Annotated in this window: 49 protein-coding genes, 5 pseudogenes and 2 riboswitches (1 of these 56 running past the window's edge); of the genes and pseudogenes, 16 read left to right on the plus strand and 38 right to left on the minus strand. The window is 43.2% G+C overall.

Annotated elements, in window-relative coordinates:
• Positions 1 to 123: 123 nt before the first annotated feature.
• The 8 genes and pseudogenes from DWX73_RS02700 to DWX73_RS02735 all read right to left on the minus strand — a co-directional run bounded on the left by DWX73_RS02700 (position 124) and on the right by DWX73_RS02735 (position 12,732).
• Positions 124 to 1,404 (minus strand): adenylosuccinate synthase, encoded by a 1,281-nt coding sequence (locus tag DWX73_RS02700; protein WP_118346684.1) that lies wholly within the window; start codon positions 1,402 to 1,404, stop codon positions 124 to 126.
• A 194-nt stretch (positions 1,405 to 1,598) separates the two neighbouring features.
• On the minus strand, positions 1,599 to 3,185 hold the full coding sequence (cls, locus tag DWX73_RS02705; protein WP_118346686.1) for a cardiolipin synthase: 1,587 nt from the start codon (positions 3,183 to 3,185) through the stop codon (positions 1,599 to 1,601).
• 4 nt (positions 3,186 to 3,189) lie between these two features.
• Positions 3,190 to 4,598 (minus strand): annotated as a pseudogene (gene pdxR, locus DWX73_RS02710) (MocR-like pyridoxine biosynthesis transcription factor PdxR).
• Positions 4,599 to 4,700: 102 nt separating this feature from the next.
• Positions 4,701 to 6,379, minus strand: a pseudogene (locus DWX73_RS02715) (glutamine--tRNA ligase/YqeY domain fusion protein).
• A 133-nt stretch (positions 6,380 to 6,512) separates the two neighbouring features.
• The gene (locus DWX73_RS02720) at positions 6,513 to 7,556 is read right to left on the minus strand and encodes a ribonucleotide-diphosphate reductase subunit beta (RefSeq protein WP_118346687.1); all 1,044 of its coding nucleotides are present in this window, start codon (positions 7,554 to 7,556) and stop codon (positions 6,513 to 6,515) included.
• A 12-nt stretch (positions 7,557 to 7,568) separates the two neighbouring features.
• Entirely contained in the window at positions 7,569 to 9,776 is a 2,208-nt protein-coding gene (locus DWX73_RS02725) for a ribonucleoside-diphosphate reductase subunit alpha (RefSeq protein ID WP_242996559.1), read from the minus strand.
• Positions 9,777 to 9,946: 170 nt separating this feature from the next.
• Complete coding sequence (locus DWX73_RS02730) at positions 9,947 to 10,657, minus strand: NUDIX domain-containing protein (RefSeq protein WP_118346689.1); 711 nt, start codon at positions 10,655 to 10,657, stop codon at positions 9,947 to 9,949.
• Positions 10,657 to 12,732 (minus strand): elongation factor G, encoded by a 2,076-nt coding sequence (locus DWX73_RS02735; RefSeq protein ID WP_118346691.1) that lies wholly within the window; start codon positions 12,730 to 12,732, stop codon positions 10,657 to 10,659. The genes DWX73_RS02730 and DWX73_RS02735 overlap by 1 nt, the downstream gene beginning before the upstream one ends.
• Before the next feature lie 259 nt (positions 12,733 to 12,991).
• Here DWX73_RS02735 and DWX73_RS02740 point away from each other — a divergent pair, with 259 nt between their 5' ends.
• From DWX73_RS02740 to DWX73_RS13810, 4 genes are read left to right on the plus strand one after another with little or no spacing between them, the layout of a single operon-like run.
• Positions 12,992 to 14,089 (plus strand): prephenate dehydrogenase, encoded by a 1,098-nt coding sequence (locus DWX73_RS02740; protein WP_118346789.1) that lies wholly within the window; start codon positions 12,992 to 12,994, stop codon positions 14,087 to 14,089.
• 14 nt (positions 14,090 to 14,103) lie between these two features.
• The gene (aroA, locus tag DWX73_RS02745) at positions 14,104 to 15,393 is read left to right on the plus strand and encodes a 3-phosphoshikimate 1-carboxyvinyltransferase (RefSeq protein WP_118346693.1); all 1,290 of its coding nucleotides are present in this window, start codon (positions 14,104 to 14,106) and stop codon (positions 15,391 to 15,393) included.
• A gap of 16 nt (positions 15,394 to 15,409) precedes the next feature.
• Positions 15,410 to 15,853, plus strand: a complete 444-nt coding sequence (locus DWX73_RS13805; protein ID WP_242996561.1) for a hypothetical protein — start codon at positions 15,410 to 15,412, stop codon at positions 15,851 to 15,853.
• The gene (locus DWX73_RS13810; RefSeq protein WP_242996563.1) at positions 15,853 to 16,299 is read left to right on the plus strand and encodes a hypothetical protein; all 447 of its coding nucleotides are present in this window, start codon (positions 15,853 to 15,855) and stop codon (positions 16,297 to 16,299) included. Before DWX73_RS13805 ends, DWX73_RS13810 begins: the two co-directional genes overlap by 1 nt.
• A gap of 99 nt (positions 16,300 to 16,398) precedes the next feature.
• Here the strand turns inward: DWX73_RS13810 and DWX73_RS02755 are convergent, their stop codons facing one another.
• Positions 16,399 to 17,283 (minus strand): LysR family transcriptional regulator, encoded by an 885-nt coding sequence (locus DWX73_RS02755; RefSeq protein ID WP_158556812.1) that lies wholly within the window; start codon positions 17,281 to 17,283, stop codon positions 16,399 to 16,401.
• 155 nt (positions 17,284 to 17,438) lie between these two features.
• Between DWX73_RS02755 and DWX73_RS02760 the strand changes: the two genes are divergently transcribed.
• The 3 genes from DWX73_RS02760 to DWX73_RS02770 are packed head-to-tail and all read left to right on the plus strand — an operon-like array spanning position 17,439 to position 20,171.
• Entirely contained in the window at positions 17,439 to 18,950 is a 1,512-nt protein-coding gene (locus DWX73_RS02760) for a sulfatase family protein (protein WP_118346697.1), read from the plus strand.
• Positions 18,951 to 18,963: 13 nt separating this feature from the next.
• A complete protein-coding gene (locus tag DWX73_RS02765) occupies positions 18,964 to 19,599 on the plus strand; it encodes a chromate transporter (RefSeq protein ID WP_118346699.1) in 636 nt (211 codons plus the stop codon).
• Positions 19,596 to 20,171: a chromate transporter gene (locus DWX73_RS02770; protein ID WP_118346701.1), complete on the plus strand. Its 576-nt coding sequence runs from the start codon at positions 19,596 to 19,598 to the stop codon at positions 20,169 to 20,171. Before DWX73_RS02765 ends, DWX73_RS02770 begins: the two co-directional genes overlap by 4 nt.
• Before the next feature lie 92 nt (positions 20,172 to 20,263).
• Here the strand turns inward: DWX73_RS02770 and DWX73_RS02775 are convergent, their stop codons facing one another.
• Positions 20,264 to 21,466: a glycine C-acetyltransferase gene (locus DWX73_RS02775; protein ID WP_118346703.1), complete on the minus strand. Its 1,203-nt coding sequence runs from the start codon at positions 21,464 to 21,466 to the stop codon at positions 20,264 to 20,266.
• Between the two features lie 45 nt (positions 21,467 to 21,511).
• On the minus strand, positions 21,512 to 22,591 hold the full coding sequence (gene tdh / locus DWX73_RS02780) for an L-threonine 3-dehydrogenase (protein ID WP_118346705.1): 1,080 nt from the start codon (positions 22,589 to 22,591) through the stop codon (positions 21,512 to 21,514).
• Positions 22,592 to 22,791: 200 nt separating this feature from the next.
• Positions 22,792 to 23,045, plus strand: a riboswitch (cobalamin riboswitch).
• Between the two features lie 199 nt (positions 23,046 to 23,244).
• Between tdh and DWX73_RS02785 the strand changes: the two genes are divergently transcribed.
• From DWX73_RS02785 to DWX73_RS02805, 5 genes are all read left to right on the plus strand, one after another.
• The gene (locus DWX73_RS02785) at positions 23,245 to 23,988 is read left to right on the plus strand and encodes an energy-coupling factor ABC transporter permease (protein WP_334294647.1); all 744 of its coding nucleotides are present in this window, start codon (positions 23,245 to 23,247) and stop codon (positions 23,986 to 23,988) included.
• A complete protein-coding gene (locus DWX73_RS02790; protein ID WP_118346709.1) occupies positions 23,972 to 24,286 on the plus strand; it encodes an energy-coupling factor ABC transporter substrate-binding protein in 315 nt (104 codons plus the stop codon). Before DWX73_RS02785 ends, DWX73_RS02790 begins: the two co-directional genes overlap by 17 nt.
• Positions 24,276 to 25,052: a cobalt ECF transporter T component CbiQ gene (cbiQ, locus tag DWX73_RS02795; protein ID WP_118346711.1), complete on the plus strand. Its 777-nt coding sequence runs from the start codon at positions 24,276 to 24,278 to the stop codon at positions 25,050 to 25,052. The genes DWX73_RS02790 and cbiQ overlap by 11 nt, the downstream gene beginning before the upstream one ends.
• Positions 25,053 to 25,058: 6 nt before the next feature.
• On the plus strand, positions 25,059 to 25,826 hold the full coding sequence (locus DWX73_RS02800) for an energy-coupling factor ABC transporter ATP-binding protein (RefSeq protein WP_242996565.1): 768 nt from the start codon (positions 25,059 to 25,061) through the stop codon (positions 25,824 to 25,826).
• Positions 25,827 to 25,959: 133 nt separating this feature from the next.
• Positions 25,960 to 26,748 carry a sirohydrochlorin cobaltochelatase gene (locus DWX73_RS02805; protein WP_118346713.1) on the plus strand — a complete coding sequence of 263 codons (789 nt, stop codon included), beginning with the start codon at positions 25,960 to 25,962 and terminating at the stop codon, positions 26,746 to 26,748.
• On the opposite strand, the gene DWX73_RS02810 is transcribed toward DWX73_RS02805, so the two are convergent.
• From DWX73_RS02810 to cbiD, 18 genes and pseudogenes are all read right to left on the minus strand, one after another.
• Positions 26,745 to 27,398, minus strand: coding sequence for a precorrin-8X methylmutase (locus tag DWX73_RS02810; RefSeq protein ID WP_118346715.1), 654 nt, complete (start codon positions 27,396 to 27,398; stop codon positions 26,745 to 26,747). The two genes, DWX73_RS02805 and DWX73_RS02810, sit on opposite strands and share 4 nt — an antisense overlap.
• Positions 27,358 to 28,935, minus strand: coding sequence for a cobyric acid synthase (locus DWX73_RS02815; protein ID WP_118346717.1), 1,578 nt, complete (start codon positions 28,933 to 28,935; stop codon positions 27,358 to 27,360). The genes DWX73_RS02810 and DWX73_RS02815 overlap by 41 nt, the downstream gene beginning before the upstream one ends.
• A complete protein-coding gene (locus DWX73_RS14250) occupies positions 28,923 to 29,312 on the minus strand; it encodes an aminotransferase class I/II-fold pyridoxal phosphate-dependent enzyme (RefSeq protein WP_118346719.1) in 390 nt (129 codons plus the stop codon). Before DWX73_RS14250 ends, DWX73_RS02815 begins: the two co-directional genes overlap by 13 nt.
• Entirely contained in the window at positions 29,312 to 29,989 is a 678-nt protein-coding gene (locus tag DWX73_RS14255) for a pyridoxal phosphate-dependent aminotransferase (protein ID WP_118346721.1), read from the minus strand. Before DWX73_RS14255 ends, DWX73_RS14250 begins: the two co-directional genes overlap by 1 nt.
• 45 nt (positions 29,990 to 30,034) lie before the next feature.
• Positions 30,035 to 31,002: pseudogene (cbiB, locus tag DWX73_RS02830) on the minus strand (adenosylcobinamide-phosphate synthase CbiB).
• On the minus strand, positions 30,956 to 31,567 hold the full coding sequence (locus DWX73_RS02835; protein ID WP_118346723.1) for a histidine phosphatase family protein: 612 nt from the start codon (positions 31,565 to 31,567) through the stop codon (positions 30,956 to 30,958). The pseudogene cbiB and the gene DWX73_RS02835 overlap by 47 nt, the downstream one beginning before the upstream one ends.
• 14 nt (positions 31,568 to 31,581) lie before the next feature.
• Positions 31,582 to 32,379 (minus strand): adenosylcobinamide-GDP ribazoletransferase, encoded by a 798-nt coding sequence (locus DWX73_RS02840; protein WP_118346725.1) that lies wholly within the window; start codon positions 32,377 to 32,379, stop codon positions 31,582 to 31,584.
• A 92-nt stretch (positions 32,380 to 32,471) separates the two neighbouring features.
• Complete coding sequence (gene glpK / locus DWX73_RS02845) at positions 32,472 to 33,968, minus strand: glycerol kinase GlpK (RefSeq protein ID WP_118346791.1); 1,497 nt, start codon at positions 33,966 to 33,968, stop codon at positions 32,472 to 32,474.
• Positions 33,969 to 34,025: 57 nt separating this feature from the next.
• On the minus strand, positions 34,026 to 34,562 hold the full coding sequence (locus DWX73_RS02850) for a bifunctional adenosylcobinamide kinase/adenosylcobinamide-phosphate guanylyltransferase (RefSeq protein ID WP_118346727.1): 537 nt from the start codon (positions 34,560 to 34,562) through the stop codon (positions 34,026 to 34,028).
• Positions 34,550 to 35,620, minus strand: a complete 1,071-nt coding sequence (gene cobT / locus DWX73_RS02855; protein ID WP_118346729.1) for a nicotinate-nucleotide--dimethylbenzimidazole phosphoribosyltransferase — start codon at positions 35,618 to 35,620, stop codon at positions 34,550 to 34,552. Before cobT ends, DWX73_RS02850 begins: the two co-directional genes overlap by 13 nt.
• Positions 35,621 to 37,003: a cobyrinate a,c-diamide synthase gene (locus tag DWX73_RS02860; RefSeq protein WP_118346731.1), complete on the minus strand. Its 1,383-nt coding sequence runs from the start codon at positions 37,001 to 37,003 to the stop codon at positions 35,621 to 35,623.
• 20 nt (positions 37,004 to 37,023) lie between these two features.
• Positions 37,024 to 38,847, minus strand: a complete 1,824-nt coding sequence (gene cbiE / locus DWX73_RS13820; protein ID WP_242996566.1) for a precorrin-6y C5,15-methyltransferase (decarboxylating) subunit CbiE — start codon at positions 38,845 to 38,847, stop codon at positions 37,024 to 37,026.
• Between the two features lie 29 nt (positions 38,848 to 38,876).
• Positions 38,877 to 39,134, minus strand: a complete 258-nt coding sequence (locus DWX73_RS13825; RefSeq protein ID WP_242996568.1) for a precorrin-6A/cobalt-precorrin-6A reductase — start codon at positions 39,132 to 39,134, stop codon at positions 38,877 to 38,879.
• Positions 39,127 to 39,858: a precorrin-3B C(17)-methyltransferase gene (cobJ, locus tag DWX73_RS02875; RefSeq protein WP_118346733.1), complete on the minus strand. Its 732-nt coding sequence runs from the start codon at positions 39,856 to 39,858 to the stop codon at positions 39,127 to 39,129. Before cobJ ends, DWX73_RS13825 begins: the two co-directional genes overlap by 8 nt.
• Complete coding sequence (locus DWX73_RS02880; RefSeq protein WP_118346735.1) at positions 39,851 to 40,987, minus strand: cobalt-precorrin 5A hydrolase; 1,137 nt, start codon at positions 40,985 to 40,987, stop codon at positions 39,851 to 39,853. Before DWX73_RS02880 ends, cobJ begins: the two co-directional genes overlap by 8 nt.
• A complete protein-coding gene (gene cobM / locus DWX73_RS02885) occupies positions 40,984 to 41,742 on the minus strand; it encodes a precorrin-4 C(11)-methyltransferase (RefSeq protein WP_118346737.1) in 759 nt (252 codons plus the stop codon). The genes DWX73_RS02880 and cobM overlap by 4 nt, the downstream gene beginning before the upstream one ends.
• Positions 41,743 to 42,441, minus strand: coding sequence for a precorrin-2 C(20)-methyltransferase (gene cobI, locus DWX73_RS02890; RefSeq protein ID WP_118346739.1), 699 nt, complete (start codon positions 42,439 to 42,441; stop codon positions 41,743 to 41,745).
• Between the two features lie 27 nt (positions 42,442 to 42,468).
• Positions 42,469 to 43,590 carry a cobalt-precorrin-5B (C(1))-methyltransferase CbiD gene (gene cbiD, locus DWX73_RS02895; protein ID WP_118346741.1) on the minus strand — a complete coding sequence of 374 codons (1,122 nt, stop codon included), beginning with the start codon at positions 43,588 to 43,590 and terminating at the stop codon, positions 42,469 to 42,471.
• A gap of 280 nt (positions 43,591 to 43,870) precedes the next feature.
• Here cbiD and DWX73_RS02900 point away from each other — a divergent pair, with 280 nt between their 5' ends.
• Genes DWX73_RS02900 through DWX73_RS02915 form a run of 4 tightly spaced genes read left to right on the plus strand, consistent with a single transcriptional unit; the run spans position 43,871 to position 48,023 of the window.
• The gene (locus DWX73_RS02900; protein ID WP_118346743.1) at positions 43,871 to 45,187 is read left to right on the plus strand and encodes an ABC transporter substrate-binding protein; all 1,317 of its coding nucleotides are present in this window, start codon (positions 43,871 to 43,873) and stop codon (positions 45,185 to 45,187) included.
• 13 nt (positions 45,188 to 45,200) lie between these two features.
• Positions 45,201 to 46,091 carry a carbohydrate ABC transporter permease gene (locus DWX73_RS02905; RefSeq protein ID WP_118346793.1) on the plus strand — a complete coding sequence of 297 codons (891 nt, stop codon included), beginning with the start codon at positions 45,201 to 45,203 and terminating at the stop codon, positions 46,089 to 46,091.
• A 12-nt stretch (positions 46,092 to 46,103) separates the two neighbouring features.
• On the plus strand, positions 46,104 to 46,913 hold the full coding sequence (locus DWX73_RS02910; protein ID WP_118346745.1) for a carbohydrate ABC transporter permease: 810 nt from the start codon (positions 46,104 to 46,106) through the stop codon (positions 46,911 to 46,913).
• A gap of 42 nt (positions 46,914 to 46,955) precedes the next feature.
• Positions 46,956 to 48,023: a uroporphyrinogen decarboxylase family protein gene (locus DWX73_RS02915; protein ID WP_118346747.1), complete on the plus strand. Its 1,068-nt coding sequence runs from the start codon at positions 46,956 to 46,958 to the stop codon at positions 48,021 to 48,023.
• Positions 48,024 to 48,047: 24 nt separating this feature from the next.
• On the opposite strand, the gene DWX73_RS02920 is transcribed toward DWX73_RS02915, so the two are convergent.
• The 9 genes and pseudogenes from DWX73_RS02920 to DWX73_RS02960 all read right to left on the minus strand — a co-directional run.
• Positions 48,048 to 48,689, minus strand: coding sequence for an ASKHA domain-containing protein (locus tag DWX73_RS02920; protein WP_118346749.1), 642 nt, complete (start codon positions 48,687 to 48,689; stop codon positions 48,048 to 48,050).
• Complete coding sequence (locus tag DWX73_RS02925) at positions 48,686 to 49,693, minus strand: 2Fe-2S iron-sulfur cluster-binding protein (RefSeq protein WP_118346751.1); 1,008 nt, start codon at positions 49,691 to 49,693, stop codon at positions 48,686 to 48,688. Before DWX73_RS02925 ends, DWX73_RS02920 begins: the two co-directional genes overlap by 4 nt.
• Positions 49,680 to 50,348 carry a corrinoid protein gene (locus tag DWX73_RS02930; protein WP_118346753.1) on the minus strand — a complete coding sequence of 223 codons (669 nt, stop codon included), beginning with the start codon at positions 50,346 to 50,348 and terminating at the stop codon, positions 49,680 to 49,682. The genes DWX73_RS02925 and DWX73_RS02930 overlap by 14 nt, the downstream gene beginning before the upstream one ends.
• Before the next feature lie 135 nt (positions 50,349 to 50,483).
• A pseudogene (locus DWX73_RS02935) lies at positions 50,484 to 51,763 on the minus strand (amidohydrolase family protein).
• A 74-nt stretch (positions 51,764 to 51,837) separates the two neighbouring features.
• A riboswitch (purine riboswitch) is annotated at positions 51,838 to 51,934 on the minus strand.
• Between the two features lie 89 nt (positions 51,935 to 52,023).
• Positions 52,024 to 53,394: an NCS2 family permease gene (locus DWX73_RS02940; protein ID WP_118346755.1), complete on the minus strand. Its 1,371-nt coding sequence runs from the start codon at positions 53,392 to 53,394 to the stop codon at positions 52,024 to 52,026.
• 170 nt (positions 53,395 to 53,564) lie between these two features.
• The gene (locus DWX73_RS02945) at positions 53,565 to 54,467 is read right to left on the minus strand and encodes a DUF4340 domain-containing protein (RefSeq protein ID WP_158556813.1); all 903 of its coding nucleotides are present in this window, start codon (positions 54,465 to 54,467) and stop codon (positions 53,565 to 53,567) included.
• 59 nt (positions 54,468 to 54,526) lie between these two features.
• Positions 54,527 to 55,957: a GldG family protein gene (locus DWX73_RS02950; protein ID WP_118346759.1), complete on the minus strand. Its 1,431-nt coding sequence runs from the start codon at positions 55,955 to 55,957 to the stop codon at positions 54,527 to 54,529.
• A 12-nt stretch (positions 55,958 to 55,969) separates the two neighbouring features.
• Positions 55,970 to 56,835, minus strand: a pseudogene (locus DWX73_RS02955) (ABC transporter permease).
• Positions 56,819 to 57,671, minus strand: partial view of an ABC transporter ATP-binding protein gene (locus tag DWX73_RS02960; protein ID WP_118346761.1) — the 3' portion only. It continues 146 nt past the right edge of the window; 853 of the gene's 999 nt are visible here — the last part of the coding sequence; its start codon lies beyond the right edge, outside the window; it ends in the stop codon at positions 56,819 to 56,821. Before DWX73_RS02960 ends, DWX73_RS02955 begins: the two are co-directional and overlap by 17 nt.

A 57,671-nucleotide genomic window follows, 5' to 3' on the forward strand; every position in this document is an offset into this window, starting at 1 on the left:
TTTTATTATTTTTTTCTGATTTATTTTTTGTAAATCTTTTGTATCATAGAAAAACTGCATAAAAAAAGTTCTATACAAGACGATTTTTCTTGCATAGAACTTTTCTGACTTCTCTTTCTATTTTTATTTCTGCCGATAAATAATATCGTCTCTTCCCGGTCCATTAGAAATCATTGTAATCGGATAGCCAAGTTTCTCTTCAACAAACTCGATATATTTGCGGCAGTTCTCCGGCAGATCTTCATATTTCTTAATTCCTCGAATATCGCAATTCCACCCCGGAAGAATCTCGTATACTGGTTTAGCCTTTTCCAGTAAATGTGTTGTTGGAAAGTCTGTTGTAATCTCGCCGTCAATCTCATAGGCAACACATACCGGAATTTCTTCCAGATATCCCAACACATCCAATACGGTAAACGCAACATCTGTCGTTCCCTGCATTCTGCATCCGTATTTGGAAGCAACACAATCGAACCAGCCCATACGTCTCGGACGTCCTGTTGTTGCTCCGTATTCACCGCCATCTCCACCGCGACGTCTCAATTCATCTGCTTCTTCTCCAAAAATTTCACTTACAAAAGCACCTGCACCCACTGCACTTGAATATGCTTTGCAAACAGTAATGATCTTCTGAATCTCATATGGCGCAACACCGGCTCCGATAGCTCCATATGCAGCCAGTGTCGAGGAAGATGTTACCATTGGATAAATTCCATGATCCGGATCTTTCAGTGTACCGAGCTGCCCTTCCAGAAGTACTTCTTTTCCTTCTTTTAATGCGTTATAAAGGAAAAGCGACACATCACACACATATGGACGAACTGTATCACGATATCCGTGAAGCTCTTCCAACAAAGTTTCCGGTGTAAGAAGCGGTTTGTGATAAAGGTGCTCAAGAAGTACATTTTTCTGTTCGCAAATACGCACAACTTTTTCTTTTAACAGTTCTTCGTCAAACAATTCGCTGACCTGAAATCCGATCTTTGCAAACTTATCAGAATAAAACGGAGCAATACCGGATTTGGTGGAACCGAATGATTTTCCTCCCAGTCTTTCTTCTTCATACTGATCAAATAAAATATGATATGACATAACAATCTGCGCCCTGTCTGACACAAGAATTTTCGGCATTGGAACACCTTTCTCAACAATAGACTGGATCTCATTCATAAGAACCGGAATATTTAAAGCAACACCATTTCCGATAACACTTGTTGTATGACTATAGAATACACCTGATGGAAGAGTGTGCAGTGCAAATTTTCCATAATCATTTATAATTGTGTGTCCGGCATTGGCACCACCCTGAAAACGAACAATAATATCTGCCTGCTTTGCAAGCATATCTGTAATCTTGCCTTTTCCTTCATCTCCCCAGTTAGCTCCTACTACTGCTTTTACCATACAACATTACCTCCTGTTTTACGTCACCGCCGACATTGGCTTTTTCCGCCTCGCCGGATTATTTTTTACGGAGAAATTATACTCTCATCTTTTTTTATTGACAATAGTAATTTTCCACAAAATAAAATTTTATATGCTTTTATTCTTGTAGACTCCCAATATTTCAATAGGTCCTCATACCTATGCAACCGCTATTACATAAGAGGAGCCACCAGCCGAAGAATCTCCCCTGCTGCTTTGGAAATAAATGGTCTTGTCCTTACATCTGTAATAGAAATCTTCTGACACTTCTTTAGTGTATTCTGGAAATCTTCCTCAATATCATATACCACTGCATTCTGATAAATAAATGTTCCACATTCGAAATGAAGGTACAGGCTTCGATAATCCAGATTGATGGTTCCTACCGTTGCTGTATCATCATCTGCCACAAACACTTTCGCATGTACAAATCCCGGTGTATATTCATAAATTTGTACTCCTGCTTCCAGAAGTTCTTCATAGTAAGTTTTTGCAAGCGCAAACGCATATTTTTTGTCTGGAATATGTGGCATGATAATAATTACTTCAATATTACTTTTCGCTGCCCGCGTCAACGCTGTAATCATCTCTCCATCCAGAATCAAGTATGGAGTCATAATGTGTACGTATTTTTTAGCATGATTTAAAATGTGAAAATATACTTCCTCTCCAACATTTTCATGGTCATACGGACTGTCGCCATACGGAAGCACAAATCCCAGTTCTCTTCTAAGTCCTGTTGTTGAAGGCGTCAGATAAGCATCAAACTTTTCTTTTACTGTCTCATCCACATTCCACATTTGCAGGAACATCACTGTCAGACTCTGAACCGCATCTCCCCGCAACATCACTGCAGTATCTTTCCAATGTCCAAACCGTTCTTTACGGTTAATATATTCATCAGCCAGATTAATACCGCCTGTAAATCCAACCTTTCCATCGATAACACAGATTTTCCGATGGTCACGATTGTTCTGATGCGTTGACAGCACCGGATGCACCGGGCTGAACATTTTGGCTTTCAAGCCCTTCTTCTGGAGTGTTTTCGGATAACGATACGGGAGCAATGCAATACTGCACATTCCATCATACATAAAGCGTACCTCTACTCCTTCTGCAGCTTTACGCTCAAGCACTTCCAGAATTGTATTCCACATATATCCCTCATCTACAATAAAATACTCCATAAAGATAAATTTTTCTGCCCGTTCCATCTGTCGTATCATCTCTTCAAATTTATCTTCTCCGAGAGGGAAATAGGTCACCTCCGTATTGCGGTAGGTCGGAAATCCAATCTGATGCGACATATAATAAGCAAGATTGGCATTTGAAGGCTTATTGGCTCTCAGCGCCTGTACTATTTCTTTATTTTCCTCCATATAAGGAGCTGTTTCGATTTTAAGTTCACTGAGACGTTTTCCGATATATCTGGTGCTGAATTCTGTCTTAACAAAAAGATAAAACAGTGTTCCAAACACCGGAAATAGCATTACGCATAAAATCCACGTCATCTTAAATTCGGGATTTCCCTTTTCATTCAAAATATAAATGATCATGACTGCACTAAAAATAGCCAGCATAAAGTAAATTGCAGACATGTATTTCTGCAGATAATTTACCATCGCGATCATAAACATTACCTGTGCAAGCAACAGTACAACAACAACCGCTGTCCGACTGTAGATCAGATAGGACGCACCCTTTTTAGCTTTTTTTGCCGTGTCCTGCGCTTTATTTTTTACAAGATCAACTCGATCCATGTCTTCACATCCTTTCTTCTTTTTTCCAGATTCTCACAAGAATCTCCGTTGCTTCACGAATCTGCTCCTCGCTCATATTCGCATATCCTAGAAGGATTGTTGTTCCTCCCATTTCCCACGGTCTTGTATAATATTCAGATAATCCATATACTTTAATATCCTGCTCCGCCGCAGTTTGAAGTAACTCTTCTTCTGTCCATCTATCATCAAATGTCAAAAGCAAATGCACTCCTGCATGTTCCCCTGATACCTGGCAGATCTGTTCCATTGGTTTCAGACATTCAAGCAATTTGTCATGTCTCCCCCGGTAAAGCGCACGCATTTTATTGAGATGCCTCTCAAAATATCCCTTTTCGAGAAAGTGTTCAACAACTTTTTGCTCAATACGCGGAACAGTGCAGTTGAGAAAACGACTTTTCTCCCGATAAACTGCAAGCAGCTCTTTGGGCAGAACAAGGTACCCCATTCGTATCGCAGGTGCAATGGATTTCGAAAAAGTTCCGAGGTAAATGACTTTTGCATTTCTATCATATCCTTGAAGAGCCGGAATCGGCTTCCCTTTATAACGAAATTCACTGTCGTAATCATCTTCAATAATATAGCGATTTTTGTCCCGCTTCGCCCATTCCAGAAGCTCCAGGCGCCGCCGCAGAGGCATTACAATTCCAAGCGGATACTGGTGCGACGGCATGACATAGGCAATCTGTGCGCCACATTCCTCCAACTCATCAATCTTCATTCCACTCTTGTCCAGATTTACCGTTTCTGTTTCATGGCCAAGACTTTTGAAAATTCGATAGGCCTGGCGGTAGGTCGGATTTTCAAATGCGATCTTCCTGTTACCCAAAACCATGGAAAGCAGCATCAGAAGATAATCATTTCCTGCTCCTACAATAATCTGTTCCGGACTGCAGTTCACTCCTCTGGCCTGATGGAGATAATTACTGATCTCTGCACGAAGACTGTATTCTCCCTGGGATTCTCCGGACGCAAATAATTCTGAATTATCCACAGACAGTACCTCTCTTGATAGTTTTCTCCACACAGAATAAGGAAAACTTCCCAAATCAATTCCATTTGGCGTAAAATCATAGCGATACGTCCGTACCTCGAATCCAAAAACGCCGGCACATCCTGTTCTTCCGGCTCAATCTGATACAGCCCTTCAATCGATGCAACAAAAAATCCACTGCATGGTCTCGCTTCAATGTAACCTTCTGACAACAGCTGTTCGTAGGCAAGCTCAACTGTGCTTCTGCTGACTTCCAGATAGCGTGCCAATGCTCTTGTAGACGGAAGCCGTTCTTCCACCTCAAGGGTTCCCTGACGGATTTCTTTTCGAATGTAGTCATATATCTGTTCATAAAGCGGCTGCTTCAATTCCGGATTCAAATGTATCGTCAGCTCATTCATCCTGTTTTATGCCTCTCTGTCTGAAAATATTTTTAAAAGCAAAAGAGGACTTCCCACACGCATGTCTCTTTGGACAGTCTGAGTCATCCTCTACTTGTTCTGCTATTTTGGTAACTTAAAAGAACTCTTCAGAGACACGATGCGGTTAAATACGAGCGCATCCGGTCTTGAATCTTTTGCGTCTATACAATAGTAACCATTTCTCACAAACTGATAGCTGTCATATGCTTTTGCATCCTCAAAACTCGGTTCCAGATACGCATCTTTTATGATTGTAAGGGAATTCGGATTCAAATTCAATGAACCATCTTCTTTGTTATAAACTCCCTTTTCTTCATCTACAAGATTCTCATAAAGTCTGACTTCTGCTTTGCACGCATACGGAGCCGGTACCCAGTGGATCGTTCCTTTTACTTTTCTTCCGGTAAATCCGCTTCCGCACTTTGTCTCCGGATCATAAGTACAATGTACTTCTACTACATTCCCATTTTCATCCTTTACGAAACTTTCGCATTTTACAAAGTATGCATGCATCAGGCGAACTTCATTACCCGGGAAAAGACGGAAATACTTCTTCGGCGGTTCCTCCATAAAGTCTTCCCGTTCAATATATAACTCTCGACAGAATGGTACTTTGCGGAAGCCCAGTTCTTCATTCTCCAGATTATTCTGAACATCCAGATATTCTACCTGTCCTTCAGGATAATTATCAATCACAAGCTTAATCGGATCAAGCACTGCCATCATACGCGGACGCTTCATCTTCAAATCCTCACGGATACAGTATTCAAGAGCCGCATAATCAACAGAGCTCTGGCTCTTAGACACACCGCACATCTCCATGAACATCTTCAGGGATTCCGGTGTGAATCCACGGCGACGAAGTGCTGCAATCGATACAAGACGCGGATCGTCCCATCCATCTACAATTCCATCTTCTACAAGACGGCGGATATATCTCTTACCTGTCACCACGTTTGTTAAATATAATTTTGCAAACTCAATCTGACGCGGCTTATTCTCAAATTCACATTCCTTTACAACCCAGTCATAAAGTGGACGATGATCTTCAAATTCCAATGTGCAGATAGAATGAGTAATTCCTTCCACTGCGTCTTCGATTGGATGAGCAAAGTCATACATCGGATAAATGCACCACTTATTTCCTGTATTGTGATGCTCCATCCGTGCTACACGATAAATAATCGGGTCACGCATATTAATATTCGGAGACGCCATATCAATCTTCGCACGAAGTACTTTCTCCCCGTCCGCGAATTCGCCATTCTTCATCTTCTCAAACAATTCCAGATTCTCTTCCACAGAACGATCCCGATATGGGCTGTTCTTTCCAGGTTCTGTTAATGTTCCGCGGTATTCACGGATCTCATCCGGTGTCAGATCACATACATAGCTTTGCCTTTCTGAATGAGCTTTACCGCACACTCATACATCACATCAAAATAATCTGATGCAAAATATAAATGATCTTTCCAGTCTGCTCCAAGCCACTTGATATCCTCTTTAATTGATTCAACAAACTCTACTTTCTCTTTTGTCGGGTTCGTATCATCAAAACGCATATGAAATTCTCCATGATACTTCTGTGCCAGACCATAGTTCAGTAAAATAGACTTCGCATGTCCGATATGAAGATATCCGTTCGGCTCCGGTGGAAACCGTGTACAGACATGATCGTAAACGCCTTCCTGTAAATCTTTATCTATCTCCTGCTCAATAAAGTTTTTAGATACAACAGTTTCATTATTATTATTCTCCATGAGAATCCATCCTCCTCATTTGGTTCATTCGTATCAGATATTCTATCATAACATACACTTGACTGTCAATTTCCAGTCAAGACATTTTGCGATACATTTCTCCACAGCTTTCATTCTCTCTTATTTTCTTCATTTACAGATCGTCAATCAATGCGGTACTCTTTGCATATGCGGTACTTCTCGCCTCAAAGAAATCTGTTTTAATCATATTCGCATTGCTGTACTGACTTACCCAGCCCATGCTCTCCGGCTCTTCAAGATGTCCCTCGTAAATCGGTTCCAATCCAAGATTCTGGCAGCGGAGATTTCCGAGATACTGAATATAATCTGTAATCATCTGTTTTGTCAGACCTGAAATTCCATCGCCGATCACATAATGGCCCCATTTGATTTCCTGCTCGCATCCGGTACGGATCATCTGGCGGTACTCTTCTGTCCTTTCTTCTGTAAATAACTCCGGCTCTTCCTTCTGAAGCTCCCGGATCATATTACGAAACAGCCAGAGATGCGTATTTTCATCCCGATTGATATAGCGGATTTCCTGCGCAGATCCCGGCATTTTCTGATTCCGGCCAAGATTGTAGAAAAACATAAAACCACTGTAAAAATAGATTCCTTCCAGAATATAATTTCCGATCACTGTTTTCATAAAGTTTTCTGCGCTTCGCTCTTCGAGAAATGCATTGTAAATATTTCCGATAAATGTGTTTCGCTCTAAAAGATGCACATCATTCTTCCACTGATAAAGCACTTCATTTCGTTTCTGCGGCTCGCAGATCGTATCCAACATATAGCTGTAACTCTGACTGTGTACCGCTTCCTGAAATGCCTGGATCGTTAAACAGAGATTAATTTCATTCGCTGTAATAAATTCCCCAAGCGCCGGGAGATTAGCAGTCTGAATACTATCCAGAAACACAAGAAAGGACAAAATCTTATCGTATGCTCTTCGCTCTTCCTCTGTCAGCTTTGGATAATCCTTCACATCTGCTCCGAGATTAATTTCCTCCGGTACCCAGAAATTATTCATTGCCTGACGATACCAGTCACTTACCCATGTGTATTTCATATGATTAAAATCATTCAGATTTGTTGTATTGCCATTGATGATCCGGCGATTTCGCACGTCTGTGTCTCCCTCCGGACAAAACAGCGGTTTTCTTTTTAATTTATTCATTGTTCCTCCATTTTAGCTTGAGCAAACTTCGCACTCTTCTACTTCCAGGCTTCTTGATCTTACATAATAGATTGTCTTAACCTTCTCTTCCCATGCTTTGATATAAAGATTCAGCACACCTCGCAGCGTATATTCATTTGTAATATAAAGATTCATACTCTGAGCCTGATCAATATGTCTTTGCCGAATACCGCAGGCACGGACAGACCATGTCTGGTCAATCAAATATGCATTCTGATAATACCAAAATGTCTCGGCTGAAAGTTCCGGTGCAAGACGCGGCACAATAGAATTCTTCTTTTCTTCCAGATAAAACCGGCTCATAACCGGATCTAACCCTGCCGTTGTTCCGGCGATCATACTTGTACTGCTTGTAGGTGCTGTCGCCATCAGGTACCCATTGCGAAGCCCGTAACAGTTTACTTCCTCTGCCAGCTTCTTCCAGCGTTCACTTTTATAACCGCGGCGTTCAAAATATTTTCCATTCTCCCACTCGCTTCCCGGAAAATATGTATATGCCCCTTTCTCCTTTGCAATTTCCATACTCGCCCGGACTGCCGCATAATTAATCGTCTCAAACACACGATCCACATAAGAAAGATGTTGTTCTGATTCCCAGTCAATTTCCCGTTTAGCAAGCATATGGTGATATCCACTCACGCCAAGTCCGATCGGACGGTATTTCAGATTGTTCAGCTTTGCATATGGTACCGGAAAATAATTCAGATCAATCACATTATCCAGCGCCCGGACAGCATTTGCCGTAATGTCCATCAGTTCTTTCGGATCATCTGTATTAATCCTTCCAAGAGACAGACTTGCAAGATTACACACAACAAATTCTCCCGGTTTTGTCACTGTTACAACGACTTCTTCTCCATCGATTGTCTCAATCCTCTGTTCTACATCAAGAATCTCTAACATATTCTGCGCAATTTCTGTACAAAGATTGCTGCAGTAAATCATCCCACGGTGTTTATTCGGATTCGCTTCATTTACCGCATCCCGGTTAAAGGTAAACGGAGTTCCGGTCTCCACTGCACTTTTCAAAATGAGCCGGATCAAATCTTTCATTGGTATGATGCGCTTGTGAATCCTTTCATCTGCTATGCAGTCGAAATATTTCTCCTTCCATTCTTCTCCGTAACTATCCTCAAGTGCATATCCTTTTACTGTCAAAATTTCATGGGGACACATCAGATACCAGTCCTCTTCGATATGATCTCTTGCCATTTCCCAGAAATAATCAGGATAACACACTGCCGGAAATACATCGTGTGCCTTCAGGCGGTCATCTCCATTATTGGTGCGAAGCGCCAAAAATTCCGGAAGATCTCTGTGCCATGCGTCTAAATACACAGCCACCGCCCCCTGACGTACACCGAGCTGATCAACGGCTACTGCTGTATCATTTGCCAGCTTAATCCAGCGTATTACCCCACCGGCTGCTCCTTCGAATCCCCGGATCGTACTTCCATTCGCCCGAACCTTTCCGAAATACAAGCCCATGCCGCCTCCGAATTTGCTTACCTTTGCAAAGTTATCAATGCTGCGGTAAATGCCGTTCAGACTGTCCGGTACCGTATCAATAAAACAAGAAGATAGCTGATGATACGGTTTTCGCGCATTAGAAAGCGTTGGTGTTGCCATCGTTACCTTCAATGTACTTAACATATCATAAAATTTCTTTACCCAGAGAGTTCTGTCTTTCTTTTCTTTCATTGCAAGATGCATGGCAATTCCAAGAAACATTTCCTGTGGTGTCTCCAAAGGAACACCCTGTCTGCTTCGGATAACATAGCGCTCTAAAAGCAGCATCAGCCCGGAATAATTCAGTAATTTATCCCGCTGTGGTTCCATGTATTGTTCAAATTCATCAATTTCTTCTTTCGTGTATGCTTCCAGCATATATGCTCCGTAAAGCTTTTCTTCTGTGAGATAACGCAGTTTTTCATAGAAAGAATGAATCCCTGCCTTCTCCTCTGCCGCTTTCATCTCCCCCCGGAAATGCCAAAGACAAATTCGGGCAGCTACAAATTCCCACTTCGGTTCTTCCACTTTCGTAAGTTCTGCTGCTGCTTTCAAAAGCATCTGAACTTGTTCTTCTTCTGTCATATTTTCGCGGTACAATGTCTGAAACTTTTCTTTCAGCTTTTTCACAGCATATTCTTGTTCCGGGAAATCCTTCTCAAGTTCTTTATATAATCGTTCAAAATCCACCGTTGTTTCTCCTTTCTGTCACTGTACCATTTATACCACAACATATAGTGTGTTGCAATATTTTTTTCTCATTTTAGTTCTATATATATTACAGTTTTTATACAAGAAACGCTTAAAACATTGGAAAAAGGCAGATATCACTCATACGAGTCACACCTGCCCCTGCATTTTTAATCTTTCATTCTCTCTCTCAGAATCCACAGCGCATGAACAATGATCGCCGCATGATCTACCGCGATCTCACCGCCGTCTTCTACTGTAAAATCCCATTCCCGAATCAGTCCGATCCGCTCTTTCTGCCGCACTACTGCCCGCAGCGTAACCGCTTTCTCCTGACACGCAACCTGCAGCTCATATCTGCGCACATTTTGGTCTTCCTCCCGGATTTCTTCCAATAAATTCAGGCGGATGGAAAACCATGCGGCATCTGCAGCATCATCTCCCGCTTCTACTTGAAGATCATCCTGCTTTACAAGAGCCATATAGGCTGTTGTGATGACTCTCGTGCGTGGATCGCGGTTCATCTTCCCATAAGTGGCAAACTGTTCCATCGAAAGTCCTGTCACATTTGTTTCTTCTTCCAGCTCTCGCCTCGCTGTCACATCCAGATCTTCTCTCATATTTGCAAATCCTCCCGGAAGTGCCCAATAACCGATAGAAGGGTGATTCCCCCGACGGATCAAAAGCAGTTTCCATCCCGGAAAATCTTTTCTTAAATCTTCTTCTCTTTTATAAGAAAAGATGACTGCATCTGTTGTGCAGCTTGGCGTCTCATATCTGGCAGGATCATACTGCTCCAGAAATTCCTCCAGTGTCTTTCCCTCTGCATTTTTTTGCCCCGTTCCTAAAAACGGGGCAACATTTTCTAAAAATCTACTCATTATTCTTCTGCCTGACGGTTCGCAATCTCTTTCTCCTGTACATCTGACGGAGCCTGTTCATAGCGAACAAATTCATACTCATAAGAACCGCGTCCTGCTGTCATAGAACGAAGCACTGTACAGTAACCGAACACACCTGTCATCGGAATCTCAGCTTCAATTACCTGTTTGCCGTTACCGACCGGATTCATTCCCATAACACGACCACGGCGCTTATTCAGATCACCCATGACATCACCTGTGTTCTCGTCCGGAACAGTTACTTTTAAGTTGGCGATCGGCTCTAATAATACTGGGGATGCCTCCAGAATTCCTTTCTTAAATGCCTGAATCGTAGCTGTCTTAAATGCCATCTCAGAAGAATCCACCGGATGATAAGAACCATCGTACAACACTGCTTTCACACCAACAACCGGATATCCGGCCAACGGTCCTTTCACAACAGATTCCTGAAGTCCTTTCTCAACTGCCGGGAAGTAGTTCTTCGGAACAGCTCCTCCTACAACTTCTTCTTCAAATACATACGGTGTTTCCAAATCTCCTGAAGGTTCAAAACGCATCTTTACATGTCCGTACTGTCCATGACCTCCGGACTGTTTTTTATATTTGGAATCTACATCTGATTTCTTACGGATTGTCTCACGGAATGCAACCTTTGGTGTTTCCAATGTCACATCCACTTTATATCTGGAAGCAAGTTTGCTCACTGCAATCTCAAGATGCTGATCTCCCATACCATAGAGCAGTGACTGACGGTTCTCGCTGTCATTGACTGCTTTCAATGTTACATCTTCTGCCATCATCTTAGCAAGCGCCTGAGAAACTTTGTCCTCATCACCTTTTGTCTTAACAACATATTTCATATATGTATACGGAACAGAGTATTCTGTCTTTCCGTACATAATCTGTGTTGATTTTGTAGAAAGTGTATCTCCTGTCTTTGTGGATGCCAGTTTCGCAATAGCGCCGATATCACCTGCATGAAGTTCAGATACTTCGATCGGCTTATTACCGCTCATCACATATAGCTTTCCGAGCTTCTCATCTGCATCTGCTGACGCATTGTAAAGTGTATCTTCTCCTTTTAATACTCCGGAACATACTTTAATAAAGGAATACTTTCCAATAAACGGATCTACCATTGTCTTAAATACATATGCACTCTTTGATTTTGCGAAATCATAGTTCGCTTCAAAAATCTCATTCGTTGTGCGCTTAATACCTGCACATTCTCTCTTATCCGGACTCGGGAAAAATCTTACAATATCAGATAATAAGTTCGCAACACCCTGAGCCTCAAGATTTGATCCCATACCAACCGGAACAATGCTTCCATCCATAACATTGGAACGAAGCGCAGCTCTTACTTCTTCTGTAGAGAATTCTTCGCCATTGAAATAGCGTTCCATAAATTCTTCACTCGTTTCAGCTACTGCTTCCAATAATTTCTCGCGGTATTTCTCCACATACGGAACGATATAATCCGGCATCTCACACTCTTCACGCTCTGCAATTCCGGTAAATCTTCTTGCCGCATTTTTAATAATATTGACATATCCTACAAGTTTTTCATTCTCACGGAACGGAACAGCTCTCGGGGCAATTACCTTTCCGTATTTCGCTGTCAATTCTTCCACTACTTCACGGAAACTTGCATCATCAACATCCATCTCCGTTACATAGATCATACGCGGTAAATGATATTTCTCACAGAGTTCCCACGCCTTCTCTGTTCCAACCTGCACGCCGGCTTTACCGGATACAACAATGATTGCTGCATCTGCTGCACTGACTGCTTCTTCTACTTCTCCGACAAAGTCAAAATATCCAGGAGTATCGAGAATATTGATCTTTGCTTTCTCCCACTCCAGGGGAATCAAACTTGTGCTGATAGAAAATTCGCGTTTCTGTTCCTCTTTATCAAAATCACTGACAGTATTGTGGTCTGTAATTTTACCCATGCGGTTTGTCGCTCCGGATACATACAGCATTGCCTCAACAAGACTTGTTTTACCGCTTCCGCCATGTCCTAAAAGTACCACGTTTCTGATCTCATCGGTTCTATACACTTTCATAATTCACGCTGCCTCCTTGCATGTCATCTTAATAGCTATATTGTACTAAAATTTTTATGATTTTACAACTATTTTATGTAAAATATACAATTTTTCTTTTTTCACTTTCTCACTTTAAAGTGGCGTTGCATTGACAAATGCAGCAAAATACAATAAAATAACAGTACATAGCTTGATTCCGGCATCTGAAAGAAACGATTCTCACACAATCTGGAAAAGATGTCCGGAAAACGGCGCACAAAGAAAGGACTCAACACCTATGACACTTAACAAAATCGGATTTATCGGACTTGGCCTGATCGGCGGCTCCATCGCCAAAGCAGTCCGGCAATACTATCCTGACTGTGAAATTACAGCCTTTGACAAAAGCAAAGAGACACTGGCACTGGCGCTGCAGGAAAATGTCATAACAGCATCCTGCAGTACGATAGACGACAGTTTCCGGGGATGTGACTTTGTATTTCTCTGTACTCCGGTTTCTTATAATAATGCATATTTAAAACAAATCTTCCGATATCTTGATGAAAATACACTTCTTACGGATGTCGGCAGTGTAAAAACTTCTATCCATGAAGAAGTGAAGGCACTCGGACTTGACAGACAGTTTATCGGTGGTCACCCAATGGCCGGCTCTGAAAAAAGCGGTTACAGCAACTCCAAGGCCTTCCTTATTGAAAATGCCTACTATGTCATCACTCCTTCTGACACGGTACCGGAAGAGCGGATTCAGACCTTTCAGGAACTGATCCTATCCTTGCGTGCAATTCCGATCCGGCTCAATTACCGGCAGCATGATCAAATTACCGGAATGATCAGCCATCTTCCCCATATTATTGCATCCGGCCTTGTGAAATTCGTAAAGGAACAGGATGACAGCAATCAGCTTATGAAAATGCTTGCTGCAGGAGGATTTAAAGACATCACAAGGATCGCTTCCTCTTCTCCAACAATGTGGGAGCATATCTGTCTTCTGAATCAGGAATATATTTCCAAGATTCTTTCAGAATACATTGCCTCCCTTGAGAAAATAAAAGCACTTGTCGATACCTCTGATGCGGACAAACTCCATTCTTTTTTTGCCGAAGCAAGAGAATACCGCAATTCCATGCCGGAGATTTCTGCCGGACCTATCAAGAAATCTTTCTCTATCTATTGTGATCTGATCGACGAAGCCGGAGGAATTGCTGCCATTGCAACCATTCTTTCTGCATCCGGTATCAGTATTAAGAACATTGGTATTCTGCATAACCGGGAATTTGAAGACGGAGTCCTGCATATCGAATTTTACGATGAGGCAGCATCTGACCATGCCGCTGCCCTTCTGGAAAAATATCATTATATTATATACAGACGTTAAAGGAGGACAAACCGATGAAGTTTCATCCGATTTCTCATCTGTCCGGTACTGTAACAGTTCCGGGCGACAAATCCATTTCCCACCGCGCTGTCATGTTCGGCTCACTTGCACAGGGAAATACAACAATTACAAATTTTCTGCCAGGCGCTGACTGCCGTTCTACTATCCAGTGTTTTCGCAGTATGGGAATCGAAATCGAGCATAGCGGTACCAATGTAACCGTTCATGGACAGGGATTGCATGGGCTGCGAAAACCGGAAACCATACTGGATGTCGGCAACAGCGGAACAACTACCCGTCTTCTGTCCGGAATTCTGGCAGGACAGCAGTTTTCTTCTGTTCTTTCCGGCGACCATTCTCTGAACAGCCGTCCCATGGGACGAATCATACGTCCACTTTCAGAGATGGGAGCTTCTATTAAGAGCCTGAAAGGAAACGGGTGCGCCCCTCTTCAGATTGATCCGGGAACGCTTCACGGAATTCACTATCTCTCTCCCGTTTCTTCTGCTCAGGTAAAATCTGCCGTACTTCTGGCAGGACTTTATGGTGACAGCGAAACAAAAGTAACGGAACCGGCACTTTCCAGAGATCATACGGAACGAATGCTGAAATCTTTTGGCGCTGATATCACTTCGATTGTACACAGCGACGGCAGTGCCAGTGCATCCATCTTTCCTTGCAGCGAACTGTATGCACAGGACATTTGTGTGCCGGGAGATATTTCTTCTGCCGCTTATTTTATCGCAGCGGGTCTTCTCGTACCGGATTCTGAGATTCTGATTCGCAATGTAGGAATCAATCCTACCAGAGCGGGAATTCTTGATGTATGCCGGAACATGGGCGCTGACATTACCTTTGTCAACAAACATACGGATCAGGAACCAACTGCTGATCTGCTTGTCCGTACGAGCAAACTCCACGGAACAACAATCGAAGGGGCACTCATTCCATCTCTCATTGATGAAATTCCAATGATCGCAGTCATGGCAGCTGCCGCAGAAGGAATTACCATCATCAAAGATGCACAGGAATTGAAGGTAAAAGAGACTGACCGGATTGCAACAGTAACTGAAGGACTTCAGGCAATGGGCGCCGACATTACCCCGACAGAAGATGGTATGATTATCCGGGGCGGACAGTCACTCCACGGCGCACAGATCAACAGCTATCTGGATCACCGCATTGCAATGGCATTTTCCATTGCCGGACTAATTGCTGAGGGAACTACCTCCATTGACAGCAGTCACTGTGTTGATGTATCTTATCCGACATTTTTTGAAACACTGCGCTCACTTAGCCAGTAATCTGAAAGGAGTTTTTATGACACGAGAAGAACTATACGCATCTATTTATACCCACGACACCATTTATCAGCCACCCTGGGAAGAAGGTGTTCCTGCACTGGAAGTAGCCCTTGGCTGTAGTTGGCACAAATGCCTTTTTTGCGATTTCGCCAAAGATCCATTTCAGATTCATCCCCTGGATAAAATTGAGCATAATATGAAGATCCTCGGACAGCTCCGTCCTGATGCCGAACGGCTCTTTCTATTAGGAGAAAATGCATTCGCAATCTCTTCTGATATTCTTTGTCAGATTTTCGACATGACTGACAAGTATATGCCTCATGTATATGAATTCTCTATGTATGCGCGCATTGACGATGTTCTTCGCAAGACCGATGAAGAGCTCCAAACACTGCATAAAATGGGATTATCCATGCTTCACATCGGCGTAGATCCGGAAGTGATTCAATTCTCGCACTGATGAACAAAGGAATTACGTCTTCACAGACAGTTTCTGCCCTGAATCGTCTGGACAGAATCGGCATCGATTACTGTGTTACTGTAATTCTTGGCCTTGGAGGACGTACTTACCGAAATCTCCATGCCATCGAAACCGCCCGTATGCTGAACCGTACACATCCAAAGAATATCTGGTGCCTGAAATTAAAAGTATGGGAACATACACCTCTGGAAAAGATGGTAAAAAGAGGAGAGTTTGATCCTATGACACCGGAGGAAATCCTTCTGGAAGAACGTATTCTTCTGGAGAATCTCCATGTGACCGGGTGCAGTTATGTAGATTCCACTGTTCTTGATGCTTACACAATCCAGGGAGATCTTCCTGAACAAAAAGAATCTATGCTGCGTGCAATTAATAATTTACTTGCCTTCAATTGGGGAAAAACAACTCCAACTGTTATTCGCTAACTCCGGATTACTTTATGCAAATAAACCACTTTATAAAAGAGCCACACCCTGATCTGATCATGGTCTGGCTCTTATTCTATCACCTCAGTGTTTTTTCATCTATTCCTGTTTTAGTTCTTCTTCCAGCAATCTCATAATTTCCTTTGCTTCTTTTGAAAGCACTTTCTTTTTATGATGGATCACATGAAATCGTCTTCTGAAATAAGCGTCTGACAATTTCAAAACTCCTACTTGTTCCTCCATATGTTCCATTTTCAGAAACTGCTGTGGAATAATGGTAATCCCGATTCCTTTCGCCGCTGCCTGCAAAAGCGCCACTGTGCTGGTACTCTCCCAGAGCGGTGTTACCGAAAAATTGTGCAGAAGAAATACACTGTCTATCACCGCCCTCGTTCCACTGTTCTTTTCCCGCAGAAGAAAGTTCTCTTCTGCAAGATCTTTCAGCAGCAAATGTTCTTTTTGCAGCAACGGATGTTCCCTGTGACAGACAATGCAAAGTTCTTCTTCCCGAAGCATCTCCACCGCCAAATGCTCTGAGTGTACCGGTCCCTCAACAAAACAAAAATCCAGCTCATTTTCCAGAAGCGCTGCCTCCAAAAGCTCTGTACTGTTCACCTGTGTCTGAATCCGAAGATCCGGAAACTGTTTCATTGCCTTCGCAATGGTATTGGGCATATAGTAGACACCCATCGTCATGCTGGCGCCAATCCGGATTTTCTTCTGAAAGGTATCTCTTCTAAGTGTCTGTTCCATCTCTCCCATCAATTCTAAAATGGATGATGCATACTGATATGCAGTCTCGCCCGCCTCTGTAATAAAAAGTTTTCTGGAAATCCGTTCAAATAGCTGCTGTCCATAATACTCTTCCAGCTCTCTAAGTGCAAGACTGACTGCCGGCTGAGACATATAGAGTTCTCTGGCTGCTCCTGTCACACTTTTCTGCCTGCAAATTTCCACAAAAATCCGCAAATGTTTCAAAGTCATTTCTATTTTCCCTCCCATGACATATCACGCCCATTCTTTTATACAGATTAATCTATATTATTTTTCATATATATATTATATTATAATACTATTTTACTTATAGAACAAGAAAGGTTATGATAAGAACAGAGTAAAAACTGAGGAGCAGATATCATATGAAACAGCCAAATATTTTATGGATCACAAGCGATCAGCAGCATTTTTCAACTCTCGGTATCTTGAATGACAAGATCAAAACTCCGAATCTTGACCGGCTTGCAAGAGAAGGGATGCTCTTTGACCGCACCTATTGTCCAAACCCAACCTGTACACCGACCCGGGCATCTTTGATCACCGGAAAGTATCCATCCCAGCACGGCGGATGGACGTTGGGAACAAAAATGCCGGAAACTGAACCAACGATAGGCTCCTATTTAGCAAAAGAAGGCTATCAGACAGCGCTTGTCGGCAAAGCACATTTCCAGCCGAATCTGACAACAGATGAATTTCCTTCCCTGGAGTCTATGCCGCTCCTTCAGGATCTTGATTTCTGGAAGAATTTTCACGATCCATTCTATGGGTTTGACCATGTAGAGCTTGCACGAAACCATACAAACGAATTTCTTGTCGGACAGCACTACGCACTCTGGATGGAGGAAAAGGGCTGCAAAAACTGGCGCGACTACTTTACTGCACCAACGGGAACCATGCCAAAAGATCAAAAATATCACTGGGATATTCCGGAAGAATTCCATTATGACACATGGATTGCCGAACGAAGCAATGCTCTTTTAGAAGAATACAGCAAATCTGACAAACCATTCTTCCTCTGGAGCAGTTTCTTTGATCCGCATCCGGACTATCTTGCACCTTCTCCATGGGATACCATGTATGATGATATTGATCTGGACGTACCGGAAGTTGTTCCCGGAGAACACGATCACAATCCGCCGCATTTTCAGCTGACGCAAGATCCGAATGCTGATTTTTCTTCCTGGCAGGAAAGTGGTTTCTTCTGCCACGGAATGCATTCCCATGCAAATATTTCCAGAGAAACGGCTCGAAAGAATATGTCTGTCTACTACGGAATGGTCTCTCTAATGGATAAATACATCGGAAAAATTCTCGATAAATTGGATGAACTGGGACTTACAGATAATACCCTTGTCATCTTCACAACAGACCACGGACATTTCTTTGGTCAGCATGGTCTCCACGCCAAAGGGCCTTTCCTGTACGAAGATATGATTAAAGTACCGATGATCGCGCGTTTCCCGGGACAGATTCCTGCCGGTACAAGAAATACTGCTATCCAGTCACTTGTGGATATCGCTCCAACCTGCCTGGACTTCTGCGGACTTCCAATTCCCCGCACAATGGCCGGTCTCAGCGAAAAAGATGTCTGGTGTGGGCAGAAGGACTTTGTCCGGGATCACGCCATCTGCGAACATCACCATGAACCTACGACAATTCATCTGAAGACTTATGTAGATACGCGCTATAAACTGACGGTCTACTATAACCAGACATATGGGGAACTGTTTGATCTGGAAAATGATCCGCAGGAACTCCATAATCTCTGGGATGATCCGAATTCACAGTCATTAAAACAGGAACTTTTATTGAAATATATCTGGGCAGAACTTGGCAAAGAAATTATGTGGATGCCGCGCATTTCAAATGCATAATCGGAGCAGACTTATGAAAAATTATTTAGAAAATTCAAAAACAACAACCTCTTCCGCTCTTCCGGGCGGACTTCGCACCTACCTTACGCTTTTCTGGTCGATGCTGACAATCAGCACCTTTACCTTTGGAGGCGGCTTTGTCATTATCTCGTTAATGAAGAAAAAATTTGTAGAAGATCTCCACTGGCTTACAGAAGAAGAAGTGCTGGATCTGACTGCCATCGCGCAGTCAGCTCCCGGAGCACTGGCAGTCAATGCCGCTATTATCTTTGGATATCGTATCAAAAAACTGCCCGGCGCCATTGCCGCAGTACTTGGCACGATCATTCCACCGGTAGCTATTATTTCTCTGATTTCCATCTGTTATGAACAGTTCCGTGATAATCGCATTATCGCACTGGCGCTTCAAGTTATGAGAGCTGGTGTGGCAGCCGTTATTTTCGATGTTGTGATCACTCTGATTGAAAATCTGTTTCATGCAAAACAGCCATTTCTTATTCTTTTGGCTGCTGCAGCATTTACAGCTTCCTTTTTCTTTCAAGTTAGTTCCATCGTCATCATTCTGATCTGTGCAGTCATCGGACTTCTGATGACACTTCGAAAGAAATACCACACCAACACCGTTGAGAAAGGGGGAAGGGCATCATGATTTTAGCAGAACTGTACGCATGCTTTTTTCAAATCGGTCTGTTCAGCTTCGGTGGCGGCTATGCTGCAATGTCTCTCATTCAGAACCTTGTTGTCAATACCCATCACTGGCTTGCAATGGACGAGTTTGTAGATTTGATTACCATTGCAGAAATGACTCCCGGGCCCATCGCAGTAAATGCCGCAACCTTTGTCGGACAGCGTCTTGGCGGTATGACAGGCGCCATTGTCTGTACCCTTGGATGCATTACACCATCTCTTATCATCGTACTGCTCCTGTCATGGCTGTACTGTAAATACAAGAACCTGGACATTGTTCAAGGCGTTCTTGGCGGTCTTCGTCCGGCTATTGTTTCTATGATCGCAGGCGCTGCCTGTACTATTTTCATTCTTGCAGTTTTTAATTCCGACCTTGCCGGAATTCAATTAGATCATTTTCACGGAATCGAATTTCTGCTTTTTGCAGTCGGACTCTTCCTTCTCCGGAAATTCCGTCTAAATCCAATTCTCATTATTTTTGGAAGCGGTATCGCCGGAACTCTTTTATATGCAGCTGCAGATTTATTTTCTTAACTGCATTTCATTCATAAGCAAACAGGCAGAGCGCCTGCCGGAATTTATTTCATTCCGAAGCGTTCTGCCTGTTTTTTTATATAATACGAACCTTATTTATTCAATCCCATTTCTTCTCTTACTTCGATGAAGCATTTTACGATGAAATCAATATCTTCTTTTGTATGGCTTGCGCAAACCTGTGTACGGATTCTTGCTTTTCCCTTCGGTACTACCGGATAAGAGAATGCTACTACATAAACACCTTTTGCTCTCATACGTTCTGCAAATTCAGCTGCTGTTACTTCATCATATAACATAACCGGTACACATGGATGTGTTCCCATGATAATATCAAATCCGTTATCTACCAGTTTCTGACGATAGTAAGCTGTTGTTTCTTCCAGATGATCGCGAAGCTCTGTACTTTCTTCTAACATATTGAACATCTCAATACTTGCACCTGCAATTGCCGGAGCAAGAGAGTTAGAGAATAAGTACGGACGGCTTCTCTGACGGAGAAGATCAATGATTTCTTTACGTCCTGATGTGTATCCGCCTGATGCTCCACCAAGCGCTTTTCCTAAAGTACCTGTGATAATGTCAACACGTCCTTCAACACCACAATGTTCTGCTGTTCCACGTCCATGTGCTCCAACAAATCCAACTGCATGGCTGTCGTCAACCATAACAAGCGCATTGTATTTGTCTGCCAGATCACAAACACCTTTTAAGTTACAAATGATACCATCCATAGAGAACACACCATCTGTAGCGATTAATTTGACTCTTGCTCCGGCTTCATCAGCTTCTTTTAATTTTGCTTCCAGATCTTCCATGTTGTTGTTTTTGTAGCGGAAACGTTTTGCTTTACATAAACGAACACCATCGATGATAGAAGCATGGTTTAATTCATCACTGATAACAGCATCATCTGCTGTTAAGATTGTTTCAAATAATCCGCCGTTTGCATCGAAGCAGGAAGAATACAGGATTGTATCATCTGTTCCGAGGAAGCTTGAAATCTTTGCTTCCAGCTGTTTATGGATGTCCTGTGTACCACAGATGAAACGTACAGATGCAACTCCGTATCCTCTTTCATCATAAGTTCTCTTAGCAGCATCGATCAGTCTCTGATTGTCGCCAAGTCCAAGATAGTTATTTGCACACATATTAATAACTTCTCTTCCGTCTTCCAATTTTACTTTTGCGCTCTGCGGGGAAACAATCGGAGCTTCTCCTTTGAATAAACCTGCTGCTTTAATGTCTTCTACTTCTTTTGTGTAGATACTTAAAATGTCGTTTTTACGTGCCATTTCGAACTCAATCCTTTCTATCTTCTGCGTCTCTTATCTCTGTTCTTAAACTTCCTGAGACTGTTCTTCTAATTGATCAAGGTCTTCCCAGTTCAGAATTACTTTTCCTGACTGTCCGGAGATCATTGCGTTAAATCCTTCTTTGTAATCTTTGATATTCAGTCTGTGTGTGATGATACCGGAAATGTCAAGTCCTGCCTGAATCATTGTTGTCATCTTATACCATGTATCCCATACTTTACGTCCGTAAATACCGCGGATGTTCAGACCATTCCAGATAACTGTCTCCCAGTTGATCTGTGCATCCGGTCTCTGAAGTCCTAAAACTGCAATCTTTCCGCCGTGTTTCATGTTATCGATCATATCTCTGAAACCTGCTGCTGCTCCTGACATTTCCATTCCGACGTCAAAGCCTTCCTTCATACCGATCTCTGCCATAACATCTGTCAGTTTTTCATTTGCAAGGTTCACTGTTCTTGTTGCGCCAAGCTTCTTCGCAAGGTCAAGACGATACTGGTTGAAATCTGTGATAACAACATGTCTTGCGCCTGCAAACTTAGCAATTGCAGCTGCCATAATACCGATCGGACCGGCTCCTGTGATCAGGACGTCCTCTCCTAATACATCATAAGAAAGTGCTGTATGTGTTGCATTTCCGAACGGATCAAAAATTGCATACATTTCTTCCGGAATTTCAGGATTTGTCGGCCATACGTTAGATGCCGGGATCACAAGATATTCTGCAAATGCGCCATCGCGATTTACGCCAACACCTTTTGCATCTTTACAGTTCTCTTTGTGTCCTTCCAGACAGTTACGGCATTGTCCGCATACAATGTGTCCTTCACCAGATACGATATCGCCGATCTTAAAGCCCTGTACGCCAGATCCCATCTCTACGATCTCTCCAACATATTCATGTCCGGCTGTCTGTCCTACTGCAATTGTATGCTGTGCCCATTCATTCCACTGATAGATATGTACGTCTGTTCCGCAGATTGCTGTCTTATGGATCTTAATCTTCACATCATTTGTACCTACTTTCGGAACCGGTACTTTCTTTAATGCTAATCCCGGGGCTGCTTCAGCTTTTACAAGTGCCCACATTGTGTTCTGTTCGCTCATGATAATCTCTCCTGTTCTTATGAATTATCTATTGTTTCATTTGACTTCATCATAACTCATTCTACTGAAAATTTCAAGCATTTTCTTCTTTCTCACACGAACATTTTTATATAAATGTTTTTGTACTACGCACACGAACGGATGTCTGTCACAGAAAATCATATTTGACTTTCCAACAGAAAAATGCTATTCTGATGCTTGAGAATTTAATGTATTCAGGTGCTTATTCTGTCTCCGGACAGGAATAAGATAATAGGGAAATGAGTGCGAATCTCATACGGTCCCGCCGCTGTGACGCAGGAAGCTTTGCATTTGCCACTGGAGCTGTTTCTACATATTACCAAGAGACATTCCGGGAAGGCGCATTGCTGCAGATGCCGGTTCTATATTTATATGACAGAACTGCTGCATCCTACTGCCAAGTCAGAAGACCTGCCTGTATCTGCATGTGCATCGAATTGTTACGAGCGATAGCAATCCGGCGTTAAATGAAGTCTTTTGGGACTTCTGCTTTTTGTGTACCCGGATATTTTGTCCGGCTTTTTTCTTTTTTAATTATTCTGACTGACCGGCAAATCTTCCGCACACCCAGAGAGTATCTCCTAATACTATTTTAAGGAGGTTTCACTATGAAACAACGTATCAACAAACGCATGTTGCTGCTGTCCCTTCTTGCCTGCTCTCTTCTGGCAGCGCCGACAGCAAATGCCATGCACATCATGGAAGGATATCTCCCGGCAGGTTACTGTATTGCATGGGGTATCATCTGTCTTCCGGTTCTGTTCTTTGGATTTCGTTCCATTCAGAACTGTATTCACAATAACCGCCGTGCACTGACACTGCTTGCCATGTCCGGAGCATTTATCTTCGTGATCTCATCGCTGAAGATCCCGTCTCTGTCCGGAAGCTGTTCCCATATGACAGGAACCGGTCTCGGAGCAATTTTATTCGGTCCTTCCGCAGTCAGTATTCTTGGCCTGATCGTTCTTTTATTTCAGGCACTCCTTCTCGCCCACGGCGGACTGACTACACTTGGAGCAAATACATTCTCCATGGCCATCGCAGGACCATTTGTATCCTACGGCATTTTCCAGCTCTGCAAGAAAACAAAGCTCAATCACCGTGTGAGCATTTTCCTTGCGGCTTTTTTCGGAGATCTCTTTACTTACTGTATTACCAGTTTCCAGCTTGCCCTTGCATATCCGTCTGCCGAAGGCGGTATCATGACTTCTGCTGTGAAATTCCTCGGTGTGTTTGCTCCAACACAGCTGCCGCTTGCCGTTATCGAAGGAATTCTGACCGTAGTTGTTATGATCGGACTGGAAACTTATGCCAAACCTGAGCTTCGCGCTCTTGGTTTCCTGAAAGGAGGAACTTCTCATGTCAAAAACAACTAAAAAAGTACTGTTGCTTCTTTCCCTTGTCATTGTCATCGCAGTGCTTCCGCTTATTCTTAACAGAAATGCAGAATTTGGCGGTTCAGACGATGCCGGAAGTGTTATGGTAGAAGAAATCAACGGTTCTTCTTATGAACCGTGGTTCACGCCTGTTCTGGAGTCCATGCTTGGCGGAGAACTCCCTGGTGAGATTGAAAGCCTGATTTTCTGCCTGCAGACAGGAATCGGCGTAGGTGTTTTTGCTTTCTTCATGGGAAGATTCGTAGAGCGCAGGAAATGGATGCGGGATGATGATTGATACGCTATGCTATTACTCTCATCTGCGAAATGTCAATACATCGTTAAAGCTTTTTGCTTCTGTCATAAGCCTTATCCTTTGTATTGTCAGCCGCTCTGTACTGATTGCAATGATAACTTTTTCCGCAGCCACAGTGCTTACTGTGGTTTGCGGAAAAATCAGCCTTTGCAAGTATTTAAAGCTGCTTCGCATCCCGCTTGTGTTTCTTTTTATCGGAACATTAACCATCATTGTTAATGTCTCTCCCACGCCAATGGATGCTTTTGCCATTTCCATCGGTTCATTTTATCTGACGGGTTCTGTGACAGATATTTTCTTTTGCCTCCGGCTGATCTGCACTGCTTTTGCCAGCGTCAGCTGCCTTTACTTTCTTGCTCTTAGCACCCCTGTCACAGATTTGGTACTGGCACTTCGCCGATTCCATATTCCACAGTTACTGATTGAACTGATGATTTTAATCTACCGCTTTATCTTCTTGCTGCAAGAGATTGCACATCAGATTTCTGTCTCCCAAAAATCCCGACTTGGAAACTGTAATTACCGGACTTCTATCCGCTCCTTCGGGGCATTGCTCTCAGCGCTTTTTATTCGCAGTGTACGCCAATCCGGTATTCTGTTTGATGCGCTGGAAGCTAGGGGATATCACGGCGAGATACAGGTACTGGAAGAAGTGGTTCCTCCCCATCGCCATGAAATCTTTCTTTTTATCATATTTGAACTGTCCCTCATCCTGCTATGGATGCTGGAAGTATTGTTATGGAGGTAACGATTTATGCTGTATAAGGTATCTGAAACTTCAGCGGAAAAAGAGCAGAAACAAAATGATTGCCTCATTCGGGCAGAGCATTTATTCTATTCGTATGACGATGGCAAAAGCTGCTCTCTCAATGATGTTTCATTGGAAATCCACTCCGGCCGGAAGATTGCCTTTCTTGGAGCCAATGGCGCCGGAAAATCTACGTTCTTTCTCTGTCTGAACGGAATTTTAAAACCAACAAAAGGGCAGCTGTTTTTCCGTAGCACGCCCTACTCCTATAAACAGAAAGATTTACTGAAGCTTCGTCAAAAAGTGGGGATCGTATTTCAAAACCCGGATGACCAGCTCTTTTCTGCCAGTGTTTGTCAGGAAATCTCCTTCGGACTATTTAATCTCGGATTAACTGCCGCAGAAGTACAAACACTTGTAAATCAAATCATTGATTATATGGGGCTTCGCTCCTGTTGTCACAAACCGGTTCATATATTAAGCGGAGGTCAGAAAAAGCAAGTATCCATCGCAGATATTCTTGTTATGAAACCGGAACTCATCATTCTTGATGAGCCTGTTTCTTCTCTTGATCCAAAACATACCGATCTTGTAAATGATTTGATTGACCAAATGACTCTGGACGGTATGACTGTACTACAATCCACTCATGATGTGGACTATGCGCTTCGCTGGGCAGATGAAGTCATCCTTTTTCACGAGGATGTATCCTGGCACACACAGATCCTGTTACACTTTTCTGCAACGAAGCGCTGCTTACAAAAGCAAATTTGAAACAACCCGATTGTCTGAAATTGTTTTTCAGCCTTTGCCGCAAAAAAATCCTGTCAGATACGCTTCCGGTCCCGCGTACTTTACAGACATTGGAACATTATCTGGAACAAACGATAGAAAGGAATGAAACTGAATGAAAACAGAACAAAAGAAAGCATTACTCGTTGTCAGCTTTGGAACAAGTTACGCCGATACTCGAAAAAAGAATATTGAACATGTAGAATCCGTCCTCAAAAATGCATTTCCTGATCGCTGTTTCTATCATGCTTACACAAGCCAGATGATTCTTGATAAGCTTCGGAACAGAGATCATATTTTCATTCCCAATGTAAACGAAGCAATGGAACAAATGCATTCCGACGGTATTACGGATGTTCTTGTACAGCCGACTCATATTATGAACGGCATTGAAAATGATATGATGCGAGAAACAATTTTAAGCTTTTCTTCGCAGTTTCAGAAACTTCAGATTGGCGCTCCTCTCCTGAACACAACACAAGATCAGTTTGCAGTAATCCAGGCAATGACAAAAGAACTCCCTCAGCTATCGGAAACAGAAGCAATTGTTCTAATGGGACACGGCACGACACACTATGCCAACAGCATTTATGCCGCTCTTGACTATGCCTTTAAGCAAAGTGGTTTTCCCCATATTCATGTAGGCACTGTGGAAGCATATCCTGGTCTTTGGGAAATCATTTCTGCTTTGAAAGCCAATCACACTTCCCACGTCTATCTTGCTCCCTTTATGCTTGTGGCAGGAGACCATGCCACCAATGATCTGGCCGGCGAAGAGGAAGATTCCTGGAAAAGTATTTTAGAAACAAATGGATTTACAACAGAATGTATTTTAAAAGGTCTCGGAGAATATGAAGGGATCTGTGAACTTTATACACAACATGCAAAAGCGGCCGGACATTAGTCCCGGCCGCCTGCCATATACAAAAGCGCGTTCACAATCGCAGCAGCAATATTACTGCCGCCCTTTCTTCCCTTTGCTACAATATACGGAACCGGCGCTTCCATAATTAGTTCTTTCGCCGCCACCACATTAACAAATCCAACCGGTACTCCTATCACAAGCGCCGGAGTAATCTTTCCTTCCCGGATCAACTCATCGAGACGCACAAGCGCTGTCGGTGCATTTCCAACTGCGATTACAACTGCACGTCCGGAATTGTTTGCAAACTGTGCTGCCTTATCCATGCTTGCTACAGCTCTGGTAGTCTTGTTTTCCTTTGCAAGCGCTGCCACATCTTCATCCGCCATAAAGCAGCTGACCGTACAATTCATTTTCTGCAATGCTCTTTTATTTACACCGGATTTCCCCATGTTCGTATCTGTTATAAAATCTACACCATCCTGAACAATCTTCTCAATAATCTGCTGTACTGCTCCTTCTGAGAATGCCAGACTGTCTGCATACTCAAAGTCAGCGCTTGTATGAATGCATCTCTTAATAATCGGTTCTTCCCATGGAGAAAAAGCACGTTCACCCAGCTCTTCACTAATCATCTCAAAACTTCGTTTTTCAATTTCTTCCGGAAGTACCTGCTCCAATTGTTCCTTCATATGCTTCCCCCTGTTCCAACATTTCATAAATCGCTTTCATATCCAAATGCCGACGCATCTGTGCAGCAAGTTTCGTATACTGTTCTTCCTTATATTTCTTAAAATCCTGCACGCCCAATGTCTCTACGGCAATCCCTCTTGCTCTTGCCAGTTCTCCAAGAAGCGCTCCTGCCGTTTCTTCCCGGTCAAACACACCGTGAACATAGGTCCCCATAATCTGTTCTTTACAAACTCCCAGGAGCGTTCCTGTTTCCCGGTTTTTCCACATTGACACAACTTCTTCTTCATCTTCCAGCAATACCGACTGTCCCATATGAATTTCATATCCTTCAAACGGTTTCCCGGATAATCCCTCATATGGACCGAATAACTTCGGAAAACAATCCAGCACTCTGGTTCGTGATTTCTCTGCAGAAAATGCTGTACTGATCGGAAGCAGCTCCATTCCCCGCATAGTCTTTAAAGCTGTCTCTTCTTCCTGCTCATGCTCCGCTGATTCGCAGCCAATCTCATCCGTAATCTCCATACCGAGCATCTGAAATCCTCCACAGATTCCGAACAGAAATGTTCCTCTGGAAACTGCCTTTTTTACTGCTGTTTCTATCCCGGACTCCCGCATCCATTTCAAGTCACGAATCGTATTTTTACTGCCCGGCAAAATAATCAATGCCGGATTCCCAAGTTCCTCCGCTCTTCCGATATAACGAACAGATACTCCATTCAGATGCTCCAACGGAGCTAAATCCGTATAGTTAGAAATTCTTGGAAAACGGACCACTGCAATATCAATCTCTTTCGCTCCCCGCTGTCCTTCCAGGCGCTCCGAGAGGCTGTCTTCTTCCTCAATGTCTACATCCATATAAGGAATTGTCCCAATCACTCGCTTATGCGTCTTTTCTTCCAGCATCTCAATGCCCGGATCAAGAATGGACTTGTCTCCGCGAAACTTATTAATAATCAGTCCTTTGATCAGCTGCCTCTCTTCTTCTTCCAAAAGCTCTACCGTTCCGTAAAGCTGGGCAAACACCCCGCCTCGGTCAATATCTCCTGCCAAAATTACCGGTGCATGGAGAAGCTTTGCCAGGCCCATATTAACAATATCATTTTCTTTTAAGTTAATTTCTGCCGGACTTCCGGCTCCTTCAACTACAATAATATCATACATTTTGTCAAGCATTTCAAATGCACGCAGCACTTCCGGTATGAGTTCCTTCTTATAAGCAAAGTAATCTCTTGCTTTCATATTTCCGATTACTTCTCCATTGACGATAACTTGAGAACCCACATCATTTGTCGGCTTTAAAAGAATTGGATTCATATACACGCTCGGTTCAATCCCTGCTGCCTCTGCCTGTACCGCCTGCGCCCGGCCCATTTCCAGGCCATCCGATGTCACATAGGAATTCAGCGCCATATTCTGCGATTTGAACGGCGCTGCCCGATATCCATCTTCCCGGAAGATTCTAAGAAGTCCGGCTGTCAGAAGACTTTTTCCCGCTCCCGACATCGTCCCCTGAATCATAATTACTCTCGCCATGTTTTCTTTGTCCCCTCTGTTACCATATAGGCATGAAGCACTTTCAATAGCTGCGTGTTAAATTTTCGTTTTTTTAGGCCAATCCGGTAATAGCCTTCTCTCATTCCGCGGAAGCTTCCTGCATCCCGAATCAGAATCCCTTTCTCCATACAGACTTCCTGAAGCCCTTGCGGTCCGCGAAACAAAATGAAATTGGTCTTAGATGGAATCACTTCAAATCCAATCTTCTCCAGCTGATCTTCCATCCATTCTCTTTCATTATAGATAAACGTTTTTGTTTCTTTTAAATACTCAATTTCTTTCATAGCCGCCACGCCGGCATACTGTGCCGGAACGGATACGTTCCACGGCGGCATTGCAAGACGGATTTTCTCCATCAGTCTGTATCTTCTGACACTGCATAACCGAGGCGAAGTCCCGGCATGGCAAATGTTTTTGTAAACGCCCTTAAAATTACAAGATGTCGGAAGCCTTTATGATTCCACATATAAGAATGATCCGCTTCTTTTTTCACAAAACTCATAAAGCATTCGTCAATCATAAAGGTAATGGACTTTCTTTCGCAAAGCTCGATCATTTCCCGCAGCAGTCCGCGCTTCACAAGTTTTCCCGTTGGATTGTTTGGATTGCACAAAAACAGCATATCAAATTCATTCTCTTCCAGATAGTCAAGAATTTCCCGCTTCAGTTCAAATCCTTCTTCTTCTTTCGTCATAAAATATTCATACTTGCACCCCTCGGTTTCAAGGGCACGCTCATATTCAATAAACGTCGGTCCAATGATCAATGCCCTTCGAGGCCGTTTCACATGTACAAGCGTATAGATCAGTTCCGTTGCCCCATTCCCAAGTGCCACTTCACTTCCTGTTATTCCAAAATATTCTCTAATAGACTTTCGCAAAGCAGTATAATGAATATCCGGATAATGCTCTGCCATTTCTACCCCTCGGAACGCCTCTTTGCGGACTTTCTCCGGCAATCCAAAGGGGTTTACACTAATCGAAAAGTCCAGATTTACCGATTTATCATAAATGTTTCCGCCATGTAATTCCATTCTAATCTCCTTTCTATCTCACTGTTTTTCTTATTTCGTCACTTTCTATCCCATCAGCAGCAAATATTTTATTCCTGTCATCAAAATCATTCCGAGAAAGGACGTCATATATAACAATTGATCTGCTCTTACAATATCTTCCATTTCCACCGGTCGAAGTGCGTCCCCGATTGTTGGTTTCTCTACAAGCTTTCCAAAATACCAGGCGTTTCCTGCCAACTGTACCCGAAGTGCACCTGCCATGACTGCTTCCGTCTGTGCCGCATTAGGCTTTTATGGTTTCTCCTATCACGCCAATACACTTTCACAGCCTGTTTTCCATCATATCGGCAAATGACTGAGGCAAGCAGCATCAATCCTGCACTGAGTCTGGCCGGAAGATAATTTACCAGATCGTCAAGTCTGGCCGCACAAGTTCCGAAATTCCGATAAGTATCGTTCTTATATCCAATCATAGAATCCATTGTATTTACTGCTTTATAAAAAAATCCGAGAACGCCTCCTCCAATAGCCATATAAAACATTGGTGCAATAATCCCGTCAGAAGTATTTTCTGCCACAGTCTCCACTGCTGCTTTCACAACGCCTTCTTCTGTAAGAGCTGCCGTATCTCTTCCGACAATCATAGAAACGGCTTCCCGTCCTGCCTGAAGTCCATTCTGCTTCAGCGCCCGATAAACCTTCATACTCTCATCCTTCAGTGATTTTGTCGCTAAAAGCTGATAACAAAACAAAGATTCCACTAAAATTCCAAAGGCAGGATGAATCCGTCCCGCTCCGTACAACAATAGGGCCGGAATTCCAACAGAAACTGTCAAAACAATGCACACCAAAATTTCTCCAGCTATTCGTTCACTTTTTTCATTCTTTGGAAATATTTTTCTTAATATTTTTTCTGTTTTCGTAATAATATATCCGATTCCCTGTACCGGATGCCACCAGCTATGCGGATCTCCCAGAATCAGATCAAGAATATATCCGATGATCAGGGCAATCCATGACTGCTTCATCATATCTTCCTTCCTGCCATTTCTTTTCGTCTATCCGGAGCCGGAATCCGTCTCCATTTCCCACACTCCATTTATAGTAGTTATCCTGTTCTTTCATCAGCACATTCATCAGCGCCAGAATGGTTCCTCCATGTACCGTACATGCCGCCTTTTTATAACCCTGTTTTACACAATCTGCGATTACCCGGGAGAGCCCTTTTACAGAGCGTTCTGCAAATTCGGAAATGCTTTCTCCTCCCGGAAATCCATTCCTTCCATTTTCATTTAAAAAGAGTTCATATTCCGGATTACCGGACAACTCCCCATGATTCTTTCCTTCCAGAATTCCAAAATCACATTCTGCCAGTTCTTCAATCACAACCGGCTGCTCCTCCCCATATGCCATACAGGCTGTCTGTCTGCATCGTATCATGGGACTCGTATATACCGCCTCTACTTCTTCATAGGTGCGCTCTTCCAGCATTTCCAAGCCTTCCTGACAGACCGGTTCATCCGTTCTCTTTCCTGAAAAGCGTTTTTCCTGATTGCCTTTCGTCTTTCCATGACGAACTAATATGATTTCTATCATATTTCTCTCTCCTTTTATACTCTAAGCAAGATAAGAACAGTAATCATCAACAGGCTGCTCATCTCTGCCATACATACATAATATCCTGCCAGATCTCCCGTAGTTCCGCCGAACTCTTTTATCGCCATCCGGTAATAATATAAAAACATTCCGCTGCAGCTGATCATAACGCCGATCCCGTAAATTTGACAAACGCCAACACAAAATCCGGCTCCTGCCAAAAGCACCAAAATCATCGTCCATTTTACAATTTGCTTCTGAGCTGCCGTAGAAAATAAATGCAAAAGACCACTGTCCTTCGCTTTTGGAAAGGTTACAACTGCCAGTCCGCTAAAGGCTCTTGCCAGGATGAATCCGCTCCCCACTGCGATGACCGCTTTTGATAATGCTTCCGAACTTCGCGCTGTCCGCATGGAAAGCAGTCCTTCCCAACAGCCATAGACAAGAATTGCCCCAATTACACATGCAGTTACTGCAAATGCTCCCACATGACTGTCTTTTAGGATTTCCAGTTTTTTCTCACGATCTCCGTAAGATCCTCTCGCATCGGATGTATCAAGATATCCGTCCAAATGGATCCCTCCAATCAAAAAATACGGAATCACAGTAAATACTGCCGCTCCAAACCCTGATGGAATCTCCAGTAAACAGCATAATTTCCACCAGCCCAACACTGCCGCAGCAGGCAGTATTCCGACCAGTGGAAAAAAACACATACTATATTTCATATTTTCTTCATTCCATTTGACATGGGGTACATAAATCCTGGAATACATGCCAAACGCAATGCATAAACTTCTTAATAATCTCATGCAATCACCCTAGTGATTATAGCACTTCCCTCAAGCCTTTGGCAACCTCTTTCTCCTCTCAAAAACGCTGCTTTCTTCTTGTTTTTCAATAATTATGATTCTCGTGCCCATCCAAACGAACAACGCACTGCCTTCTTCCAGCCACCTAAACATTTTTTCCGTTTTTCTTCTTCCATCTGCGGAGAAAAGATTTTAGAAATACTCCAGTTTTTCTTCACTTCCTCCTGGTCTGCCCAGTATCCTGCTGCAAGTCCTGCCAAATATGCCGCTCCCATTGCGGTCGTTTCCACACATTTCGGACGTTTCACAGGCGCTCCGAGCATATCCGCCTGAAACTGCATAAGAAAATCATTGGCGCAGGCACCGCCATCCACCTGAAGGGCAGAAAGTGCAATACCGGAATCTTCTTCCATTGCCCGCAATACATCGTGTGTCTGATAAGCAAGCGACTCCAATGTGGCACGCACTACATGATTTTTATTCACGCCTCTCGTCAATCCTACCAAAACACCTCTTGCATACTGATCCCAGTAAGGCGCACCAAGACCTGTAAAAGCCGGCACAAGATAACACCCATTCGTGTCATCCACTCTCGCCGCAATTTCTTCTGATTCTGCCGCTGATTCCACAAGATGCATCTCGTCTCTAAGCCACTGCACTGCAGCTCCCGCCACAAACACAGAACCTTCCAGCGCATATGTTACCTTTCCGTCAATGCCCCATGCAATCGTTGTTACAAGACCATTTCTTGAAAACACCGGCGTTTCTCCGGTATTCATAAGAAGAAATGCCCCTGTACCGTATGTATTTTTCGCTTCTCCCGGCGTGAAACAAGTCTGCCCAAACAATGCCGCCTGCTGATCTCCGGCTGCCCCTCCGATCGGAATCTCGCCTCCAAAAAATGACCGGTCTGTTCTTCCATAAATCTGACTGGACGGAACCGGTTTTGGAAGCATTGACGCCGGAATCTGAAGCTTTTCAAGAATTTCCTCATCCCATTCCAATGTCTGAATATTAAACAGCATCGTTCGGGAGGCATTGCTATAATCTGTCACATGAACTCTGCCCTTCGTAAGACGCCAGATCAGCCACGTCTCTACCGTTCCAAATAGCAGCTCTCCTCGCTCTGCACGCTCCCTCGCTCCTGGCACATGGTCTAAAATCCATTTCAGTTTCGTACCTGAAAAATAGGCATCAATAATCAGACCTGTTTTTTCCCGAAACCATTCTTCCAGTCCTTCTTCTTTTAGCATATCACAATACTCTGAAGTTCTTCTGCACTGCCACACAATCGCATGATATACCGGCTCTCCCGTATTTTTATCCCAAACAATCGTTGTTTCTCTCTGATTTGTAATTCCGATTGCCGCAATCTGTTCTGCCGATACGCCAATCTTCTGCATCGCTTCTACTGCAACGCCAAGCTGCGTAGACCAGATTTCATTTGCATCATGCTCTACCCAGCCCGGTTTTGGAAAATACTGCGTAAATTCTTTTTGTGCCACACTGCACATTTCACCTTTTTGATTAAATAAAATACACCGGTTGCTTGTCGTTCCCGCATCCAATGCCATAATATACGTTTCCATTTTACACAACCCTCCGCTTTCCAATATTTTTTCCATATTTCGGGTACTGCTGCTTATCTATTTGATCTTTACCGGAATTCCGTACACAACTTCGATCACCGTATCTGCTTCCTTTGCCAGATGCTGATTCACGATTCCAAATATCTTGCGATATCTTTTTGTTTCTTCAAACATCGTTGGCTCCGAAAACAGCTCGTTGGTAACGATCACCATATGTTCTGTCTGATCTCTGAGATGTTTAATGCCTCGAAGAATATATTCGGCAAGTTCTTCCTCCGACGCATCCTTTTTTTCCGCATGTTCATCATACATTTCATTGGCGATCAGATTGGACATGCACTCCAGAAGAAGACCTTTGGCTGTTTTTTCACATGACGGCAGAAGTAATTTATGCAGCCCCATTCCCTGTTCTATTGTCACAAATTGTTTTCCTGCTCTCATCTGGCGATGCCGCTGAATCCGCTCCTTCATTTCTTCATCCAGAAACTGCATCGTTGCCAGATAAATCTTTTCTCCCGGACAAAGCTCCTGCAGAAATGCTTCCGCAAATCTGGATTTGCCGCTTCCGCTTCCTCCTGTAATTACTGCAAACATTCCGATCTGCCTCCCAGTTCTTCGTACGCCTCTATCTCCACCTCTGCAAAAGTTTCCATTCCTTCATATACAGACATTGCCAGATCAAGAAGCGGTATGAGCGATACAGCTCCCGTTCCCTCTCCAAGACTCATTTGACAATCCAGAAACGGATGTTGTTCCAGCTCTTCCAGAATTCCTTTCATTCCCGGTTCTTTTGACTGATGGGAGGAAAGCATATACCCTTTTACTTCCGGACAGAGTCTCGCCGCCACAAGAGCCGCTGCCGCAGAAATGTATCCATCAATGATGACCGGAAGATTCAAAGCTGCTCCCCCAAGAAACACTCCTGTCATTCCCGCAATATCCAGTCCGCCAACCTTTGCAAGCACATCCAGCGGATCTTCGGCATTTGGAGCATTTCTTTCAATTGCTGTTTTGATTGCGCGGTATTTACGTTTCAGTCCTTCATCAGAAAGTCCTGCTCCCCGCCCGGTTACCGTCTCCGGCTCCTTCCCAAGAAGAACTGCTGTCACTGCACTGCTTGTAGTTGTATTGCCAATTCCCATTTCTCCCGTCAGCAGAATTTCATAGCCTCTTTCTGCACATTCTTCTGCCAGGCAGATTCCGGTTTCGATCGCGCGCACAGTCTCTTCCCGCGTCATAGCCGAACCTTTTACCATATTTTTTGTTCCTCGCGCGATCTTCTCCTGACGAATTACCGTATCTTCTTTCACACCGATATCTACCGGAATGACATCCACTCCCGCTGTTTTCGCCATCAGGCAGACACTTGTCATCCCTCTTGCAAAATTATTCGCTACAATTGTCGTCACACTGCTGTCAGTCTGTGTCACGCCTTCTTCCACAACACCATTATCCGCACACATGACAATCAAAGCGCGCTTATGAATTGAAAACTTCTCCGTCCGTCGGATATCACCGATCTGTATAAGCATATCTTCCAGACGGCCAAGACCATGAAGCGGTTTGGCAAGCGCATTTAGATGTTCCTGAACCCGTTTTCCAGCCTCAGCATCCACAGGAAAAATCTGCTCCAGACATTCTTCCAATCTCATTTATTTTCCCTGCACTTTCTTTTTGTATTTTTTACATTGCTTCATAAACTTTTTTGTTGCGTCAATATTAGAGTAAAAATATAGATGGGGAAATCCTGCGTAAAATGCCGGGCCGCCATAACCACATTCCCACTCGCGCTCACTTTTTGGTTTTTTTGCAAGAAAAGCCGTTCCATTTTCAGAGCTGTCCATATAGTGAAACTCATGTCCTTTCATCTTCATCCCTTTTCCACCAAACAGCTCCTGATCATTTGCCGAAAGCTCCACATAACCAAATCGTCCCAGTTTCCCTGTATAGTGACTCTCACCCGGAAGATATCCTACCATAGAATAGGATTCTCCATCCGGTGTCTCAAGCATTTCCTGGAGATACAAAAATCCTCCACACTCTGCAATACACGGCAGTCCTTCTTCCAACGCATCATAGATAGATGCTTTCATATAAATATTTTCACTGAGTTCCTTCGCATACAGCTCCGGATAGCCGCCTCCAAGCAGGAGTCCCTGAATATTATCCGGCAGTCGCTCTCCCCGCATTGGAGAAAAATACACCAGTTCTGCACCAAGCAGCTCTAATAATTTCAGATTGTCTTTATAATAGAAAGAAAACGCCTCATCCTTCGCAACTGCGATTCGAATCTTCGCCAAAGAAAAGAGTACATAATGCATACTGCTCTTACACTCCAGCACAGGAGCCTTTTCTGCAATCTCAAGAATGGCATCGATATCCAGCGTTTCCTCACACTGCATACTGATTCGTTCAATCTTCTCTTCTATCTCACTTAGTTCATCCGGCTCTATCAACCCAAGATGCCTGCTCTCAAAGACGGCATCTTCCATCATTGGCAAATAACCGCATACGCGAATTGGCAATTCTTTCTCTACAAGCGCTTTCAGCCTCGGATACATCGCAGGCGAAATGCGGTTAAAAATAACACCCTTTACATAACTTGGTTTCCGATAAGTCATAAATCCTCTCAGAAGCGCACAGAGCGATACGCTGCTTCCCCGTCCATCTACAACAAGGATGACCGGAGTTTTTGTTACTCTGGCTAAATCATAGGAACTTGCTTCTGTGCTGGTTCCTGCAATTCCGTCGTAATATCCCATTACGCCCTCAATCACAGCCAGATCCGACGCTTTTGCCTCATCTGCCAGCAACTGTTTCGTCAGATCTTCTCCGGTAAAATAAGTATCAAGATTTTTGGACGGCATCTGTAATACTTTTTCGTGAAACATGGGATCAATATAATCCGGGCCGCATTTGAATGCACTGACCCGATAGTTTTTCTTCAAATTATTTAAAAGGCCGCAGGTTACAAGCGTCTTTCCGCTTCCGCTTGACGGCGCCGCAATCATAATGCGCGGTATCTCATAGCGCATATGTCTTCCTCCTTTGTTCTTTAGCAGTCTTTCTGTTCTTCTTCAATCATTTTTCTCTGCAGTGTTATCACAAATACCGGGTTCATTCCCATCAGTAAATGATAACTGCCCGCCTTTTTTGTCCTTGCAGATTGAATCTGCGCAAATTCTGCCGCAATCTCCGGATGTGCTTTTCCATAAACAGACACATCAGCCAGTGTCTCCACAGTAATTGCATTCACAACAATCCGGGCAAATGGATTCTTTCTCCACACATAATCCAGAATTGCTCCCAGATTTCCTCCTGTACCGCCTATAAATACATGGGATGGCGCAGGAAGGTCTTGAAGTGCCTCCGGCGCACTGCCTTCCACGATCTTTAAATTGGATACTGCAAACTTTCTTCGATTCTCCTCAATCAATCTGCATCCTTCCGGATTTCGTTCAATGGCATACACCATTCCCTCTTCCGCAAGAAGCGCTGCTTCGATCGCAACAGATCCGGTGCCTGCTCCAACATCATAGACGATCGCTTCCTTTGTAAGCGAAAGACTGGACAGTGATACACTCCTGATTTCTTGTTTTGTCATCGGAACTTTCCCCCGCACAAACATATCATCCGGAAATCCATAACCTCTCCTGAACTTTTTCCTGATCAGATCCGGCAATTCCAAATACAGCACTGCCAACGATATTTTATCCAATTGGGGTGGATACTTCGCAGTTCCTTCTACAATCATTTCATCTTCATAGGAGAGACGATTTCCAATAATGACTCTTGTATCTCCCCACTCAAAGAAACACAATTCTTTACAAATATCATTAATACTTTCTTTTCCCTCTGTTAAAAGGAATACTTTTCCGGAGTGCTTCAATTGCGCTGCCACATTACAGCTGCGTCCATGTACACTCCCCACCTTTGCTTCTCCCAGATCAACTCCAAGCCTGGCGGCTAAATAAACAATCGAGGAAATTCCCGGAATCACACGAACTTCCCAGCCATCTTTCTGTTCAAAAAACTGTCTAATCCGCTTTGCACCGCTATAAAAGCTTACATCTCCGGATAAAAGTACTGCTGTCTGTACCGGTGTTGTTATTTCTGCTACATGGTTCCATATCTGCTCCGGCGTATATGCTTCTACTTTTTGTGATACACATTCCTTCGCAAGCTCCAGCATTCTGCGGGCGCCAAAAATCATTTCTGATGCTTTCAACGCATTTTGTCCGGCTTCCGTCATATATTGTTCGGCTCCCGGTCCAATCCCGATCAGTGTTATGCTGTTTCTATCCTGTTTCTCTCTGCCGTTCGAAGATGCAGCCTGTGAAATCGGTTGCAAATGCAGCTGCTCTGAGATCCATCGGCAGGCATCCTCCCACAACATCCCTTCTGTCTCTGCCGGACGTCCGATTACGATTAATTCTGCTCCGGCTTTTTGGCAGGCACTGACTTTTTCCGGATACCCACCCGTCTTTCCGGATTCTTTTGTCACGAAATAGGATGCCTTTGTCTGCCGAAGCATAGCCAGATTCAATTCTTCTGAAAAAGGTCCCTGCATCGCTATCAGATGCTCTCCCTGAAATCCCAGTTCGAAAGCTTCCTTTACCGCCTGATGCGTCGAGAGGATTCTGGCGTAACATCTTTTTTCATAATTGGGAATCGAAGTATAGCGTGCCAATTCTTTACTTCCTGTGGCAATGAAAATATTTCCCTCTGTTTTTCCAAGATACTCTGCTGCCTCCTGGACAGACGCTGCAAAACGTATCGGAACGGAGTTCTCTTGTTTCGGCTCTGTTACAGATTCTCTCAGCACACGCAAATAGGCTGTGTTGGAAGCTGCACAGGCTCTTTTTATATTCGCTGTCACTTCTGTCGCGTATGGATGTGTTGCATCGATTACCCAATCCTGAGACTGTTTTGCAGGAATTCTTTCATTTTTTCTTCACTCATTCTCCCGGAGTAAACTTTAATTCGTTGATTTTTATTGTTATTCGCAATTTTTTCGTCATGATTATGTCCTTCTACCAGTTCTTCCACTAATTCTTTTCCATAATCAGTTGCTGTACAGACAAGAAGCTCTACTTCTTTTTCTTCCATCCACCTGACAATCCGACGTCCTTCTGTTGTCCCTGCAAATAGTACGATTCTACTCATTGCGATATCCTCTTGGGGTAACCATATGTCCATTGATCTGCTTTGTCTGACTATTTCCAATAAAAACGGTCGTAAACATATCTGTCTGTATTTCTTTCAATTCCTGAAGACTGCAGATCTGATAGGATTCTCCTTCTCTGCCAATATTTCTCACAATCCCGCAGACCGTCTCTTTCGCTTTACAGGTTAACAGGATTTCACACGCCTTCTTCAGATAATCACTGCGCTTTCTGCTGGATGGATTATAGAGACAGATTCCCAAATCTGCCTTTCCTGCATGCAGAATCCTTTTTTCAATCAATTCCCACGGCGTCATCAGATCACTCAGGCTGATCAAAGCGAAATCATGGATCAAAGGTGCTCCAAGAACAGCGGCACCGGAAAGAGCTGCTGTCACTCCGGGAATCACCTCCACCACAACAGACGGGTGTTCTTCCTGCATGCCTAAGATTAACCCTGCCATTCCGTATACCCCTGCATCTCCGCTGCAGATCATTGCCGTTGTATGTCCGGCTTCCGCCTCAGAAAATGCCATTTCACAGCGCTCAATCTCCTGTTTCATCGGTGTGGTCAGAAATTTTTTATCTGCAAAATGCTGACGTACCAGATCCACATAGACCGTATAACCGATGATCACGTCACACTGTTCTAATACCTTTGCCGCCCGGATCGTCATATCTTCATAAGCGCCCGGACCAATCCCTACTACATATAATTTATTCAAACCGAATACTCCCTTTCTTTCTCGCAGCTGCGAAAGTGATTCCGCAATACTTTTGTTTCTTAATTTCTGCCGTTCTTACCTGCGCTCCGAGAATGGCTGCCCGCTCACAGACATTTCCCACTCCCGCAATGTTCTGAACAAACTCAGATTCTTTGCTGACTTCTGTGACCTGACTAAGTTCTTCTGCTGAAAACGTCAAAAAAGGTACTTGCCAGAGCGCCGCTAATTCCAGAATTCCCTGCTCCTTTGCTTTCAAATCAATGCTGGCGATCATCCCAATCTCCGCAATGGAAAAGATACCAGACTGTTCTGCAGTTTTAGCTGCAGCAAGAAGTGCTTCTGCTGTCATTCCTTTGCGGCAGCCAATTCCAAGCACAAGATCCCTCGGCAAAAGCTGCAATACACTGCAGGAATCCCATGATTTTTTCTTCCGCTCTGCACTGATTTCAATTCCATAAGAAAATACTTTTAGTTCTTCCCGGTCTTCCACCCGGACAAGCCCCTTTGGAAGCTTCCCTTCGATCGGTTTCTCCGAATAAAATCCAATCTTACCGCCGTGAAGCAGTTCCGCAGTCACTTCTTTTGCAAGTGACAAATCCATTATTTTCAAACCATTTTTCTTAGCAAAGAGGTCCACCGCGAATTGCTGTTCCACATCTGTCGCTGTTGTAATGACCGGAACCGCACCGACAGCCTCTGCCAGAAATGCCGCAAGCTCATTGGCACCACCCAGATGCCCGGACACAAGTGAAATAGAATACGTTCCGCACTCATCCAGTACAACCACTGCCGGATCGGTTCGCTTATCTTTCAGAAACGGTGCGATCATCCGCACCGCAATCCCCGTTGCAGAAACAAAAATCATTCTTTCATAATCATTCCAATTCTTTGCAAGCCATTTTGACAACGGTTCTTTGCAAATAACCATTCCACTCTCTGCGTCTTTCTGCTGAAGCATGGAGCCTTCCAAAACCCGTTCTGCCAGTTTTTCTGTGATCCAAAGTTCGATTGCACCTTCTGACCGCTCCTGCTCTCTTTGTTTCGAAAGCTTGTCCTTTATCTTCCCTGCCAGTTCACAGCCCTTTGCGGTAAACGCAAAAATAACTGTTCCCCTCTGCACATATCTCATCTGGACGCCTCCCGGAATTCTGTGGCAAAGGTAGGATCATACAGTTTTGATCTCTCATAAGTCTGACATCCAATGACATTGCCGACAAGAATCAACGCGGTCTTCGTAATTCCTTCCCGTTTTGCGGTCTCTTCCAGTGTTCCCACTGTACAGATAAATTTCTTTTCTTCCGGCCATGTTGCCTTATATACGATAGCTGCCGGCGTCTCTGCTTCATACCCACCGGCAATCAGTTCTTCTGACAACTGTTTCAACATTCCTGTACTTAAGAAAATGACCATCGTAGCCTGATGCGCCGCAAATGCTCTAATACTTTCCCGCTCCGGCACTGGTGTACGCCCTGCCATCCTTGTAATCACTACACTCTGAGAAATCTCAGGCAATGTATATTCCAGATCAAGCGCTGATGCCGCCCCGCAAAAAGAGCTGACTCCCGGACAGGATTCATAGGCAATCCCCTGCTCTGTCAGAATATCCATCTGTTCTCTGATTGCACCATAAAGACAAGGATCTCCTGTATGAAGCCGCACGGTCATCTGTCCCGCCTTTTCTGCTCTGACCATGACTGCAATGACTTCTTCCAATGTCATTTTGGCGCTGTTGTAAATAGCGCAAGACTCTTTTCTCTCTTTTAGAAGCTCAGGATTTACAAGCGAACCTGCATAGATAATCACATCTGCCTGCTGAAGCAAACGCTGTCCACGTACGGTAATCAAATCTTCTGCACCACTTCCGGCTCCAACAAAATAAATCATCTACATGCCCTCCTTTTCCTTTGCAATAACAAGGGAATAATATCCTGCTTCATCCGGAAATTGTTCAACCGAGTTATAAATCTGTTCTCCCGGCATCCCGCATCGTTCAATCATCTTCCCGTCAAGATCCGCTTTCTGCATAGCTGCTTTTACTTTTCCAAGCGCTTTTCCGCTTTTCATAAACACTTTCGTTCCCGGCAGATCCATTCCTTCCTCAACCTGATACGTTGCCGGAATTACATGAAGCATCTGTGCTCCCTCTACAAGTCCTTCATTTAACTTTGCTGACACTGCTAAAAATGAAGGAATTCCACTAACGATTTCTGTCCGATATCCCTGTTTTGACAATTGTTTGTGAACATAAATATAAGTAGAATAAATACATGGATCTCCTAATGTCAAAAAAACGCAGTTACAGCCTGCTTCCAAATATCCGGCTGTCGTTGCCACTGCCTCATCATGGCTTTTGCGAAGCAGTTCCTGATTCTTTGTCATCGGCATATGGATTCCTACTAATTTCTTCCCGCAGATTTCCGGTACTGCCTGCACTGCAATCTGATAAGCGACTGTTTCCTCTGGCACTTTCCCCGGCACAAATACAATGTCGCACTCGCGGATCAGCCGTACCGCCTTTAACGTCATCAGTTCCGGATCTCCCGGACCAACTCCTACCCCAAATAGTTTTCCTGTCTGATTCATTCTCGTCCTCGATTCTTTCTATTGCTTTTACTGTTCTACAAGTTCTTTAGAAGCTTTCTGAAGTAATGCATCTGCATTCTTCGTCATTCCCAACATTCCTGACTGATTGGAAAATATAACTGCACCGCATTTCATCTCCCCTGCACGATTCTGTAAATAAAATTGAATCCGATCTAACAGCGCTTCCAGAAACTTATTTCTTTCCTCATCTTTCATTAATGACAGCATTTCGTCTGTTGTTCCGCAGTCTAATGCTGCTCGCGCCATTTGTGCCGGCAGACCTGCTCTGAGCATTGCACTTGCTGCCACTTCCATTCTTGCGTCTCCATATCTGGAATGTGTATTCATAATCCCTGCTGCCACTTTGATAAATTTCCCGATATGGGCTGCAAATACAAGTCCTTTTGCCCCGGAGTCAACTGCCATATCAATGGTTTCTCCGACATAGTTGCTGCACTTTACAGCAATTTCAGCAGGAATCCCATAAGTTTCTTTCAGGAAATCAAGCCCATAATTTCCCGGAGCCGCAATCAGCCACGCTCTTCCTTCTGCCCGTTTTACATTGATTTCTACCTGTATCGTATCAATCAGCGCTTTCTCGCTCATCGGCTCCACAATTCCTGTTGTCCCAAGAACCGAAATTCCTCCCTCAATTCCAAGCCTGGGATTAAATGTCTTTGCTGCCAGTTTCACACCGTCCGGAATGGAAATAATGATTTGAAGTCCTCCCGGCATTCCACTTGCTTCCAGCACTTCCTCTGCCGTCTGGCAGATCATCTTCCGCGGAATGCGGTTGATCGCTGCAGCTCCTACCGGCTGATCAAGCCCTGGCTTTGTTACACGCCCGACGCCAACACCACCATCCAGAAGAATCCCTTCTGTTTCTGTCCGGCTCACGCTTGCATAGACATATACGCCGTTCGTCACATCCGGATCGTCTCCACTGTATTTTTTGACAGCACAGCTCACCAAATCCGGTTCTGTTTCCCACAATTCCGGCTGAAGCGTTATGCATTGTCCACCCGGAAGCTTTACGGTAACCTTCTCTTCTTTCCTGCCTGTCAAAAGACAGACCGCTGCCGCCTTCGCCGCCGCCTGTGCACATGTTCCGGTCGTATATCCTGATAATCCTTTTCTTTGCTCTGCCATCCGCATTTCCTCGTCTTTCTCTATACTATGATATCTTAACCATTCTGAAAGCATCTGTCAATTCTGGCAGAACCCTTTTCCCGGATGTTTTTATAAAAAATCTATCTTCCTTTCCCGGATCAGCGCTTTCATTTCGCCTTATAGATTTTATCTATATTATATGCTTTTTATAGTTTATTTCTATTTCCATTCTATTGTCATAGATTATATAATTAATTTAATTGAACTTGTCTTCAAACAATTCAATTACAGCACTTTCTATATTTTAAGGAGGAAACATATGAAAAAGAAACTAATCAGTGCATTGCTCTGTGTATCTATGACTGCCGGTATGCTGGCAGGCTGCGGAAATAGTGATGCAAAAAAAGAAAACAAAGGAAGCAGCGACAAAGACGGTAAAACAACACTTACCATGTGGTGTCCACCGCTTGATGACGACACAAAAGGAAACTTTGATAAGCTTCTGGCTGATTTTAAGAAAGAAAAAAATGTCGATTTAGAAATCGAGCTGATTCCGTGGGAAAACTATCAGGAAAAATGGTCTACCGGTATCAGCAACGGCGAGTGCCCGGATATCGGATATATGTATGCAGAGATGTATCCAACATACATTTCTTCCGGTGTTGTTATGGATATGACAGATCTTCTGACAGAAGAAGACCGCAAGGAATTCAAATATCTTGACCGCGGAGAAATGATGGGCGGACAATACGGTATGCCAATCGTAACCGGTGTTCCGTTTGTTCTTTATTATAATGAAGATATTCTCAACGAACTCGGCGAGACACCTCCGGAAACCTGGGAAGATTTTAAACGCATCTGTGAAAAAGCAACAAAAGATACTGACGGAGACGGCAATATCGACCAGTACGGTTATGCAGTTGGTCTGAACAACGGCGGTATGAGCAACCTTTATATCCTGAACTCCTACTTCTACAGCCTCTTATGGCAGGCCGGCGGAGACATCTATAATGATGATCTTAAAACAGTAAAATTTAACAATGAAGCCGGTGTCGAAGCACTCGAATTCTTCAAGAGCCTGAAAGATTATATGCCTGAAAATACACTTTCTCTCCCTGCTGAAGACGCTTTCTCTACAATCTTTGGCGCTGGAAAAGCTGCATTTGGCGTAACAAGATCTTCTGCTCAGCAGGAAACATTATTTGCAGAGACTTATCCGGATCTGAACTGGAACTATGTTACTTCTCTGAAAAATAAAGATTACGGTACATTTGGCGCTGCCGACTCTTTATCTATTATGTCTACCTGTGAAGAACCTGAACTTGCTATGGAACTCATCAGATACATCTGTGGTTCTGAATTTATGACAGAATACCATAAAATTGCTCCGGGTGCAGCTCTGACTGTTTCTGAAGAATATGTAGGTGATCCAAAAATGGAACGCATCGTAACAGAAGACGTTGACAAATGGCGTCCGCTCCAGGTAGGTCCTTGCGGAAGTGAAATTCTGGAAAACCTTGCTGCCCACATCCAGTCCGTCATGGAAGGAAAACAGGACGTAAAAGAAGCACTTGATGAATCTGCGGAATTTGCAGATGATACACTGGCTGAGTATTGGGCCGAAAATGAAGAATAAACAGGTGCATCCTATGAAGAAAAAGAAATCCGGTTTTTTATCTAAGTTAGCTCCATATGCTTATATTACACCGATTTCATTGATTCTCTTTACCTTTGTCTTCTGCTCTCTCATAGTTGCTGTCATCTTTAGTTTCACAAGATACAACATCCTCATTCCGGCAGAATTCAATGGACTATTCAATTACGAGAAACTTTTGCGTGACAAAAAACTTCATCTTGCAATTATGAATACATTAAAGATCGCAGTTATGACCGTACCGCTTCAAGTACTGCTCTCCACGCTTCTTGCAGCATTGATCGCTTCCATGAAAAATTCGATCATTGCAAAGATCGCAAAAGCAGCGCTGTTTATTCCGGTTCTGTCTTCCAGCGCCGTTGTCGGCACAATCTGGAAAGCGATCCTGAACAGCCGTACTCCGGCTGTTCAGGCTGTGTTCGGCATTTTTGGCATTGATCCTTCTATGCTGCTCGGAAGCAGTAAGGCGGCAATTGTCACACTATCAATGATAATCGTCTGGAAAAGTCTCGGCTATTATATGATCATTGCCCTTTCCTCCCTCATGTCCATTTCCGACACTTACTATGAGGCAGCGAAAGTGGATGGCGCAAATACCCGCCAGCTCTTTACGAAGATCACACTTCCAATGATGAAGCCAACCATTATCCTGAATACGTTCCTTGCACTTGTAAGCTCTATGCAAACATTCGATCTTGCCTATACTATGACCGGCGGCGGACCATCTATGTCCACCACAACACTTGTAATGTACGCATACCAGCTCACTTTCAAGAGTGCAAAAGCAGGTTATGCCATGACTGTTTCCAATGTCTTAATGTTAATCGTATTGTGTATCGTTCTGGTGCAGCAGCGTTATATGCGCCGCGATGCATCAGAGATTTAAGGAGGTTTGTACATGAAGAAATTAGGCCGGCTGATCGGCAGTCTCATTTTGATTTTCGTGACACTTCTTTGTATCCTGCCTTTCCTGTACATGATACTGATGTCACTGAAAAGTACATTAAATGCATATGATTTCAGTTTTTCGCTCTCAAATATTACATTTGAGCATTATCAGAAGATTTTTTCCACACCTTCTTTCCTTCGCTATTTTGTCAACAGCATTATTGTTGCTGCAGCAGGTGTGGCACTTACTCTGTTCACAAGCTGTACCGCTGGTTATGCATTTGCAAAATTAAAATTCAAAGGAAGCGATAAGATTTTCCTTCTTTTGATCCTGACAATGCTTGTTCCGTCTGAAGTCATCCTCGTTCCGCTCTATCTGATCGTGCGTGGACTCGGATGGGCAAATACATTTAAAGCTCTGATTCTGCCGCTTCCTACTGCATTTGGAGTATTTATTATGCGGCAGGCAATGCTGTCAATTCCGAATGAGCTGATTGAATCTGCCAGAATTGACGGTGCGGGCAACTTTAAAATCTTATATACTGTGATTCTCCCTCTTGTGAAATCAGCTATGCTGACGCTGGCAATCTTCACTTTTATCGGTGCATGGAATAACTTCACATGGCCGCTGATCATTACAACAAAAGACGCCATGCGTACACTGCCTCTGGCGCTGACTTCCATGAAGACACAGTATGATGTGGATGTAGGTCTGACAATGGCCTGCTCTGCCGTAACCTTTCTTCCGCCGTTTATTTTCTATCTCTTCCTGCAGTCAAAATTCGAAGCAGGCGTTGCTTTGCACGGCTTAAAAGGTTAAAATAAAACTATTACAACAAATTGTGAAAAAAGGAGCAGAATCATGAAACGATTACAACCACATCCCCTGGATGAGATGACTCCGTTAGAACGGGCACAGGCGATTGCAGAAGGACGCCCTTACGACCGTCTTCCATGCGTGCCTTTCCTCGGTGAGATCAGCGCCCATCTGATTGGATGCACAAATATCCGGGAATACGAAAACAATCCAAAATTAATTGCAGAAGGCGAGATTGCTTCCTTTGAGCGATATGGACTGGACGGCATCGGCGCCGGTCCAAACTCTATGGGACTTGCCGCCGCTCTTGGCGCTAATGTAATCTATCCGGAAGACAGTATCCCTTATATCGGATCTGCCGCAATTGACAATGACGATGCATTCAATGCACTCGAACCGGTCAATCCTCATACCAATCCTTATATCAAAGGCGCTATGGAAGCTCTTGAAATGCTGACAGAAGCTGCACATGGTATTTCCGGTGTTGGCTCAAGTCTTGGCGGTCCATTTACTGTCTGTGCTTTTCTCGTTGGTACAGACCGTCTTTTAAAGGACTGTCTGAAGAAACCGGAACGTGTACACCATCTAATGCGGATTGTTACAGACAGTATCAAAAACTGTGTAGACGCCATCGCACCTCTCGGTGTAGGATTCGGTTTCGCAGATCCGGTTGCGTCCGGAAGTCTGATCTCTCCGAAAATGTACGAAAAGTTTGTTTTCAGTTATATGAAAGAACTCTGTACTTATATCTACGAAAAGACAGGAGCTAAGCCAAGCCTTCATATGTGCGGAAATACTGTCGGTATCTGGAAATATATCAAGCAGCTTGATATCTGTTCTCTGAGCATCGACAATGTGGTAGATCTGGCCCTTGCCGGTCAGGAACTGGGCGATTATTTCTCAATCCTCGGAAATGTTCCTCCGGTAGATGTAATCATGCTTGGCACAAAAGATGATATTTTTGCATCTGTAAAAGACTGCGTAGAAAAAGGCCGCAATATTCCAAAAGGCTATACCATCGCTCCTGGATGCAATATTCCTCTCGGAACTGAAATTCAAAAAGTTGACTGGTTTATGGATGCAGCAAGACTTTATGGCAAATATAGCATTTAAGAAACAAAAAGCCTCCGATTTCCTCTACGGAAACCGGAGACTTTTTATAAACAGCGCTTCATAACCTTCTGTCGCTCCCAGTTCAAAATATTCTACTGTTCCTGCAATGGTTTTCATTGCTTCCCGTGCTTCATCTGATAAAAGCGCCGCTTTTGCGCCTTCCAGCGAAGTATTTCCTGCATAGGAAATTTTCCCCCGAAATGCTTCCGGCAAGATTCCTGTCTCGATCAGACTCTCCTCCGGAAGATGCTTTCCAAACTGCCCCGCTACAATAACCTTATCACATTCTTCATAACGAAGACCGCTTCTCTCAAAAAGTGTCTGTATTCCGGAAAGTAACGCTCCTTTCGCCAGCTGAACCTGGCGGATATCTGACTGCGTTACTGCAATATCCCCACAGCCTGTCCAAATACTTCTTTTTCCCTTTTCTTTTCGGAGGTATGTTTTTCTCCAGTCTCCTTCTTCAAGAGATTCTGTTTTTAAGATATTACCTCCCGGCAGCAGCATACCCGTTTTCAGAAACGCCCTCACTGCTGCCAGTATTCCACTGCCACAGATTCCTGACGCTTTATTTGTGCCGATCACCGTACAGCAAAGTTTTTTTCCCTCCACAGCAAGATCTTCAATCGCTCCCCGGGAAGCCCGCATACCATTGCTGATATTCATCCCTTCCAGAGCCGGTCCCGCCGCGCAGGAGCAGGCAGATACCTTCCATTACTTTTCAGCGCCATTTCTCCATTTGTTCCAATATCAATGAACAATAGATTGCCCTGCTCAGATTCGATCCCTGCTGCATAGAGTCCCGAAGTAATATCTCCTCCTACATAAGCAGATATGGAAGGAAGGCAAATGAGCTTTGCATTCGGAAAGACAAGTCCGATCTGTTTTGCATCTATTTCCTGTTCTTCAAGAAATTCCGGTTCATATGGCGCTCTCCCAATCTTCTTTGCACTCACACCAAGAAGCATATGGAGCATCGTACAGTTTCCTGATACGGTAATCCTTGTAATCCTTCTGCAGTTCTCCTCTATCCAGGCACACTGCTCCCCAGATTCTTTCCGGATAATCTTTCCTTCTATCTTACAAAGCATCTGAAAAAGCATATCGTTAAGCTGAGCCACAATCAGATGCTGCAGTTCTCCTACAGCACTTTCTCCTTCTTCTGTTTCATAGGTAATCCTGCTTAACACATCCAAACCGTGTACTGTCTGAGCATTCAGCCCAGAAACTGCCCCCAACTCATTTCCCGATTCCAGATCAATGAGCGTTACTGCCACTGTTGTTGTTCCCAAATCAATTGCCGCTCCCAGTTCCCTTTTCAAGAAACGATTTCGTTTCATATTTCTCCGATTGATTACACTTTCACCGGATACAAGGCCTTCATAATGTGCCTTTTCCGGCAGTGCAATTGTAATATCTTCTCTGACTGTACAAAGACAGGCAAGACGAAAGCCTTCTTTCAATTCTTTTTCTGAAAGCTTATCACGTTCGCCCTCCTGCCACGGTCCAAGATTCCCTTCCGTTAGCTGCACTTTACATTTTCCACAAGTACCTCTGCCGCCACAGGGATTATCCACATATACTCCATGTTTTTTCAGACTCTGAAGCAGATTCTCCCCGGCTGTGCAGGTAAAAGTCTCCTTTTCCCCGACAATCTTAATACGCGGCATTGTTGTTCTTCCTCTCTACGAGCTCCAACGCCAACCGCGCTGCTTTCGATGCTTCTCTCTCATAACCGTCTGCACCAATCTTCTCTGCAAATTCCTGAGAAATCGGACCTCCACCCACCATGACAACGACTTTATCACGGAGTCCTTCTTCTTTCAAAAGATCCATAACCCGGTTCATATTTTCCATTGTAGTTGTCATCAGCGTAGACATTCCAATCAGATGCGCCCCTTCTTTCTTAACTGTTTCAATAAAAACAGACGGCGGTACGTCTTTGCCAAGATCAATCACTTCAAATCCACATGTTTCCAGCATAATCTTAAACAGATTCTTTCCGATATCATGGATATCTCCTTCCACGACACCGATAACTGCCTTATAGGAATTGTTCTCTGACCGGTTCTTTAGCAAATACGGACGGAATACTTCCATTCCGGCATACATCGCATCTGAACAGAGCAACAGCTCCGGAATATAGTATTCTTCCTCCTCATAAAGCCTTCCCGCCTGATCCATTCCTGCTGCAAGCCCTTTTCCTATCCCTTCCACCGGATCATATCCTGCTTCCAGATATTCTTTCGAATATGCAACTGCGTCCTCTTCTTCCATCTCTACGACTGATTCTGCAAGTTTTTTTAATAATTCCTCCTGGTTCATCTTCTTTCTTCCTTTCTCTGATAATCATCTGCATCCGGTTTGCCCAGTCTGAGCTGCGATGCATAAAATCATTACCAATTCCCATAAAGATATTGTACCAAGATATCCCATTTCTGACTAGCGAAAAATCTGTAATTAAAACAACTTTTCTCCCGCTACATATTTTTCTTTCACATCAGCATCTGTGCACAGGTAAAGAAAACGTTCCAGACGATCCCGCACTGTCAGTTTCTGAACAGACGGAATTCTGCTCTCATCTAATACAAGAATATCAGCCTCATACCCCGGTTCAAAGCTTCCTACATTTCCAAAGAACGCACCGCCGCCCTTTGTTCCCATAAAGAAAGCTTCTTCTACTGTTACCGGTTTCTCTTCTTCATTTACAAGACGCCAACGCATTTTTGACATCTGAATGGCATCTGTCATCGCACGGAAGATAGAAAGAGATGCGCCTCCCGCAATATCGCTTCCAAGTCCAATCCGATGATTTTCTTCAAGGTAAACTCTGACCGGAGCAATTCCTGATGAAAGGTTTGTATTGGACTGAGGACAGTGTGCAATAAATACACCGTTGTTCAGCATTTTTTCCCGCTCTTCCTTCGTAGATGTACACAATGCGCCATAATTGTCGGCACTTCTTTTCCAAACAGCCCAAAATGCTCATAAGCTTCTCCGTAGCTTTCTGACCACGGACAAAGTTCTTTTACCCATGCAATCTCTCCGATATTCTCAGACAAATGGGACTGCATCGGAAGTTGATACTGTTTTTGAATCTCACTGAGCTGTTCCATCAATTCGTCTGTGCAAGTCGGAATAAAACGCGGTGTCAGAATTGGTTTCACACGGGAAAATCCTTTTTCCTGACATGCCGAAATCCAGCGCTTCGTCGCATTTGCCGAGGTATCTGCATCCAATTCCCGGAGCGGATCCGGACTATTACGATCCATACATACTTTTCCAACGTAAGCACAAACTCCTGCTTCTTCCAGAAGTTCCATCAAACGTACGGTTGCTTCCTCATGACGCGTAGCAAAGATACACGCTCTTGTTGTTGCGCTTCTTTGAAGATCTCCTACAAACATCCGATACGCTTTCTCTGCATAAGAAATATCTTCATATCTTGTTTCTTCCGGAAATGTCCTTGTGTCCAGCCAGTCCAGAAGTTCCATATCCATTCCCATTCCACGGAATGTATACTGCGGTGCATGCACATGAAGATCTACAAGTCCCGGAATAACAAGATGACCACTGCAGTCATGGAACGGTAAATTCCCATACGCCTTTGGAAGTTCCGGAAATACTCCGGTAATCCGTCCATCCTCACATACAAGGAAATGATTTTCTTTCGTAATCAATTCCTGCTTCGTTTTGCTGTAACAAATATCCCCTTTTAATACAAAATTTTTCTGTTTCATCCACAAACTCCTTTCCGGAAATCCACCTGTTTCTGTTTTTTGCACAAAAAAATACCGTACAGATAGTTTCCCCTTCAATCCGACAAATGATTTATAGGTAACTATTTACGGTAGTTAGTAGAGACGCCCAACCAATTATGGGCTTATATAAATGTTCCTGTATTCACTTTTTTAACCTTACATAGTATACTGGATTTTCCTCTAAAATGCAACAAAAAAGAAAGGTTTTCTGCACATTTTTTCTGCAGAAAACCTTTCTTTTAAATTAATACATATTTTAACAAGAACAAAATTGCCAGTATATACATTACCATACTGATTTTCTTTTCTTTTGCTCTTCCGCCAATTACATTTACAAGTACATAAGAAATAATTCCAAGTGAAATTCCTTCTGAAATACTGTACATAAATGGCATTGCAATCATACAAATGAAGCAAGGAATTGCTTCTGTATAGTCTTCAAAATCAATCTTTGTAATAGAAGTCATCATCAGAAATCCTACTACAACAAGTGCCGGAGCAGTTGCAAACGCCGGAATTGCAAGGAAAATCGGTGACAGGAATAATGAAATTCCAAACAGTACTGCCGCTACAATACTTGTCAGTCCCGTTCTTCCTCCTTCTGCTACACCGGCAGCGCTTTCAACAAATGTCGTTGTTGTAGAAGTTCCAAGAGCTGCACCAATAGAAGTTCCAACCGCATCTGACATCAGTGCTCCTTTAATTTTTGGAAGTTTTCCGTCTTTATCAAGCAGATCTGCTTTCGATGCAACGCCAATCAACGTTCCCAGTGTATCAAACATATCCACAAATAAAAATGCGAACATAATAACAATAAAATCAAGAGTAAATACTTTTGAAAAATCCATTTTAAAAAAGGTAGGAGCCAGACTTGGAATTGAAATTCCCTGCGAAAAATCCGGCAGCAAACTATAAAATCCCGCATCCGGTGTAATCTGATAAATTCCTGTCAGCTGACAAAGAATTCCCAGTCCCCATGTAATCAAAATTCCCCATAAAATATTCCCTTTTACATTTTTCACAAGCAGCACTGCCGTAATCATAATCCCAATCAGCGCTAACAAGACCGTGATTCCTTCTGAAGAAAAAGTTTCTTTTTCCAGCGAATCTTTAAAAGAGAAGATTCCTACAAGTGTTGAACTATCTACGACAATCTTTGCATTCTGCAATCCGATAAACGCGATAAACAAACCAATTCCTACTGAAACTGCATGTTTCAAATTCATTGGAATCGCATTAAAAATTGCTTCACGCACATTGATCAATGATAGCAGAATAAACACAATCCCCTCAACAAATACTGCCGCCAGCGCCATCTTCCATGTATAACCCATTCCAATGACAACCGTATAAGCAAAATATGCATTTAAGCCCATTCCCGGTGCCAATACAAACGGATAGTTGGACCACATTGCCATCAGACATGTCGCAATAAACGCTGCCAATGCAGTTGCTGTAAATACAGCTCCCCGATCCATTCCTGCTTCTGCAAGAATATTAGGATTCACTGCCAGAATATACGCCATTGTCATAAATGTCGTTATACCGGCAATTATCTCCGTACGAACATCTGTCCCATGTTCTTTCAAATGAAATAATTTTTCTAACATTTGTTAGTACCTCCTGCCTCCACTCAAATTCCCTATTGAGCTAAATAGGTGTCCTATTTTTAAACACCAGTTGCTATTATAGCGAATCACACTATAAAAAGCAACATAAAAAAATCGCAAAAGAAGTTTTATTATTTCTTCTGCGATTTTCATTTACGTTACTATGATATTTATTTTTCAAACAGGGTATCCATTTCCTGGAACTTCGTTCTGTCTACTTTATAAATAATGTGAGATTCTCCCAGTTTTACATATCGGTTTTCTCCCTCGGAATCTGTTGCTCCAATATAAAATGTAAATTCCTGTTCTTTCTCATTGCTGTCAGTATAGGTAACCTCTACTTTCGTAACATTTTTCTCATCCATCCCATAAGCATCTGCTTCTGCTGCTTCCATATAGTAATCTGCACAATCGCTTAACGTGATTCCTCCGATCGCACTTTCTAAAGTTGTTATGGCATCTTCCTCTTCTTTTAAAAATGTTTCTGTCTTGTTCTTCTTTGTCATAACAACCTTTTCCAACTGTCCTGAATTAATATACGGAAATGCATCATTACTGAGCAATGACATGAGATCATACTGAATCGGACTGAGTATAGAAGAAGAAACTGTGTACACTTTGCTCTTGTCTCCTACCGTCATATAATATCCATCATTGACGCTATTTCCAATGTAAACGTCTGTCTCTTCACCCGCTTCATTTTTCAGATGAATCGTATATGCAGGCTGCTCCAGACCATAATCTATCAGAGCATCTGCTCCCTCTAATTCCCGCTCTGCCTGAATTGTACTAAATGTATTTTCCATCGTTTCCACATATGTCTGCTCTAATGGAAACTTCTCATCCGGTGCATAGATCCACGTTCCATCTTTTTTTTCAAAAACAAATTTACTTTCATTATAAGTGTAAGAAATTTCCGTAAGCGCTTCCAGCGTCTTAACTTTTACTACTTTTGCTTCCTTTTGCTCCTCTTCTTTTGCCGCCTTTGATTCATTCCAAAACTGCAGACCGACATAACATCCGATTAAGATGACAAGTACACCAAGCAGAAATACTATTTTATTTCTTTTCACAATCCGTCCTCCTTCTTTCCATTGTACTATATTGCATGTATCTTGCTCCGTTTCCTTGCCTATGCCTTACGCCGTTTCATCCAGACAGACATTCCAAAACCAAGAATCACAAGCGGAATCCCAAAAATAACAAGAAGGCTAAAGATATCTGCATGCTGCATCGTATTATAGGAAATTCCAAGAGATTTTGCTTCGATTGACACATTCTGGATGTCATCAAAATTGGCTGTTATCGCATTCATAACCAATGTCATATTGTCCAGTGTCGAAAACATCCCTGTCAATTGCGAATCAATGATCGAATTACTTCCAAATACTGTAAACCGGGATTGTTTTCCTTCACTTTCCGCATCCTCCTTCTCTTCCTCATCTGTATCAGAAAGTGTCTCCTCTGCAACTGCTCCAATGACATAAGCACCCTGCTCCTGCGATGTTTCTGTAACCGCATGTGCATCATTGCTTGTCGTAAGAATCGAAGTTACTTCAATTGTATCCCGCGCCGGATCTGTTTTTGTCATTCCATGCGTATTGGCTGCAAGAATCATTTCTGTAGACAACCCTTCTGCCAAATCTCCGGATGCATTTAACAGTGGAAAAACATAATAATAATTATTCTGAAGACATCTTGACGGATCTGCAATATATCCTTCTGCCGTTTCCAGTCCATACTCTTTCATTAAGCTTTCCAGATTCGGCAATTCCTCATCGGTATCTCCAAGAAACAGCATGACATTGCCTCCACCTTGCAGATAGTTTGAAATCGCCGTCTTTTCTTCTTCTGAAATATCTTTTACCGGTCCATTCATCAAAAGAAGATCGCAATCTTCCGGGATCGTCTGTGTCATTACAAGATTCAGTTCTGTAATCGTCAGATTAGATTTATCTGTCAGATCTGTAAAATTTGTTCCAAATGCATCTTCCCCATGCCCTGAAGTGCGATATAATTTTTTTGTTGTATCATTGGTCACATAATTGACTGCACTTGTCAGCTGCCCCTCTGCATCAAAACCACTTTCCGTTACCTGCCCGGTTGTATAATAGGAAGACATATCATATTGAATCATATCTGAAAAAGCAATCTTTGTATCTTTTCCGGTTTCTTCACAAGAAACAATGACTGTATCCGCACTGGCATCATTTTCACTGAGTACAGAAGGATGCAGCACGGGATCTACCCATTCCACTTCAACCTCATCGGAAAGATCTGCGTATTTATTGATAAATGTCCGAATCCGTTTATCCGCCTGCGTTTCTTCTGAAAGCACAGTCAGTTTTACCTTTTTCTCCAAATTTTTCAAAATTTCCCGGCTTGTTTTCGTAATCTCATAAATCTTACTGTCACTGACATCAATGGAACGAAGATTGTCCGGAAACTGTGACACGATCATATTCAGTACTATGATAATCGCAATGACAACCGCTGTCATTCCAACGCTATATGCTCCGTTTCTGCTATGGGCTGTTGTAAACATCTCTTTTATTTTCTTCACAATCTTCTCCTCCTAACTCCACCGTCTCTTCTGAATGCTCTGAATTGTCAGGAAAATAAATATGACAATCATTGAAAGAAATACAAACAATCCGCTTACATCCAGCAAATTATTGGACGCAATATCGGAGAAAACGCTGTAAAGAGATAGCTTTCCAAAAAATTTTTGCAACAGTCCCTCATACAGACTGGATTTTACAAAATAAACTGCAAAGGCAACAATGACGACAACTCCTTCCAATACACCAGTCACAATCCAGTTTTTCATCATCTGGTGTACGACATACACAATCAGACTGGCAAAAGAAATCATTCCGATCATACATGCAAATGCACCGGATGGAAGAAATCCAACAAGACTGTCCCATAAAAATAAGATTAAAAGTGCTCCAAAAGAACCAACCGCTGCAATGATCTGACTCTCTGTTAATGACGAAACAAACATTCCCACTGCAATATAAACACATCCAAGCAGAAAATAAACCAAAATAGATAGATAATCTACTTTTAGATATGCATTTCCTTCTGCCTTAATAATCAGAGGGAACATACAGAAAATAAGATTCGGCACTGCAAACACTGTCACCATTGCCATATATTTTCCAAGAACAATATCAAAAACTGTTACCGGTGATGTCAAAAGCAACTGATCACTTTTACTCTTTCTTTCTTCTGCAAAACTCTTCATCGTCAAAATCGGAATACTAATGATCAGAATAAACATCGTTCCAGACAGTGCATAAGAAAATACGGATATCCGGCATTTAAGTTATATGCCATGAAATAGATTCCTGCTACTGCAGTCAACACTGAGATAAAAAGATACCCTGTCATCGACTGGAAATAAGAACCAAGCTCCCGTTTATAAATTGCCTTCATCTGTCTCTTCCTCCTCGCTTTCTTCCAAACACTCAGTATCTGAATCCTGTTTTTCATTCTGTGTCAGTTCCAGGAATACTTTCTCCAGCGTTGCCTTTGTTTTCTGAAGTTCCAGAAGCGGACACCCGGCCCCGGCAAATGCAAAGAACAAGTCTTCCCGGATATCAAATCCTTCTTCCGGTGTCACTGTCATTCTTGTGATTCCATCTTCCAACACTTCCACAGACATATGTACAATATGCTCCACAGAGGAAAGAATCTCTTTTACAGTTTCTTCCGAAGCTCTTGCCTGCAGGAATATCTGCTCCGTTCCTTTTAACTGTTTCTCAAGATTTTCCGGCGTATCGCTGGCTACTAATTTCCCTTTAGAAATAATCATAATATAGTCGCAAACTTCGCTGATTTCTGCAAGAATATGAGAACTTAAAATGATTGTATGGGATTTGGAAAGTTCACGGATCAGCTCACGGATCTCAATAATCTGTTTCGGATCCAGACCAACGGTCGGCTCATCCAGAATTATAATTTCCGGGAAACCGATGATCGCCTGCGCTAATCCAACTCTCTGCTTATATCCTTTGGACAGATTCTTAATCAATCTTCCGCGTACGTCCTGAATCTTTGTAAGCTCAATTACCTTCTCTACCTGTTCGCCAATCTGATGACGTTTTAATTTTTTTAAGGCAGCCACAAACTGGAGATACTCTTCTACTTTCATATCCAGATAAAGCGGCGGCATTTCCGGAAGATATCCAATACTTCTCTTTGCCAGCTCAGGTTCTTTTAAAATATCATGGCCATTTATTACAACTTCTCCTTCTGTTGCTCCAAGATAC

This window comes from Coprococcus sp. AF21-14LB (assembly GCF_003458885.1).
In the GTDB taxonomy this organism is placed as follows: Bacteria; Bacillota; Clostridia; order Lachnospirales; family Lachnospiraceae; genus UBA9414.

Excerpts from the sequence above, each read along its gene's own strand:
- DWX73_RS02735 (WP_118346691.1), bottom strand. The coding sequence starts at position 12,732 with ATGAAAGTGTATAGAACCGATGAGATCAGAAACGTGGTACTTTTAGGA.
- DWX73_RS02810 (WP_118346715.1), bottom strand. The coding sequence starts at position 27,398 with ATGAAGGAACAATTGGAGCAGGTACTTCCGGAAGAAATTGAAAAACGA.
- cobI (WP_118346739.1), bottom strand. The coding sequence starts at position 42,441 with ATGAATCAGACAGGAAAACTATTTGGGGTAGGAGTTGGTCCGGGAGAT.
- DWX73_RS02790 (WP_118346709.1), top strand. The coding sequence starts at position 23,972 with ATGTCAAAAACAACTAAAAAAGTACTGTTGCTTCTTTCCCTTGTCATT.
- DWX73_RS02915 (WP_118346747.1), top strand. The coding sequence starts at position 46,956 with ATGAAACGATTACAACCACATCCCCTGGATGAGATGACTCCGTTAGAA.
- DWX73_RS02940 (WP_118346755.1), bottom strand. The coding sequence starts at position 53,394 with ATGTTAGAAAAATTATTTCATTTGAAAGAACATGGGACAGATGTTCGT.
- DWX73_RS02850 (WP_118346727.1), bottom strand. The coding sequence starts at position 34,562 with ATGTTTGCAGTAATTACAGGAGGAAGCGGAAGCGGCAAATCCAGATTT.
- DWX73_RS02775 (WP_118346703.1), bottom strand. The coding sequence starts at position 21,466 with ATGGCACGTAAAAACGACATTTTAAGTATCTACACAAAAGAAGTAGAA.
- DWX73_RS02920 (WP_118346749.1), bottom strand. The coding sequence starts at position 48,689 with ATGAATATCAGCAATGGTATGCGGGCTTCCCGGGGAGCGATTGAAGAT.
- DWX73_RS13810 (WP_242996563.1), top strand. The coding sequence starts at position 15,853 with ATGAACAAAGGAATTACGTCTTCACAGACAGTTTCTGCCCTGAATCGT.
- DWX73_RS13805 (WP_242996561.1), top strand. The coding sequence starts at position 15,410 with ATGACACGAGAAGAACTATACGCATCTATTTATACCCACGACACCATT.
- DWX73_RS02840 (WP_118346725.1), bottom strand. The coding sequence starts at position 32,379 with ATGAGATTATTAAGAAGTTTATGCATTGCGTTTGGCATGTATTCCAGG.
- DWX73_RS13825 (WP_242996568.1), bottom strand. The coding sequence starts at position 39,134 with ATGAGTAGAATCGTACTATTTGCAGGGACAACAGAAGGACGTCGGATT.
- DWX73_RS02910 (WP_118346745.1), top strand. The coding sequence starts at position 46,104 with ATGAAGAAATTAGGCCGGCTGATCGGCAGTCTCATTTTGATTTTCGTG.
- DWX73_RS02930 (WP_118346753.1), bottom strand. The coding sequence starts at position 50,348 with ATGAACCAGGAGGAATTATTAAAAAAACTTGCAGAATCAGTCGTAGAG.
- DWX73_RS02880 (WP_118346735.1), bottom strand. The coding sequence starts at position 40,987 with ATGAGATATGTGCAGAGGGGAACAGTTATTTTTGCGTTTACCGCAAAG.
- cls (WP_118346686.1), bottom strand. The coding sequence starts at position 3,185 with ATGGATCGAGTTGATCTTGTAAAAAATAAAGCGCAGGACACGGCAAAA.
- DWX73_RS02905 (WP_118346793.1), top strand. The coding sequence starts at position 45,201 with ATGAAGAAAAAGAAATCCGGTTTTTTATCTAAGTTAGCTCCATATGCT.
- DWX73_RS02760 (WP_118346697.1), top strand. The coding sequence starts at position 17,439 with ATGAAACAGCCAAATATTTTATGGATCACAAGCGATCAGCAGCATTTT.
- DWX73_RS02720 (WP_118346687.1), bottom strand. The coding sequence starts at position 7,556 with ATGAATAAATTAAAAAGAAAACCGCTGTTTTGTCCGGAGGGAGACACA.
- DWX73_RS02785 (WP_334294647.1), top strand. The coding sequence starts at position 23,245 with ATGTTGCTGCTGTCCCTTCTTGCCTGCTCTCTTCTGGCAGCGCCGACA.
- DWX73_RS02755 (WP_158556812.1), bottom strand. The coding sequence starts at position 17,283 with ATGACTTTGAAACATTTGCGGATTTTTGTGGAAATTTGCAGGCAGAAA.
- aroA (WP_118346693.1), top strand. The coding sequence starts at position 14,104 with ATGAAGTTTCATCCGATTTCTCATCTGTCCGGTACTGTAACAGTTCCG.
- cbiQ (WP_118346711.1), top strand. The coding sequence starts at position 24,276 with ATGATGATTGATACGCTATGCTATTACTCTCATCTGCGAAATGTCAAT.
- DWX73_RS02765 (WP_118346699.1), top strand. The coding sequence starts at position 18,964 with ATGAAAAATTATTTAGAAAATTCAAAAACAACAACCTCTTCCGCTCTT.
- DWX73_RS14250 (WP_118346719.1), bottom strand. The coding sequence starts at position 29,312 with ATGGAGAAAATCCGTCTTGCAATGCCGCCGTGGAACGTATCCGTTCCG.
- DWX73_RS02925 (WP_118346751.1), bottom strand. The coding sequence starts at position 49,693 with ATGCCGCGTATTAAGATTGTCGGGGAAAAGGAGACTTTTACCTGCACA.
- DWX73_RS02815 (WP_118346717.1), bottom strand. The coding sequence starts at position 28,935 with ATGGCGAGAGTAATTATGATTCAGGGGACGATGTCGGGAGCGGGAAAA.
- cobT (WP_118346729.1), bottom strand. The coding sequence starts at position 35,620 with ATGAGATTGGAAGAATGTCTGGAGCAGATTTTTCCTGTGGATGCTGAG.
- glpK (WP_118346791.1), bottom strand. The coding sequence starts at position 33,968 with ATGGAAACGTATATTATGGCATTGGATGCGGGAACGACAAGCAACCGG.
- cbiD (WP_118346741.1), bottom strand. The coding sequence starts at position 43,590 with ATGGCAGAGCAAAGAAAAGGATTATCAGGATATACGACCGGAACATGT.
- DWX73_RS02900 (WP_118346743.1), top strand. The coding sequence starts at position 43,871 with ATGAAAAAGAAACTAATCAGTGCATTGCTCTGTGTATCTATGACTGCC.
- DWX73_RS14255 (WP_118346721.1), bottom strand. The coding sequence starts at position 29,989 with ATGGAATTACATGGCGGAAACATTTATGATAAATCGGTAAATCTGGAC.
- tdh (WP_118346705.1), bottom strand. The coding sequence starts at position 22,591 with ATGAGCGAACAGAACACAATGTGGGCACTTGTAAAAGCTGAAGCAGCC.
- DWX73_RS02800 (WP_242996565.1), top strand. The coding sequence starts at position 25,059 with ATGCTGTATAAGGTATCTGAAACTTCAGCGGAAAAAGAGCAGAAACAA.
- DWX73_RS02805 (WP_118346713.1), top strand. The coding sequence starts at position 25,960 with ATGAAAACAGAACAAAAGAAAGCATTACTCGTTGTCAGCTTTGGAACA.
- DWX73_RS02770 (WP_118346701.1), top strand. The coding sequence starts at position 19,596 with ATGATTTTAGCAGAACTGTACGCATGCTTTTTTCAAATCGGTCTGTTC.
- DWX73_RS02860 (WP_118346731.1), bottom strand. The coding sequence starts at position 37,003 with ATGCGCTATGAGATACCGCGCATTATGATTGCGGCGCCGTCAAGCGGA.
- DWX73_RS02740 (WP_118346789.1), top strand. The coding sequence starts at position 12,992 with ATGACACTTAACAAAATCGGATTTATCGGACTTGGCCTGATCGGCGGC.
- cobM (WP_118346737.1), bottom strand. The coding sequence starts at position 41,742 with ATGATTTATTTTGTTGGAGCCGGAAGTGGTGCAGAAGATTTGATTACC.
- DWX73_RS02730 (WP_118346689.1), bottom strand. The coding sequence starts at position 10,657 with ATGAGTAGATTTTTAGAAAATGTTGCCCCGTTTTTAGGAACGGGGCAA.
- DWX73_RS02700 (WP_118346684.1), bottom strand. The coding sequence starts at position 1,404 with ATGGTAAAAGCAGTAGTAGGAGCTAACTGGGGAGATGAAGGAAAAGGC.
- DWX73_RS02835 (WP_118346723.1), bottom strand. The coding sequence starts at position 31,567 with ATGATAGAAATCATATTAGTTCGTCATGGAAAGACGAAAGGCAATCAG.